Source organism: Vibrio sp. R10-SG3-ISO3 (assembly GCF_059834225.1).
Window position 1 is genome coordinate 114413 of the sequence record NZ_JCBDHE010000048.1, and the last position, 57671, is coordinate 172083.

The following is a 57671-nucleotide window of genomic DNA, read 5'->3' on the forward strand; positions in this document are numbered from 1 at the left end:
ACGCTCTGCATCATCAGCAAAAGCTGAGAATGCGTGAAAGAAACAAAAGAGAAAGATTAGTAAAGATTTCATGTGGTCACCTCCTCTACCACCTTACTTATTGCAAGGTGGCGTGGTGAGACTAGATGACCGTTTTACGACGAGGCACTTTAATTATCATGCGAAAGCCATACGTTAATGGGCTTTCTTTCCGGATTTCGATTTAAACCCTTGGTGTGGAAATACATTTCTAATGCGTTGCTGGACCTTTTTAGGAACTTGCTTAGAGAACACAAGTTTAGTCCCGGTACGTTGTTGATACACTTTCAACTCCCCATCAAAAGGCGTTCTTTCCGCAATCTCTAAGACATTGTGGCGAAAGCTTGGTGGGAAATGGCCTTTCTCGCTTTCTAATTTACCGTTTACGAACTTCGCTTTTAAAATCGGTCTATCGACGGCGACTAACCAAAAGATAACGACCGCCGCAATGACAATCACATACAACATACAAACCCCTTAATCTAACAGCTTACTTAAATCTTCTTTCAAGCTACTCACCGTCTTACTCGCTTTTTCGCTGCGTGATGCTTCGGTGAGTAAGTATTCGATAGCATCTGACAAGGTACACCCCAACTCATTCGCGCGATAAGACAGTTTCTCCCACACACGATAATCAAGATCGATGGACTTCTTCTTGGTGTGGATTTGTTCTGCATTGAAGTGACGCTTTCTTTTGGCTCGGATTGCTTGCTTTAACTTGATGTCCAACTCGGGCGACATGTGTTTGTCTATCCATTCAAGAACCTTTACTGGCTCGTGCTGGATTTGCTGAAGAGACTTAACAGCGGTCTCGGCTTCACTTCGATCAACATAGCGTGTAATCGACTCACCGGCCTTCCATTTGTTGATGAGATAAGTCCACTTCCATCCGCATTCCAAGTTTTCCAATTGTTGGTATTTCATGTCAGCCGTTCCCTAGTCGTTCTTCCCCTAACCGTTTGAGTGACAGCGTAACTCACAACGCGCTGAGTTGAAAGTGATTTGTGAGCAAATTAAGAGCAAGAGCAATGACACAATACGTTATTGCCCGTTATGCCCCCCGATATGTAACTTATACATGATCCCCCTATATAAGCCGGGCAGTTTTCTATATAATTCCACTCCATTTTTTAATAAAACAATTGGATTTCAATGAAGCAAGAAAGCTGGCGCACTGTGACCCCACACTATGATCATTTTGACGCGGTGTTGGCTCAATTCTCGACTCTACCGCAAGTGAGTTTTCTCGATATTCAAACGCGCCTTAAGCAGACATTGAACACGTTTTGCAAACTGGAACACTATCGTTGCCTAGTGCTTAATGCACCGGATAATGCACACTACCGAAGCCTGCTGAAGCAATCCCTTCACAAGGTTGATGAGTCCAAACATGTTCTATGCTCTGAGTCCATTGACGCATCCTCACTTTTAGGTCACTACAGTTGCAATGAATCTGGTGACGTTGTCACCAAAATAACGGGGCAACTCCAACAAGCGACTGACGACGGAATCGTCATTATCTCTGCCAACTTGCTACTTGCTCACCCTGTTCATTGGCCAGCAATCAAGTCAGCGATAATGGGAGAGTCCTACCCGCTGATCAATAGCAACCCCGCGCGCCCCGCGAATCAAGCCCCTACGGCAATAACCCAAGCAAAACTCATCGTATTGGGCGATCAACACCAACTCGCTGAGCTCGAATACCTAGAACCTGAGCTTTTTAGCCGCCTGGCGATGTACAGCGAGGTGGAGCTAGATGTTGCTCTCAACCAAGCGACCATTGAACGTTACTTGGGCTATCTCTCCTGGTTATCGACACAGTACCAACTTCCAAGCTTGGAGGTAGATGCGGTTAAGCGCGTCATGGTTGCCGGTGCAAGGCACACGGAAGACCAAAGCTTTATGCCACTTGATGTGAGTTGGTATCAATCGATTATTAAAGAGGCACTGCTATTTTCTAAGAGCGATGTCATCACTGCCAACGACATAGAAAGTGCGATTGATGCTAAGTACCAGCGTGAGTCATATCTTTGTGAGCGCGCCCTGTCGGACATCACCGAAGGACAAGTCGTGATTGAAACGCAAGGTGAGTGTGTTGGCCAAGTGAATGGACTCACTGTGATTGATGTCCCAGGACACCCGCTCTCATACGGTGAGCCGGCTCGTATCTCTTGCGTGATTCATTTTGGTGATGGCGACATCTCTGATGTAGAGCGAAAGGCCGAGCTAGGCGGCAATTTACACGCGAAAGGCATGATGATCATGCAAGCGTTCGTCAGCAGCGCACTCAATCTCGATGAACCACTGCCATATTCCGCGTCTGTCGTGTTTGAGCAGTCGTATAGCGAAGTGGATGGTGACAGTGCGACTCTCGCTGAGCTCTGCTCTTTTGTCAGTGCCCTTTCCGAGTACCCTATTAATCAGCAAATTGCCGTAACGGGTGCGGTCGATCAGTTTGGTCGTGTTCAGGCGGTCGGTGGATTAAACGAGAAAATCGAAGGTTTTTATCACGTCTGTAAGCACCAGGGATTCACCGGGCATCAAGGCGTCATTTTACCTAAGACGAACTTAAAACACTTAGCGCTTCACAAAGACGTCATAGAAAGTATCAAGAATAACGAGTTCCATATTTGGTCGGTGTCTACAGTTGATGAGGCCATCCCGTTGATCATGGGTAAGCCCTTCCGAGGAGAAGACGAATCGAGCGTTATCAGCAAAATCGCTGAGCGTATAGAGAGCTTTGAGCGCCATGACCAACCCCTAAGCTTAATGGACAAGATCAAGAGTTGGCTTAGCTAAAGCTTTCTTTTCGTCACATTTTTACTGATCGGAGTTGTTTAGCGTACACGTGTTCACTAACATGCTGCTATCAAAATTTGGAGTAATTGATAATGCAAAACAAACAAGATTCTTATAACCGCGAAGATTTACTGGCATCAAGTCAAGGTGAGCTGTTCGGACCAGGCTACCCTCAGCTTCCTGCACCGAACATGCTAATGATGGATCGCGTCACTAAGATGTCTGAAACAGAAGGTGATTTTGGTAAAGGTTTGATTCTGGCAGAGCTTGATATTACTCCTGACCTTTGGTTCTTTGATTGCCACTTCCCTGGTGACCCAGTGATGCCAGGCTGTCTTGGTCTTGATGCGATGTGGCAATTGGTTGGTTTCTTCCTCGGTTGGGTTGGCGGTAAAGGCAAAGGCCGTGCACTTGGCGTGGGTGAAGTGAAATTCACCGGTCAAATTCTCCCAACAGCGAAGAAAGTGACGTACGAAATTCACATGAAGCGCGTTGTTAACCGTAAGCTTGTTATGGGTCTAGCGGATGGTCGCGTACTTGTCGACGGTAAAGAGATTTACGTAGCGAAAGATCTTAAAGTTGGTCTTTTCCAAGATACGTCTGCTTTCTAACATTCTAAATCTTTTCTCTAGCGACTCACTCGAGTCGCTTTTTTGTGCTCAATCTGGCTAGTTATAGTGCACTAGATATCTACGATAAAGCCCCTTTCGGGGCTTAGTTCCTTGCAGTATGTGGGTTAAGAGTTATTTGTAGAGACCTGACTGCTTGTCGTCCCTGGCATCACGCCAACCACCGAGCCAATACGACCGAGCATCCATCTGCTGATACGGGCAGGCTTCCATTGAGCGGCCATTCAGCCCCGCTTTGTACCCTTGAGATTGAGCTCGCTCTAAGCGGTCACGCTTTTGTCTCTTCATAGTGTCGTCCTCATACATACGGTGTTTCTTAACGTACTACTATTAACTTTTCATGGAGCTTTTGTGACTCCACAGTTAAGAATCGTCGATCAACGGCACTTTCACAAGATATAAAAAAAGCACAGCGTCAAAATTGTGAGGCTGTGCTCTAGTTTAAAATTTAACCTACTTTCTACGGAACCCTAGGAATGAAAGTAGCATCAAAGCAAAGAAACCTAGTGAACCGCCCTGTCTGTCAACGGTGTCAGTAGTCGCGGCGGGACGTGACTCAATCGTTTGACTAGACGAGTTTGGTATAAGTTTAACTGCGACGACTTCACTACCGCTGTCGCAAGATGATTCAATTGAATACGTAGAGAATCCACCAGCACAATAATAAGCAGTGCCCGAAATGACACCTGCATCATTGATATCGGTCGCATCAATAATACGATACTCATTATTTGTATCTGGTGAACTAGCAGAATAGGTGAGGTCATCTAGATAATGACTCGTTTTAATAGGTGTACTATTGCTGCTATCCAGCGTAGTAATGAATGCTCTCTGAGCTCGCGGTTTACCGTTGTACTCGCGGTGCGTTTCAAAATCAACCGCGCCAACCACTAAATCATCATTGTTGATACCACCAGCTTTACCGTTGGCACCGTAGAAAAGCACGTCATCGTTAAACAAAGTTGCAGTGGGAGAAGTGACATCACTGACGTAAAACAGGCCATTTGAATATGAACCATTTACGACAATGTCACGCAGTTTATAGGTTCCTATCGCCTTACCATTTTCATTGACAGCGGATACAACGGAGTTGAGGTAGTTACTAATGCTCCTGTCGCCAGAGTCGAAACCGGATACGAAGGTACTTGACCAACTATTTGCTCCCGTTCTGGTAAATACAGCAGCTCTTAAGTATTCATCACTGTCGCTATTATACCCGACTGCGTACATCGTACCATCTACAGACGCAATATCTCTAGCTGCACCTTGAGGTTGAATACGATCGTTGGACGCGGCTCCAATCCACCCGATTTGCGTTGCTGTACCATCTTCCCAAATGGTTGCTTTGGATGTGTAGTCAGAAGAATTATTAGTGGCTGATATTGACACACTTCCCGCAACATATTTAATACCATCAGATTCAACATACTTCCATGCACGAGAAGTTTCTCCAGATTCTAACGTTGAATTACCAACGAAAGCGGTGTTTCTTCGAGTGGACGTTTGGTAGTTACCTACCGCTTCGCTACTTGATGAAATACTATTAACAACGACATTGCCAAAACTACTTTGAACAGGTTCTGTTACCGTCTCCACAAACGAAGCAGTACCATCAAAATTGTTACTCTCTTCGTTCAAGTAGCCATAAGTATACTGGTTGGTAGCCCAGTTCTCGCACAAAGTATCCGCATACCCAAGATAGTTATAGCAGTAATTTCTGAAATTCGACCAAACATCATCACCTGAGTCAATATAATCGAAACCAAAACGCGTCAAGAATGGGGCCTCATGACGGTATTCAAAGCCTTCATTATAGTTCTTGCCTTCAAATGCAATCTTATGATCTGTTGCATGAGTAGAACTACAATCTGTGTTCCAGCAATTTACTGAAGACGGCTGAATCGCGACACCATAATGTTTGTCGTATCCAGAGTTGTCATATCTCTCTACAACTTTATATAACGCCGCATTAGCACTAAATGCCGCCGATACCGTGGCGGCAATCATGGATATTTTGAAGATCTTACTACTCATCGTATTGTTTAACTTTCCTGTTGCATTGCCTCGAGCTCTTCCCAACGCTCGAAAGCAACGTCTAACTCTTGCTCTGTATGAGCGAGCTTATCTAAAATCGTTTGTGTTTGCTCAGTCGGTTTGGCGAAGAAATCTGGGTCATTCACCTGCCCTTGTAGCGCTTCAATTTGCGCCTCGAGCTCTTCCAACTTAGCGGGTAAGGCTTCTAATTCTCGCTGCAGTTTATAAGATAACTTCTTCGGTTTTGCCTTAGTGACTGCAGATTTGGGAGTTTCCTCAACTTGTTTAACTGCTTTTGCTGAATTTTCCACCACGCGGGCTTGATGCGCTTGTACTCTTTGTTGCTGAGCATCGTGGTAGCCACCAACAAACTCTTCAATCACACCATTACCTTCAAAGATCCAACTGGTCGTCACTGTGTTATCAACAAACTGACGATCGTGGCTCACCAAAAGCAACGTACCCTGATAGTTGGCAAGCAAATCTTCTAAAAGTTCCAGAGTTTCGATATCCAAATCGTTGGTGGGTTCATCCAGCACCAATAAATTGTTCGGTCTGAGGAAGATACGCGCCAGAAGTAGTCGGTTTTTTTCACCGCCAGAGAGCGCTTTTACCGGTGTACGCGCGCGTTTTGGCGCAAACAAGAAATCTTGCAGGTAGCTCAGTGCGTGCCTTGGCTTTCCGCCGACCATCACTTCTTGTTTACCGTCTGCAAGGTTGTCGATCACCGTCTTTTCCGGGTCTAGTATTTCTCGATACTGGTCAAAGTAAGCGACTTCCAGTTTAGTTCCGCAGTGGAGTCTACCGCTATCAGGCTGTAAAGAGCCAAGTAACAGCTTGAGAAGCGTACTCTTCCCACATCCATTCGGCCCAACCAATGCAATCCGATCGCCACGCATGATATTGAAAGAGAAATCGCGCACAATTGGGTTACCCTCAATGGAGTAATTGATGTTCTGCGCTTCGAAAACAATTTTTCCTGAACGCGCAGCGTCATCAATCTGGATATTCGCTTTACCCTGCACTTCTCGCCTGTCGAGACGCTCCTCGCGTAACTTTTTCAGCGCACGAACACGTCCTTCGTTACGCGTACGACGGGCTTTGATGCCCTGACGAATCCAAACCTCTTCTTGCGCCAGTTTCTTATCAAACTCTGCGTTTTGCACCTCCTCAACGCGCAACATCTCTTCTTTTTCTACGAGATAGTTGTCGTAATCTCCAGGAAACGAGGCAAGCTGACCGCGATCGAGATCGACGATGCGTGTCGCCATAGATTTGATAAAAGCGCGGTCGTGGGAGATAAAGATGATAGAACCACGAAAATCTTTCAGGAAGGTTTCTAACCACTCAATCGTGGTCACATCGAGATGGTTAGTCGGCTCATCAAGCAGCAATACATCGGGATCACGCACTAGAGCGCGTGCCAATGCGGCTTTACGCTGCCATCCACCTGACAAGTCGGTCAATTTAGTGTGGCCATCAAGTTTAAGCGCGGCTAGGACGTTTTTAATCCTGTCTTCGAAACGCCACGCACCAGTGTGTTCAAGTTGCTCCTGAATACGGGCTAATTTGTTGATGTTTTGCTCAGATGGATCAACCGCTAATAGATCGAGTTGATCTTGGTAGATCTTAATTTGCTCACCAATTTCAGCCAGTCCACCCGCGACATAATCAAACACGGTGCCTTCTTGATTTCGTGGCGGATCTTGCTCAAGACGTGATACCACCACATCTTGCGTGACGGTCAGTTTACCGTCGTCAAGCAGCACTTCGCCCGCGAGCACTTTCATGAGCGTCGATTTACCAGCGCCATTTCGCCCAACCAAACAGACACGCTCATTGTCTTGTAATGCGAAGTCTGCGTGGTCAAGTAAAGGGTGATCACCGTATGCGAGTAATCCGTTATTGATGGTAAGTAATGCCATTATTCTCTAACCATTGAATCAGTTGTTGTTTGTCAAAGGGCCAATTAAGCTCACTCTCGTTTGCGCGAAGCACAGGAATAGTGACACCGTAACGAGAGAAGAGCTTATCGTCGAACGCGATATCGACGTGCTCAACGAGACGGTCAATGCCGACGCTTTGACAGAGCGAAAACGCCATCTCACAGAGATGGCATCCTTCAGTGCTGTATAAAGTAATCATCGATGCTCTCTATCCTTGTTCATACACCGAGTTTACTGGCGATGCGTGATCAACCAGCAGTTATGAATCTGTTTATTGCGAGCGAAGTCCATCGGCAACGTTTGGTGTGAGATATTCTTTGCCTCCAAACCAAGCTCGGACAGCGCATCATTGTCCATCTTAAAGTGACGCTTGTTGTTGGAGAACACAATCATACCGTCATTGCGCAATAGGCGTTTCAGCTGGCTCATCAGTTGAATGTGATCTCTTTGCACATCGAACGACTGCTCCATGCGCTTTGAGTTCGAGAACGTCGGGGGATCAATGAAGATGAGATCAAACTGAGCCGTCGATTTCTCAAGCCATTGCAAACAATCGGCTTGCTCGAAACGGTGTTGACGCCCCACTTGACCATTCAACGCCATGTTCTCTTTCGCCCAATCTAAATAGGTTTTGGACATGTCGACGGTGGTGGTCGACTTTGCACCACCACACGCAGCGTGGACGGTCGCAGAACCTGTGTACGCAAACAGGTTCAGGAAGTCCTTACCCTTTGCCATCTCTCCCAGTCTGCGACGTGTGATTTTATGATCTAAAAACAGGCCGGTATCGAGATAATCATGTAGGTTCACGAACAGCTTCACGCCGTACTCGGAGACCTCCATTTTTCGCGACTCTTGCGACAACTTCTGATATTGAGCGCGCCCTTTCTGCTTCTCACGGACTTTGAGCACGACTTTATTCGCATCGGTCCCCGTCACTTCAATCGTCGCTCGAATAATGTCGGTTAGACGTCGCTTTGCCGTTTCCTCTGGAATGCTTTTAGGTGCGGCATACTCTTGAATCACCAGGTGATCACAGTACACGTCAATCGCCACGTTGTAATCGGGCAGATCTGCATCGTAGACGCGATAGCAGTCAAGCTCTTCTTTACGCGCCCACTTACCAATTTTCGCAAGATTCTTTTTGAGTCGATTTGAGAAGTCAGGTGCAATACTGCTTTGACGAGTCTCACTCGACTCTGCATCTTTACGTGACTCTGCTGAGCGAGCTGAAATCGAGTAGTTCTTTTGGTGACAGGGTAACGCACCATTATTTAACTTAAACTGTTTCTCTGCACGCATGCGTAAACAGCTAAGCAACTCGTCAGAGCTTGAGAATATTGACGCGTGACAGCCACCAAATTCCGCCTTCAACTGGGCGCCGAACGCCGTATAAAGCGCAATTAAGCCAGGATGCGTACCTAGACGTTCACCGTAAGGTGGGTTACAGATCACGACTCCAGAATCGAAATCCGCTGGGCGTGTCACTTTTGTTGCGTCACTCACCTCAAAGTGGATCAGTCCATCGACACCCGCGCGACGGGCATTATCTTTGGCAATCTGAATCACGCGGCTATCGTTATCAAATCCGTAAAACTTAGAGTCAACTTTCTTGACACCACGACGAGCTTGAACCGCCGCTTCAGATTTAATTTCCGCCCACACCTCAGGTTCGAAATCTTCTAAGGATTCAAAGCTCCACTTTGCGCGTTTGACGCCTGGCGCCATGTTGGCTGCCATCATCGCAGCTTCTATTAGCAAGGTGCCAGAGCCACACATAGGATCAAGTAAGTTACTGCCTGCTTGCCAACCACTGCGTCCGATAATGGCTGCAGCGAGTGTCTCACGCAATGGCGCTCGGCCAGATTCGCTACGGTAACCCCGTTGGTGTAAGCCGCCACCGACCATATCAATACCTAACAAGGCTTTATCTTTGTGTAAGCGGACATGGATACGAAGATCACTATGATCTTTACTGATCGACGGTCTGGGTAAGTTTTTCTTTTCAAAGCAATCGACAACCGCATCTTTGACCTTCATCGCTCCATACTGACTGTTACGAATCTCGCGGTTTGTGCCGTTAAAATCCACGACAAACTTCTTTGAGCTGTGGAAATGGTTGACCCAGTTGACCGCAGAGGCAGCAAGGTAAAGATCCATATCATCATTACAGGTGAACTCTGAAAGCACGCGAACAAAACGTGAGGCCAAACGGCTCCATAGACACACACGATACACTTGCTCATTCGTGGCTTTAAAGCGAACCCCTGCCTGAACAGGTTTCGCGTCCTCTATTCCCAAGTTCGTCAGCTCTTCAACTAACAGGTTCTCCATACCATTGGATGTAACCGCAAGATATTGATGCATAGTGATGTTTATTTCTTTAAAAAATGACCCGGCATTATAACCGACATTCGTTCATTGCGTTACTCCCTGCGCACTTTATCTCACTTAATTACTACGTTAATCGATGATTCATTCACCACTCATCCTGTTTATGGTGCTCCGAACGGCATACCCATGATTTGTCGTACCTAATCCAACTTCACTTTTTGTAAGCAACAACGCTACGTACCTTTCAAGCGAAGTGAATACTTATTTACACTCAAATTGGTATATACCAGTAGGTATTTTAAGTGTAATTTTATTTCAGAAACACCTCAATAGAGGAATTTTTCGTTGAATTTGATGATTGTAAGGGTTCAGAGCGCGTGGTTTAGCTGGTCACTTGTTGAGCAAAACTGGCAACTAACTCACACTTGTGAGACAGATAAACGTTCAAAATTAAGAAAAAAAATCGGCGCTTGGCCGATGGAAATGAAAAATGAATCAAAGGAATGAATACAACGAGGAAAGTCTTATCGTTAATTCGCTAACAGCTAGCCCACCAGCGCCATAGGCTGCGTTTGAAACTGTTGGTTGGCCACACGCATGCGATCATGCATCACCTTAATGGCTTGGCCAAACTGGAGTGATTTAGAAGGGTTGAGGTGAAATGCTTCGAGACTAACCTGGGCACACAGGCTGGCGCTATCCCCAACTTCCAAAACAATAAAATAACCTTGGCTAAGCTGATTCGACAGATAAACAAAATAGCCCTCTTCAAGGGGTTGTTCACCGTCAGAAATATTGTCGAAAAACCAGCTTTTCGGTTGAACCGGCTTATGGAAACGCTTAGCCGCCACACAGTAGAGTGCGAGCTCAGCTTGACGCGGTTCACTAAGACCAAGGAGAGAGATTTGCTCTTTGTACGTTTGAAATGCAGACGCATCATCAACGCTAAATTCGTTAACGCCAACGGCACAGTCTACGATAAGTTTGCGGGAAAGGTTGGTTTTGAAGACCATGTTGTCACCGAGATCGAGCATAAGGTGCCCTTCGGTGTCATCATAGTACCAAGTCCATTTGTCACTGGGTTTAAGCATCGTTCCGTCTCTTCGCCTGATGGGTTTAGGTAAAACGCTTAATTACCTTTCCAAGTCTTAAGGCTGATTTTATGCACTCATTGGCAAAAAAAAAGAGGAAATGAATTCTCATTTCCTCTTAGATTACTCTATTTATAGTGATATATTTATCAGGTGACGGCGTCACTCTATCCAGAAATACAGGGACAGATTATAGATTTTTGACAATGTCTTTCACTAAGCCAGGGCCGTGGTAGATAAAACCAGAATAAACTTGTACTAGCTTTGCCCCTGCCATCAGTTTTTCTTTGGCGGCGACATATGAGTCGATACCACCCACACCAATCACAGGGATCGCATCCCCCAACTCTTCATGTAAACGTCGCACAACTTCGGTGCTGCGAGATTGCACTGGACGACCACTTAGGCCCCCTGCTTCGTTGGCGTGTTTCATTCCTTCCACAATCGATCGGTCGAGAGTCGTATTAGTCGCAATGACACCATCGATATTGTTCTTAAGGAGCGACTGACAGATCTGGCTGATCTCATCATCGCTCAGATCTGGTGCGATCTTAAGTGCTAATGGCACGTAGTTACTGTGTTTTTCAGCAAGCTCTGCTTGTTTGGCTTTGAGTTCACTCAATAATTCATCGAGCGCTTCACCATATTGCAACGAACGTAGTCCCGGAGTGTTTGGTGAGGAGATGTTGACAGCGATATAACCCGCATATTGGTAAACCTTCTCCATACAGATTAGGTAGTCATCGGCACCTTTTTCGATCGGTGTGTCTTTGTTCTTACCGATATTGATACCAAGTACGCAGTCATACTTGGCTTTTTTAACATTCTCGACAAGATTATCGACGCCGAGGTTGTTGAAACCCATGCGGTTGATGATCCCTTGTGCTTCAACAAGACGAAACAAACGCGGCTTGTCGTTACCCGGTTGCGGACGTGGTGTGACCGTCCCTACTTCGACAAAACCAAAACCCATGGCATCAAAGGCTTCAATACATTCGCCATTTTTGTCCAGACCCGCTGCAAGGCCTACTGGGTTGCGGAAAGTCAGACCCATGCACTCGACTGGGCGATGCGGGAGTTGCTGTCTGTAGAAAAGATCCAATGGTGTGCCGGTAAAACGTTTGAAGTTTTCAATGGCGAGATCGTGTGCCTTCTCGGCATCAAGTTGGAAAAAGCCAGCTCTGGCAAGACGGTAAAGCATTGTGCCTCCGAAAGAAAAAAGCCCCGTATAAACGGGGCAGTATTATTCAACGTTTTACCGAATAATTCAACGATTAACGCAAACGGTTACTCATTGGCAGAGCAGTTTAGGTTGAGGAGCATCAATTCACGCAATGCGACTGAGAACTTGGCGAATTCATGGACTGCCCCCACTTTAAACTCGTTGAGAATATTTTCCCATCGATGCAGCGACACTTCGTTTTTCTCAATCCAGTCTTCGAGTGCTTTCATTACATCAAGATCTTTCGGATCGCAGTTGCAACTCAACACTTGCCCAGTTAACTGACGTTGTTGCCAATCAAGATCCTCTCTAAATGCTGCGCGAGCCAAGGCTTGCCAATGGTTGTCCACGGCTTGAGTATTGATTTGTTTCAAGAACCAGTGGAGAGACAAACGATCGCCCAAGTTGTAGTAGAGTTTTGCACTTTGCTCAACCGATTTGCCTTTTTCACGAGCCACTGTAGATATATCCAGTACTGAGTATAGACTCGACAAACGCGCAACATAACTCGCCAACGCTTCGGATACGCCCTGCTCAATCCAACGGTTTGCCATCTGGTTGTGCTCTTCCACTTCCGCCGGAACCAACATGGTATCAAGTTGCTGTTTGATGGTTTCTACGTCTGCTTTATAGAGATCAATCATGGCTTTGACACATTGGCGACCAGTACGATTACGGATCAACCAACGTGACAGACGACGCAGCGTACGTCTGACATAAAACATCATGTCATACTGAGCGTCGGTCGAGGCATGGTTATCAAGAGCACGAAGTTGCGTGAACACCTCACCCAAACCGAAGATCTCACGTGCGGCGACATACGCATTGGTAATATCGACGACATGTGCTCCCGTCTCCTCACGGAGTCGAGTCACAAAGTTGCACCCCATCTCATTCACCATTTGATTGGCGAGCATGGTGGCAATGATTTCGGCTTTCAGTGGATGGTTGTCCATCTGCTGATCATAGTTACGGCGTAACTCTGTTGGGAAGTATTGGATCAGTTGCTGCGCATGCACCTGATCATTGGCAATGTCGTCATGCACCAATTCTTCTTTCAGAACCATCTTGCCATACGCCACCAGCACAGAGAGCTCAGGGCGAGTCAGTGCTTTACCCTGCTTTTCTCGCTCTAATAAGGTTTCATCGTCAGGAATGTACTCTAACGCTCGATCCAGTTGACCCGCTTTTTCTAACGTATGGATGAAGCGAATTTGTTCCTTAACCAGTGATGTGCCTTGGTGTTCGGTGACAGAGATCGATTCAGATTGGCAATACGCATCTTCAAGGACAATCTCACCGACCTCATCTTCCATCAACTCTAGGATTTGATTGCGCTGTTTAACCGTTAAGTCACCATTCGCCACCAATCCGTTGAGGAAGATCTTAATGTTGACCTCATTGTCCGAGCAATCAACACCGCCGACGTTATCAACAAAGTCAGTATTGACGCGGCCACCTTTCAACGCGTACTCCACTCGACCGAGTTGAGTCATGCCCAAGTTGCCACCTTCACCGACCACTTTAGCGCGCAGATCGCGTCCATCAATACGCAATACATCGTTCGCACGGTCACCAACATCCGAATGCGTCTCCTTAGACGATTTCACGTAAGTACCGATACCGCCGTTCCACAACAAATCGACTTTCATTTGCAGGATCAGTTTGATCAGTTCATTCGGTGCTGCCGACGCTTTCTTCACCCCTAGCATTTTTTGGATCTCAGGGGAAAGAGGAATAGACTTCGACTTGCGTGAGAACACACCGCCGCCTTTGGAGATAAGTTCCGGATTGTAATCTTCCCAACTTGAACGCGGTAGATTAAACAAACGTTGGCGCTCTTCCCAACTGCTCGCAGAATCAGGATCAGGGTCAATGAAAATATGCAAATGGTTAAAGGCAGCCTGCAAGCGGATATGCTTCGATAGCAGCATGCCGTTACCAAAGACATCCCCCGCCATATCACCCACACCAATCGCGGTGAAATCCGTCGTTTGACAGTTGATGCCCATTTCACGGAAATGTCGTTTGACCGATTCCCAACCACCCTTGGCCGTGATGCCCATTGCTTTGTGGTCGTAACCGTTCGACCCCCCTGAAGCAAACGCATCCCCTAGCCAGAAGTTATATTCTGCGGAGACTGAGTTCGCCAAATCCGAGAACGTCGCGGTGCCTTTATCCGCTGCAACAACAAGATACGGGTCATCCTCATCATGACGCACGACATGACTTGGCGCGATGACTTCCCCTTCAATGATGTTGTCAGACACATCAAGTAGTGCACGAATAAAGCGTTTGTAACAGCGCTGACCTTCAGCAAAGATTTCGTCACGACCGCTCAGTGTGTGTTGACGTTTACAGACGAAGCCCCCTTTCGCGCCCACCGGCACAATCACGGTGTTTTTCACTTGCTGCGCTTTCACCAAACCTAAAATCTCGGTACGGAAATCTTCTTGACGATCCGACCAACGTAAGCCGCCACGCGCGACTTTTCCGCCACGCAAGTGAACACCTTCAATGTCCGGCGCATAAACGAAAATTTCAAAGGCCGGAACCGGCTGAGGAATATCTGGGATGTTACGCGGCTGAAGTTTTAACGAGAGCCAAGGTTTAGGCTGGTTTTGGTCATCCACTTGATAATAGTTGGTCCGAACCGTCGCGGTGATCATTTCCATGTAACGACGGATGATGCGGTCATCGTCCAAGCTTTCAACGTGATCAAGCTGCTCAGTCATTTTCTCGACTAAGTCCGCTTGTCCTTTTTTGCTACCTTTGAATTTAGGATCAAAGCGCTTAGCAAACAGCATGACTAGGCCTTTGGCAAGATCAGGGTAATGACTCAGTGTTTCTTCAATGTACTGTTGGCTAAATGGGAAGCCGACTTGACGCATGTATCGAGCATAAGCGCGTAGAATCGAGACTTCACGACCAGTTAGCGAAGCTCCAAGAACCAATCGGTTAAAGCCATCGCTCTCTAGGTCTCCCGCCCAGATTGACGCAAAGGCTTGTTGAAAACGATCGCGTGCGACGCGAAGATCAACGGTTTTCTCGCTCTTATGCAGCATCGAGAAATCCAGGATCCAATAAACTTGTCCATTAGCTTTGTGCACTTCGTACGGAGATTCACCGATGACGCGCAGCCCCAAGTTTTCCAACATCGGCATGACATCCGAAAGATGAATCGGCTCATCACGGTGGTAAAGTTTGAGTCTCACCGATTTCGAATCTTTGGCCAGTTCTTGCGGGCGATAGAACAACATGCCCAGTTTGTTGTCGTCACTGAGCGCTTCGAGGCGTTCAATGTCGGCGACGGCCGAGCCTGGCATCACATCTTCTTTGTAGGATCTTGGGAAAGCGCGGTTGTACTCTTTCGACAACGGCAACCCTTTACTCTCACCAAAGTTCGCAACGATCGCATCAGAGAGACGATCATCCCAAGTCGACGATGCTTCCATTAAATTTTGCTCTATTGTTTTCACATCAATGTCCATGTTGTTATTGTCAACACGAACGATGTAGTGGGTTCTTGCCAGTGGGCTTTCAGAGAAGTAAGTGGTGAACTCCACTTCTTGCTCACAACCAAAATACTGTTTCAAGATGCGTTGAGTTTGTCGGCGCAGCTCGGTGTTGTAACGATCTTTTGTCACGTAAACCATGCAGCTAAAGAAACGACCGAACGGGTCTTTGCGCACAAACAGACGCAGCAAGTCACGGTCTTGCATCTGCACCACGCCCATACCGACTTCTAGCAACTCTTCTTCTTTGGCTTGGAGCAGTTCATCACGCGGATAGTTTTCTAGGATATTGTGTAGCGCTTTGTATGAGTAGGAACCTTCGCGATACCCGCTGGCTTTGAGGATTCGCTCGACCTTTTCACGAATCAGTGGAATGCTCGCCACACTTTGGTTGTACACCGCAGAAGTGTAAAGCCCAGTGAAACGATGCTCACCAACCACTTTGCCATTCTCATCAAATTTTTTGATCCCGATGTAATCGGTATACGCAGGACGATGAATACGAGAAGCGACGTTTCCTTTGGTCACAATCAATAAAAAGGGTTTCTTCGCTTCGAGGCGCGCAGAATCAGGGAAGTCAGACAGTTTCACGCTGCGCACACGATCCGGATTGGCAAACAAGCCCAGACCTTGTTCTTTGGTTGGGCGCAGTTCTGTATCGCCGTCTGTAGAGACGAGGTCATACTCTTTGTAACCCATGAACGTGAAGTTGTGATCGCCAAGCCAACGCAAAAAGTTCAGTGTATCTTCATAGCGATCCCCTTCGACGGGAATATGATCTTTTTGTGCTTCCAGTTGGTTGGTCACTAATTCGAGTTTCTCAACCATTTGACGCCAATCTTTGACCACCATACCGGTATCGGTGAGAATTTTGATCAGCTCATCTTTGAGTGACGTCATCGCCGCTTTATCACTGAGTCTATCCACTTCGATATGAAACAGCGATTGCAACGCGCCCTCACCCTCATTAATCGATTTAATCACCCCTTTGGCACCGCGTTCGATTTGCGTTGGACCATGTAACATCAGATGTGACGCCATGTCTAAACGACTCAACGCCATTTTGATTGAGTCGACAAGAAATGGACTGTCGGGGACGACAATTTCAACGATTGTGTGCGTCGATTGCCAACCTTGACGGCTTACCGTCGGGTTAAAGACGCGAACCGATATCTCATCGGGTTTCTTTTCATTGATGTGATGCCACAAACTGACGACCGCACCATAGAGATCCGATTCATTTCGTTCAATCAGGTCGTCTTGAGCAATATTACTGAACAGGTGTTGAGCAAGTTGAGTGACTAAAGGTTGATGAGCAAGCTCGAGTTTGTCTTGAATCAGCTTGTAGACTTTTTCAAGCAGAACCGGCATTAGGGTTTCACGCGCGGTCATATTCACACTCCACTATTAGAATTTTTTTAAGTAGGGGGATGTCGTAAGCATCGTTCTTTAGTTGTAAGAATAGTGCTTTACACGGGTAATGCCGCTTTATTGTAAAAGCTTTATTGATAAATGGTTAATTCTTTTAGGAGTGGTAGGAGGTGAAATGTTTGAGAATGTGATTAAGGTTCTATTTAAACTTCTATGAAATCAATCTCTCACAGAACTTCTAACTTAATAAACTTGTTATTTTGGTCAGTTGTTAATCTGAATCGTCCTTTCAAGCCGATTTGACTGACAAACGGTCGAAAACGCATCGCTGGCAGTTGCAAACGAAGTCCATTGTCCGTCCTCACCAATATCTGGCTCGCCGCACCATTGTAGTGGTTGAGAAACGATTGATAAGAAATATTAAGCGAGAAATAGTAGTGGTTCATGAGTTTTCAACGCATAACTGTATAAATAAACAGTAGCACAATTACGTGCTACTGTTGGGTAGTGGATGACTTAGGCTTCTAGCGCCTTGCTGACTTTTTCGAACAAGTCTTTGGCAAGGTTATCCATCGATTTCAGCGCTTCTAACTCTTTGCGAATCAGCGCTTGTCTCTGCTCATCGTATTTACCCAGCTTAAGCAGAGGATCAATCAAACGCGACGCCACCTGAGGGTTCGAGCTGTTGAGTTCTCTTAAGATTTCGCCCGCAAACTCATAACCTTTACCAGATTTGTCATGGAAAGCGACAGGGTTCATGTTCAAGAAAGAACCAATCAAACTGCGCGTACGGTTAGGGTTTTTCAAGCTAAACGCACTGTGATTCATAGTCGACCTGATCACATCAAGTGCGTTGCCCGCTGGGTTGGTCCCTTGCAATATGAACCACTTGTCCATCACCAATCCATCATGTTGCCATTGCTCGCTGTAGTCACTCATTAAACGCTCGCGACACGGTAACTGCGCGCTATTTGCTGCGGTCATAGCCGCCATGGTGTCCGTCATGTTGTTGGCCTGATCATATTGCGCTTCAACGAGACGATTCCCCTGCTCTGTATACGCTAAATACGCTAGCGCCGTGTTTCTAAGTGCACGTTGGCCAATCGCTTGATGGTCAACTCGATAGTCACTTTGCACTAGAGCATGGTACAGCGCACTGAACTCATCCTCTAACTGCTGTGCAAGTTGAACTTTAATGCCTTTAAGTACCGCAGCAATGGCATCCACATCGACCTGCTTGTACCAACCTGACACTTCATTGTGACTTGGCAGCGCTAACATCTCTGCAATAAACGCAGGTTCAAGAACATCAGACAAGAGTACGCCGCGGAACGCATCAATCAGCGCATCCGGTAGCGCGACATCGACATTACCTTGCTGAATACGTTCAACATTACTGCGAATGTATTTTGCTAATAACATTTGGCCTGCATCCCAACGCGCAAAGTCATTGCGAGCATGAACCATAAGGAAGGTTAATTCATCGTCACTGTAATCGTACTCCAACTTCACTGGAGCGGAGAACTCTCTCAATAACGATGGGATCGGACGCTCAGCGACATCTTCGAATACAAAACTCTGCTCACTTTGAGTGACATCGAGAACATGATGAATCGGCTTTCCGTTACAGCGTAACTCAACAACTTCTCCCGTTGGGGCGTATAACTCGACATCAAAAGGAATGTGCAACGCTTGTTTGTCTTGCTGATCCTGCGTCGGCTCAGTCGATTGCTTGACATGCAAGGTAAACGTCTTGGCATCACTGTCGTAATCACTGGTCACACTGACCGTCGGCGTTCCTGACTGGCTGTACCAGAGACGGAATTGCTTGAGATCGACACCCGATGCATCTTCCATGGCGGAAACAAAATCTTCGCAAGTCGCCGCAGTGCCGTCGTGGCGTTCAAAGTAAAGCTTCATCCCTTTTTGGAAGCCCTCTTCACCCAATAACGTGTGCATCATTCGAATAACTTCGCTGCCTTTTTCGTACACGGTTAAGGTGTAGAAGTTATTCATCTCGATCACTTTGTCAGGACGAATTGGGTGAGACATCGGGCTGGCATCTTCGGCAAACTGCGGTCCACGAATAATGCGTACGTTGTTGATACGATTGACAGCGCGCGAACCAAGATCAGAAGAAAACTCTTGATCACGGAACACGGTCAACCCTTCTTTGAGACTGAGTTGGAACCAGTCACGACAGGTCACGCGGTTACCCGTCCAATTGTGGAAGTACTCATGGCCAATGACCGCTTCAATACCAAGATAATCGCTATCGGTCGCGGTGTTCTCATTGGCCAACACATACTTGGAATTAAAGATGTTGAGTCCTTTGTTCTCCATCGCGCCCATATTGAAAAAGTCGACAGCGACAATCATGTAAATATCAAGGTCATACTCAAGACCGAAACGCTCTTCGTCCCACTTCATTGAGTTGATTAGGGAGGTCATCGCGTGAGGCGCTCTGTCCAAGTTGCCTTTGTCGACAAAAATCTCTAAATCGACAGGGCGGCCAGAGCGAGTCACGAAGGTGTCGCGCAGAACATCAAAATCCCCAGCGACCAAAGCAAACAGATACGCCGGCTTAGGGTGTGGGTCTTGCCACTGAACCCAATGACGGCCATGATCTAAATCGCCAGCGGCCACTCGGTTCCCGTTACTCAATAAATAGGGGTATTGCGCCTTGTCTGCAATCACTTTAGTGGTGTACTTGGCCAACACATCAGGTCTGTCCAAGTAATAGGTGATTCGACGAAAACCTTCCGCTTCACATTGGGTGCAAAACGCACCGCCCGATTTATACAAGCCTTCAAGCGCGGTATTGGCTTCAGGATCAATGTGCGTCACTATGGTCAGTGTAAACTCGCGCGGCAACTGGTTGATGGTCAGCGTGCTCTCCGTCTGCTGATAATCGCTCCAAACCTCACCATTCACTTGCAGCGAAACCAAAGTTAAGTTCTCACCATCGAGCTGTAAGGTACTGCTCTCTTTGCATTGCTGAACTTTAGAGATAGCCGTAACCACCGTTTGGTTATCATGCAAATCAAAGGTGAGGTCTATAGTAGAAATCGTATGAGAAGGCGATTGATAATCTTTGCGATATTTGGCTTGTGGAGTCTGAGCCATGTCTGAATCCTTTTGACTGAATATGAGATGAGCCAACACGGGCATCAAGCACTCGTGGGCAAACGTAATTAGCTTACCTCTAGCCAATCAAAAAAACGAGGTATTGACGACAATAACCTCGCTTTTTATTCATGTAGAACACATTTTGTCTATATATCACCCATCGATTCGCCGATATCACTAGCGAACGCGATCGAGCACCGCATAAAGCGCCCCTTCTTCCATTTCAAGTGTCAAGGTATCACTGTCGAGTACGTAACGTGTTTCGTGCTCGCCATTTTCGTAGAGAAGTACAAGGTGTTCACCTTCTGTGTAATAGACGCCGCGATGCACCGCTTCATCTCCTTCATCGTTGCTGACACGGAACATAAACACAAAGTCGGGTTGCAGCACTAAATCCATCTTATCAACATCACTGGCTGAGACATCGTGCCCGCCTAAACTCTGACTCGACCAAATGCCAGCCAGTGAATTGGAGAGCGCCTTAGTAAATGTCACACCGTTGAGATTAAGCAAATGGTGATTACCCGAATAGCGGTACGCTTGTGGCTCAGAAGAGTTGAGTCCGAGTATTAGGGTATCATCGTTGGCTGTGTAGAGACCTTGCCAATGATCCACCGAGTAGTCTCGCTTCTGAATGTCGATTTGAAACTGATAGTTGGAGCTTAACGAAAGCTTGATGGCGAGAAAGTTTTCTGCTGATTCATCAGGACTCGGATTGACGAGATACCAGTCCCCCAACAAGAAAGGGTGATCAAATTGAGTAAGATCACTATTGTCGTGTACTTCGGGCGAGAGCCTTTCTGCACTGACCCACGCGCTACCCATTAAAAGAATTAGTCCGATCCATTTCATCACGCATCCCTCACTCTTTTCTTAAAGCTTAGGTAGGGTTTTACGAATACGCGAAAAATTAGATCCAAATCACATTAATTGTCTGCACAAAAAAAGCGAGCACATAGGCTCGCTTGGTGTTATTTGCGGATTACAAGACAGGTAACAGGAAAGATGCCGACTTACTGCAACTTCAACATGTCCACCATGATCGCCACCGACTCATCCAAATAAGCGTCAGGCGCTTCGTAGTCTTTGGGTAAGTCGTCAAGATCGGTGTACGGCTCCTCACCCAATGCTTTTTGACGTAAATTGATGCGAGCCAGGCGTTCTTTATCTGCCTGTTCACTCTCCGCTTTACGCACTTTTTCATTGAGAGACAAAGCGTTGTCATCTTTTTCAGCACGATACTTTTCAATATCTTGCGCGATAAAACCGAACTCTAAATCGTTGGCAATACGCGCTTTGTGCTTGTCGTCTAATGCAGAAATCAAGGCATCGTTACGTGCTAACACGGTGTAATTGGCGCGATCAATACTATCCCAAGGTAGAGCGTTATCTTCGACACTCTCCCCGGTTTCATCCGCGTCTACAGCGGTTGGGAAAGGAATGTCAGGTGCTACACCTTTGTTTTGCGTACTGCCACCATCGATTCGATAGAATTTTTGAATCGTGTACTGCACGTAGCCCAACTCTTTATCAAACAAATCGTAGATATGGTTGAGAGAGCGGTGCTGCTGCACAGTGCCTTTACCAAATGAGTTCTCACCGAGAATGATCGCTCGACCGTAATCTTGCATCGCAGCGGCAAAAATTTCTGACGCGGACGCACTATAACGGTTAATCAATACCGTCATCGGTCCGTCGTAGCTGATTTTGTCGTCTGTGTCTGCATTCACGTTCACACGGCCATAACTGTCGCGAACTTGCACCACCGGACCGCTAGTAATAAAGAGACCAGATAGCGCAGTGGCTTCGGTTAACGCACCGCCGCCGTTGTTGCGGAGATCGACAATGATGCCATCGACACCTTTCGCTTTCAGTTGGGAGATTTGCTCGTCGGTATCTTTAGATAGGCCGACATAAAAACTCGGCACTTCGAGCACACCAATCTTCTTACCATCACGCTCAATCACTTCTGATTTGACCGCACGATCTTCTAAACGAATTTTGTCGCGCACGATAGTAATGACTTGCGATTTCGCCTCTTTACCCTCAGGCAAGATTTGCAAATTCACCTTAGTGCCTTTCGGCCCTTTGATCAATTGAACCACATCATCAAGGCGCCAACCGATAACATCAACGATCGCTTCACCATCTTGGCCGACACCAATAATACGATCCCCTTCGGACAACTGCTTGCTGTTCGATGCCGGTCCACCAGCCACTAATGAACGAATGACAGTATAGTCATCAGTCATCTGCAACACTGCACCAATTCCTTCGAGCGATAAATTCATCTCAGTTTGAAATTGATCAGCACTGCGCGGAGAGAGGTAACTGGTGTGCGGGTCAACTTCACGCGCAAAGGCATTCATGTACAACTGGAAGGCATCTTCATTGTGCGTTTGGCTGAGACGCTTAAGCGCATTGTTGTAACGTTTCTCAAGCACCTCTTTGATCTCTTTCCACTCTTTACCTGTGAGTTTGAGATTCAATGCATCATACTTAACACGTTTACGCCACAACTCATCCAACTCAGCTTTATCTTTTGGCCAAGCGGCTTTGCTGCGGTCAAGCTCAATGCTTTCATCGACATCAAACGTCATTTCGTCATCAAGCAGCGCCAGAGCAGTTTGAAAACGTTCATAACGACGCTTCATCGACAAGTTATAGACATCAAACGCAATTTGGTTGTTGCCGGATTTGAGCTGATCGTCAATCCCTACCGCCCACTCTTTGAACGAGTCAATATCCGCTTGAGTAAAGATATTTTTGTTGTAGTCGAGCATTTCGATGTAGCGATCGAAAATGGCTTGAGAGAAGGTATCGTCGAGAGTGAAATGTTTGTAGTGAGAGCGTGTGAATCGAGAAGTCACGCGCTTACTGGCAGTTTCGTGTTGAGTCTCGGGAGCGAGTACGGGTAAGTCTTTTAGACTCAGTTTAGCTTCAAGAGCATGGGCTGAAGACGCTGCCAGCCAGAGGCCAGCAGCAATCAGCGAGAGTTTTGAACGGCATTTCATGCGTAGGAGATTCTCCTTTATGCGCGCAAGTGCTCCGCTTTCACAACCATTTGTAGGCCGTTAGACAGTTGGACGCGCACATCTTCCTTATTGATTTCAACGATAGTCGCAGCCATATTTCCTTTGCCCATGTTCACGTTCACTTGGTTGCCGACGGTCATTTCGTCTGCATTCAATGCGCGCGTTTCTACAGGCTGTTTGGCTTTCTGTTCTTTACTTTGTTGTGGGCGGCGGCTCTGCGGCTTTTTCGCTGCCGGTTTCGCTTTAGCCTTCCCTTCTTCGCGCGCTTTTTGAGCTTGTTCTTTACGACGAGCCTGAACTTTTGCTTTGCTCTCTGCTAGTGCAGTTTTCGCATGTTCAACGTGCTCTTCTTCCAGTTCACCCGCTGGGTTACCGTCTAAATCTACACGTACTGCACCTGGCTTAACACCATGTAGGTAACGCCATGATGAAGTGTACTGTCTTAACGCTGCACGAAGCTGGGTCTTACTCACTTTTGGGTCGTCATTGAGACGGTCCGCAAGATCTTGAAAAATACCGATTTTAAGCGGCTTTGCTTCACCTTCTAAAGTAAAGCACTTAGGGAAACATTCAGCAATATATGCAATCACTTCTTTGCTGTTTTTTAACTTTTCAGTGTTTTCCATGAGGATTCCTGGTTATTGCGGCTTGTCCGCGAGCATTAAGAGTTTTAATTGAGGTATTATAGTGACCTGCAAATGAAAAACCACAGCCAATAGGCAAATTATGCCGCGATAGCGTGCGAATTAAGCAGCTTTTCCACTTCAGTCATCAAAAATGTTAGCCCCTGCTCGTCAATTTCGCTGAAACGCCCTACACTCGGGCTATCAATATCAAGCACGCCTTGGATTTCACCATTGATTGAAAAAGGAATCACGATCTCTGAATTACTCTCGGCGTCACACGCAATGTGGCCCTCGAATTCGTGTACGTCATGGATACGTTGAACGCTGTTAGTGGCGACCGCGGTACCACACACTCCTTTACCAACGGGAATACGTACACACGCAGGCTTGCCTTGGAATGGACCCAATACCAACTCACCGTCTTTCATCAGATAAAAGCCCACCCAGTTAAGGTTCTCCAGCTCCATATTCAATAGCGCACTGACATTGGAGAGATTGGCAATAAGGTCTGTTTCTGATTCGATAAGTGCAACCGCTTGCTTGGTTAAACGTTGGTATTGTTCTATGTTCATTGTATATACATCCGATTGAAAACTAGAGACTTCCACACGGTTTGTGCGTACAATTTGCACAAACCAAATAGTAAGCATTCTCATTATAATGATTGATAATCCCAACACTATTAGCCGTTCTTGGTTGATAACTCAAGTAAAACTTCATAAGACCAAGTTAATCGCTGCGAATTTGGTGGCGATTGCTGCGACTTTAATCAGTGTCCCTATCCCACTCTTGATGCCATTGATGGTCGATGAAGTGCTATTAGACCAACCCGGAGCCGGGCTGCGTGCCATGCAATGGCTCTTGCCGAGTAACTTTCATACCCCTACCGGCTATATAGTGTTGACCTTACTACTGGTCATTGTGATGCGCACGGCAAGCCAGGCGCTGAACATAGTTCAGAGCCGTCAGTTCACTCTGGTCTCCAAAACCATTACTTTTGAAATGCGACGTAAGATGATCGACAAATTGGGTCGCATCAGCATGAAGGAGTACGAGACAAGAGGCAGTGGCGGCATCAATGCCCACTTGATTACCGATGTTGAAACCATTGACCAGTTTATTGGCTCTACGTTAAGCAAGTTCCTGATAAGCCTACTGACCGTACTCGGCACCGCTGTTGTTTTGCTCTGGTTAGATTGGCGCTTGGGCCTGTTCATCTTACTGGTTAATCCGGTGGTCATTTACTTCTCCCGCTTGCTGGGCGGCAAAGTGAAACATCTTAAAAAGCGCGAAAACCAATCGTTCGAGCGCTTTCAAAATCGGTTGATAGAGACACTCGATGGCATCTATCAATTGCGTGCCGCAAATAAAGAAAAAGCGTATCTCAAACAGTTAACCGAACACGCCGATCAAATCCGATCCGATGCTGACAAGTACGCCTGGCAATCGGAAGCGGCAGGGCGTGTCTCCTTCTTACTGTTCCTACTTGGCTTTGAGCTGTTTCGCGCTGTCGCTATGCTTATGGTGCTGTTTAGCGACCTGACGATTGGTCAAATCTTCGCAGTGTTTGGCTATCTGTGGTTTATGCTCAGCCCTGTGCAAGAGTTGTTGGGCATTCAGTTTTCGTGGTACAGCGCAAAAGCAGCACTGACTCGCATCAATACCCTATTGAGTGTTGGCGAAGAACAGCGCCCTGTGTCAACCGTCAACCCATTCACGCCAGACCGAGAAGTGGACGTCTCGATAGAAAAGGTCAACTTTGCTTATAACGAGGAAAACAAGGTGTTACGCGATTTATCGCTCACCATTCCGGCAGGCAATAAAGTCGCACTGGTTGGAGCAAGTGGCGGGGGGAAATCTACCTTAATTCAATTGTTAATCGGTGTTTATCAACCGGACTCTGGCATCATTCGTTTCAATGGTGAGCCATGCCAGGATATCAGTTTCGATATCATTAGAGATCAAATTGCTGTTGTATTACAACAACCTATACTATTTAACGATAGCCTGAGGCATAATCTGACCCTTGGCTCAGACTACCCGGATGAGCAGCTGTGGCAAGCCCTTGAGATTGCTCAAATGCACGATGTCATTCGTCAACTCAGTGAGGGTCTCGAGACGCAAGTGGGCCGCAACGGGATTCGTTTGTCCGGTGGACAGCGCCAACGGTTGGCCATTGCGCGCATGGTGCTGAGCAATCCAAAATTTGTTATTTTGGACGAAGCAACGTCCGCGTTGGATACCGCAACGGAAGCCGCCCTCCACCGTGCTTTGACGGAATTTTTGAAGGGACGCACAACTCTGATCGTTGCTCATCGCTTATCTGCCGTAAAACAGGCGGATCTGATTTACGTTTTAGAAGATGGACAAGTCACTCAGGCAGGGACACATGGCGAACTGGTCGAACAGCAAGGTTTATATCAAACGCTTTACGGCGCTGTACAAACTCACGCCTAAACCGCGCCTTTACAGTGACAACGTCACACAAAGAGGCGCTCAATGAAACGCGCCTCGCCGCTCCACTCTCACACTAGCGAGATTCGCCAAGTTCGTCTTTGTCATGGCTGCGAGCTCGCAGTGGACACCTGTGAGGTAGAACAAGGAAAGAGCGCATTTTGTCCGCGTTGTGGAACGCAACTCTATCGGGGTGGCACCCCTTCTCTCTCTGGCAACTTAGCCATCGCCATCACCTGTTTGATGCTGTTTATTCCCTCGCACTTTTTTGACTTCATCAGTATCCGGTTGTTTGGTGTCATGATCCCAGCGACACTCCCGGCCGGTATTATCGCGCTCATTGATGAAGGCTTTACATGGTTAGCACTGCTGGTGTTTTTTTGCAGTTCGATTGCGCCGTTTTTGGTGTGCTCGAGCGTTCTGCTTGCCCACATTGCCCTCGCCAAGCGCCACTTCTCTTTACTTAAGTGGTCATTGCAAACCATCGCGGCACTCAAGCATTGGGTGATGATTGATGTCTTTCTGGTTAGCGTTGCGATCTCTTGCTTCAAGTTGCAAGACTATTCAGACATCTTCGTCGGTGTCGGGCTTTATGGCCTAGTGCTATTGCAGTTAGCGACCGTGCTACTCTTAACTCGGATTAGTATCCGACGTTATTGGGAAGCCTACCTGCCTGAAGAGACATTAACTCTGGGCGAAAAATCGCTCCACTGCCACCATTGCCACTTGTCACAGCCAGAAGGTACGCACTGTCGCCGCTGCGAAAAACCTATCCATCATCGTAAACCGCGCTCAGTCCAAACAACCTGGGCTTACTTGGTGGCGGCAACGATAGCGATTTTTCCCGCCAACCTGATCCCGATCTCGATATTAATCACCAACGGACAACGTTTAGAAGACACCATCTTCTCGGGCGTTGCTTCATTGGTGAACAATGATATGGCGGGCATTGCGGCCATCATTTTCATCGCAAGTATTGTCGTTCCGGTCGCAAAGATTCTCGGCTTAGCGTACATCTTGCTCGCCATCCATTTTCAACGTTCGATCAATCATATTTATCGAATGAAAATCTACTTTATCGTCAAGTGGATTGGCCGCTGGTCAATGATGGATCTGTTTGTTATCTCCATCATGATGACCTTGGTTGACCGTGGCCAAATTTTGAATTTTACCCCAGGGTACGGCGCCGTCTTTTTTGGTATCGTGGTCATCTTAACCATGCTGGCCGCAGACAGTATCGACCCAAGACTCATTTGGGATAACCACCCTAAAACCTCCTACAAGGACACCCCTTCACATGAGTAATGCTTCGCCCAATCAGAATGCTTACACGCCAGATATTAAGCGCAATAAAGGCTTATCGCCGCTATGGATATTGCCAATTTTGACCATGGCACTGGCAGGTTGGCTGGTGTTTAAAGCCATACAGGATGCAGGCCAGCGCGTGCAGATCTATTTTTCTGATGCACAAGGTTTGGTCGCCGGGCGCACCACCATTCGCTACCAAGGGCTCGAAGTGGGCATGGTGCGCGACATCAACCTGTCGAGCAATCTGGACAACATTTACGTGGATGTCGACATCTATCCCGAAGCGATTCAGTTACTTGGTCAAGATACGCGTTTTTGGATGGTCAAACCGACCGCCAGCCTTTCCGGCATTTCCGGTTTGGATGCTCTGGTCTCAGGGAACTACATTGCGATTCAACCCGGTGATGAAGCGTCTGAACCTAAGAGTGTTTATACCGCGCTGGATCGCGCCCCGTCCGATCTTCTCGCACGTCAAGGGTTAAACATCACCTTGAAATCGCGCGATCTGGGTGGAATCTCTATCGGATCACAGATCGTCTATCGAAAAATCCCAATTGGCGAAGTCTACAGCTACAAATTGGATGACGACGCGAAGAACGTTCTCATCAAAGCGTCAATCCGCGAGCAATATCGCCACATCATTACCAATCAGAGCCGCTTTTGGAACGTCAGTGGCATTGGCGCCAATATTGGCTTTGAAGGGGTTGATGTGCGCCTGGAAAGCTTGAGCGCCCTGCTCAGCGGTTCTATTGCAGTTGACTCCCCCGATGGCGGAGAGCCCGTCGAAGACAACGAAGAGTTTCGTTTGTACCGTGACCTAAAGACCGCTGGACGCGGTATTGCCATCCAAATTGCGCTACCTGACGACAACCATATCAAGGCCTCAGGGGCGCCCATTATGTACCGTGGTATTGAGGTCGGGCAGATTACCGGATTGCAGCTCAGTGAAGGACGCGAAAAAATCATCGCTTCCGCCGCGATTCAACCAGCATTCAGCGATATGCTCACCACCGGCAGTCGTTTTGTTCTCGAAGAGGCGAAAGTCTCGCTATCGGGTGTGGAAAACTTGGCTAACTTAGTCCAAGGTAATTACCTCACCTTGATCCCCGGAGATGGTCAGCGCGCAAGGCAGTTTAACGCCGTGCGTCAATTTGAATTTAACAAGCAGCAAGCACGTTCAATTGCGCTGCAACTGACGTCCAACAACTCGTTTGGATTAGATGCCGGGGCGAACATCCTCTATAAAGGCATCACGGTTGGCTCCATCACGCAGGTATCACTCATTAATGATCAAGTCATTTTCGACCTGCTGATTGACGCGGAATATTCCGAATTAATCCGTTCTCAAAACCGATTTTTTGTCACCGGCAGTGCTAGCGCTGAGCTCACCGAATCTGGACTCAACATCTCTGTTCCGCCGGCTAAACAGCTGTTGACAGGCTCGGTGAGTTTTGTCAGTGAAGGCAGTGGTGAAGCCAAAGAGCGCTATCCGCTGTATGCGAGTCAGTCTTTGGCTGAGCTTGCCAAATACAATGTCTCTGGCTGGCAAACCCTTACACTGTTTGCCCCCGAATTGCCCTCAATAAGCAAAGGTAGCCCACTGCTTTATCGCAACTTGCAAGTCGGCAGCGTCTCGGATTTTCGCTTGGTTGACGGTGGTGTGATCATCGATGCGAATATCGAAAATCAATACAAACACCTGTTGAGTGAGCAAACCGTGTTCTGGAATCGCTCTGGCGTCGAGGTGGATGCCTCTTTAACGGGAGTCAACATTACCGCTGCGCCACTGAAAACCATCATCCAAGGTGGGATTGCTTTTGATTCCTTGCCGGGGGTCGACAACCGCCAAAAAGACAAGTGGTTGCTGTACAAAGATTTCAAAACCGCACGTAAATACGGCCAACGTGTCACCTTGCACTTTGACGGCAGCACAACGATCACAGCAGGCACACCTATCCACTACAACGGTGTCCAAGTCGGCGAAGTCACGCTTGTCACCCCCATATTTTCCAACGGAGAGTTCTCAAAGGGCGGCGTTGAAATTCAAGCTCGCATCTTGCCGGAATACGCCCAAACCATTGCGGTTTCAGGGTCGCACTTTTGGCAATCACAGGCAGAGATTGGCCTCTCGGGAGTAAAAAACATCCACAATCTGATCACGCCAAGTATCAATGTTGAGCCTGGCAATGGCCAGCCCCAACATCAGTTCGCGCTTAACACTGCGCCTCAAATTCATAAGGGTGTGCAATTTAGATTGCAAACCGAAAGCCGAGGCTCAGTCACCAGTGGCACCCCGATTTTGTATCGTGAGATCGAGGTGGGCCAAGTGCGAGCAGTATCGTTAGGTGAATTTGCCGATCGCGTCGATATCGACATTGATATTCTGCCGGAATACGCCTACCTAGTGCGCCGTAATAGCGTATTTTGGAACACCTCTGGTGTGGATGTCTCGATTGGACTAACCGGTGCCAATATCAAAGCAGGTACGGTTGAAAGCATAGTGCGAGGCGGGATCACCTTTGCTACACCACAACAAGCACAGCTCGAGCCGATAGCTCAAGATGGCCACACCTTCTACCTACACCCGAAAGCAGAGGAGAGCTGGCGCAGCTGGCGAACGGTGATACCAAAACCTTAGCCAAGACCTATCACCTATCATCAGTAAAAGCGCAGCCAAGTGGCTGCGTTTTTGCTACACTCTCGGCAAATTTTCTACTTAGAGATGCAGAGTGCACCAAAACGTTTATCTCCCTGACGACTTTCTCGCTGAAATGCAAACCATCCTTCCGTCTCATTTGACGATGGATGACTTCATCGCCGCTTGCCAACGACCACTTAGAAAAAGTGTCCGCGTCAACACTCTCAAGACCACAGTGGACGATTTTAAAGCGCTGGCTGAGCAGCAAGGATGGGTATTGACCCCAGTGCCTTGGTGTGAAGAAGGATTTTGGATTGATGCTGATGAAACCCGCGTGCCACTGGGGAATCGTGCTCAACACATGTCGGGGCTGTTTTACATCCAAGAAGCCAGTTCCATGATGCCTGTCTCTGCGCTCTTTTCTGGTGATGACACCTTTCAGGCGGTGCTCGATATGGCGGCGGCACCGGGGTCAAAAACGACACAAATCGCTGCGCTGATGGACAATGAAGGTGTATTGGTGGCGAACGAGTTTTCCGCTAGCCGCGTGAAAGTACTCCATGCGAATATTGAGCGCTGCGGTATTCGTAACGCCGCATTGACCAACTTCGATGGCCGCGTGTTTGGTGGTTGGCTGCCAGAGCAGTTCGATGCCGTTCTCATCGACGCACCCTGCTCTGGCGAAGGTACGGTTCGCAAAGATGCCGAAGCGATGAAAAACTGGAGTAAAGCGTCAGTGCTATCCATCGCCGAGACGCAAAAAGATCTGATCGAAAGTGCTTTTCACGCCCTAAAACCGGGCGGTGTCATGGTCTACTCGACCTGTACGCTCAGCGTGGAAGAGAACCAGCAAGTCTGCCAGCACTTAAAGTTAACCTTTGGCGAGTTGGTGGAATTTGAAAGCCTTGAATCCTTATTCCCGGGTGCTGACGAAGCGCTAACCGCCGAAGGCTTTTTGCACATATTCCCTCAAGTCTATGACTGTGAAGGATTCTTTGTGGCAAAAATACGTAAAACTGGCACTGCGACACCACCTGATGTAAAAAAACGCCTCGGTAAATTTCCGTTTCAGAAAGCATCGGCAAAAGAGCAGCAAGCGATCGCTAGCGCACTGCAAGACGCGCTGTCTGTTTCGCTGCCTCAACACACCACGATTTGGCTGCGTGACAACGATGTTTGGTTGTTCCCCGATGCGCTCGAGCCAATGCTCGGCGAACTGCGCTTTTCACGTATGGGAATAAAAATCGCCGAAGCGCATAAGAAAGGCTATCGCTGGCAACACCAAGTCGCCACCGCACTGGCAAAGGGGAATGAAGCGAACAGTGTCGAACTTTCTATTGATGACGCCAGAGAGTGGTACATGGGAAGAGATGTGAGACCGGGGCAAACAGGCAAAGGTGAAGTGCTGGTCAAATACGGTAACGATGTGATTGGACTCGGGAAATGGGTCGGAAATCGAATCAAAAATGGCCTACCTAGAGAGCTGGTAAGAGACAAAAATCTGTTTTAATCCCTAAACCAAGGTATGAAATTTCGTCATTGCCTGGCGCTATACTTATCTTGAACTACAATTGAAGTATTGATTGGTGATGAATATCAGACAGTTAGCGCAGGCTCTGTAGGAGCCCTTCCCCTAGGCCCAAAGCATGATCCGCTTCGGGCCTTTTTTTCTCAAGTCGATTAATCAGCGAGATAAATCCCATCTTGCTCGATACGAATACGACCTTGCTTGTAAAGACCGCCAATGGTTTTCTTGTACGTCCCTTTACTGGTTCGAAACGTTGAGAAAATGGCTTCTGGCGATGACTTATCATTAAGAGGGAGAAAGCCGCCCTTTTTCTCCAATAACTCAAGCACTTTCTCACTCAAGTCATCCATTTTGCCTACACCGACTTTTTGCAGCGAGAGATCGATTTTGCCATCTTCACGGATCGCTTTGATGTAGCCTTTAAGACGCTTACCAATAAAGAGTTTTCCAAACACGTCAGACTTAAAGATCATGCCCCAGTGTTGGCCTTCAACGATCGCTTTAAAGCCTAAGTCGCTGCGCTCTGCAATCAACAGCTCGACTTGCTGGTTTTTGCTATAAGGCGCAGGCGTTTTATCCAGCAGTTTGTTGAATTTGGTGGTTCCGACGATGCGCCCAGATGCTTTGTCAGTGTAGACGTACACCAACACAGTTTGACCTTCTTTAAAGCGGGCACGCTGCTCACTGAACGGGATCAACAGATCCTTTCCTTTAATTCCCCAATTGGCGAAAGCACCGGTGCTGTTGACCCCTTGGATTTCCATCAGCCCCCACTGGCCCACTTCGGCAATCGGAGTTTCAGTCGTCGCCACCAACTGGTTGTCGGAATCAAAGTAGAGAAACGCATCAATAAATTGGCCCACTTCCGCGTCTTTTGGCGCAAAGCGATTTGGCAGCAAAGAGGTGCCGTATTCTCCAGCATCCAAAAATAGTCCAAAGTCGGCTTTTTTTACAATTTCTAAGTGGTTTACCTTACCAACGTTAATCATTTCAACGGTCTCTTGCTAAATTTGCGGCGATTATACCCAATCTCTGATATGCTTTCGCCAGCTAATTTGAACTTTATGGAGATTTTCTTGGTCACGGTAGACAAACAAGATGGCATCACTCTCAAAATTTCTCACGCAATGGCTTCGACCAAGAAGTCGGATCTCGACCTCTACTTTTTCATTCCCGGTGAGCTTGGCTTAAACGCTGACATCGTCAAAGAGAGTGAATTCTATTACGAGTCTCTGGCGCAAAAACGCGCTTATTTCAGTGATAAAACTCTGCTTCCGCTCGTGCACAGTCGACTTGCCAAACGAGGACGACTCTCTTCAACTCAGTACCGCGTCAGTTTAAGTTTGTTCGCTTACCAATATGTGATTGCGTTAGATAAAGCGGTCAGCGAATTGAACAAACACAACTCCGAATCCGTCACCACCGATGAAGTAGACGAAGTCATCGAACTCTCTCTCGATATTTTGAAAAAGCTGCGTCGGAGTATTCCGTATGAAGAGGGGCTGAAACGCTACTACGCCAACATCGATAACTACCTCTCTTGGTACACCGGGCAAAGGCTGATGTCATTGGTTGCCCACATGCCACGTGACAGTGAATACAAGACGCTCAAAGAGCGCTTGCTCACTATCGTTGAGAAAGAAGCTGCGCACCGAAAACTCAACAACTACAACTCAGAAAGCGTTAGAGGCGATGTGACCCGCTTGAGTAACAAAATGCGCTTATTAAGACGTTTGATAGAACATCCCATCGTCCTGCAAGAAAAAACGCAATCATTGGGCAACAATCTAAAGCGAATTGTGAAAGGCAGTGCAACGGGGTTTGTGATGGTGTTTGTCACCATTACCGCGATTCTGGCTCGTGATTATTGGGGTGAGATCACCGCATCGTTCATCATTTTGATGTCATTTGTCTACGCGCTACGCGAGATATTTAAAGACGATCTTCGAGACGTCATGTGGCGCTGGATTCGACGTGGCCGACCTAAGTGGCGTAAAACCTACCTGGATCCGACAACCAAAAAGACCGTCGGGCAAAAACTCGAATGGCTTGATTATCTTGGGCTCGACAAACTTCCCGACCGCATCAAGTCGATTCGCAAAAAGCGCGTCGTCCAACGGGAAGAACAAATTTTACACTATCGTTCAGAGACGGAGATGACTACATCGAAGTTTATGAGCGGTTATGAAGAAACGCGCGAAACCTTGTTACTCAGCATGCGACCGTTTACCCGTTTGATGGATAAGGGCTCAAACAAAATTTATACTCTGAACAACAGTCAGGTGAGCCGCGAATCCGTTGAAAAGCGTCACCTGCTCAACTTGATTGTCAAAGAAGACAATCACGACGGAAACCCAAACTATTACCGTTGGAAAATCGTGCTCAACCGCAGCAAAATCGTTGCGATTGAGCAAATTGAGGTGGATGACTTCACTCACCCCTTCGCTTTAGTGACAGAGTAAGTAAGAATTCCGCCATCGGCTCATCGCCATGTAGGCTTGGGCAGAGGGCGGTAATTTTCACCGCTTGGTTGACACGCTCACCGGTCGCGAACGTCTCATCAAGCATCTTGTCAATCAGCTCCCCATCGTCACAGACAAAGTGGACATCCGCCTCAGGTCGCTTTAAGAATTGCCCTTCCACCGCTTTAAAAGCCAGAGACACCTGCTTGCCTCGCGCCTGAGCTTTACTCATCGCCATGAAACCGCCTGCGACGTCAGCACCAACCGCCAAGACACCAAAATACATACTGCCGAGATGATTTTTAGTCCGTCTTTTTAGTGGAATTTTTACCTCTACGCGCTGCTCATCCAGTTGGAGAATTTTAGGTCGACAGAGCCAAATTAGGGGGACTTTGAGAAAGCCAAAATAATTGAGGTAAAAGTTCGCTTTAGTAAGAGGGCTTAACATAGACTGGTCCGACTAGTGGATTTAGAACCAGTTGAATATGGAAGGCGTGCAATGTCAACATTTTGTTAACATTGCACTTTCAGATAGTGAGATAACTCAGATTACTTAGTCAGTTACACCGTCACAACAAGTTCGATGTGTTCACGTTCGACCAAATACTCTTGGATTTTTGCGTAGTTCAAGAGGCCACTGCTGGTTAGGATTACCGGCTTATTGACGCTCTCTGCCGCTTTGGTCGTCATGTCAATCAGTTGTAGCACCGCTTCACTTTGTGGTTCAAACAAATAGTGCAGTGTCTCGTCTAGACGATCGATACCCAGCGTATATTGGGTTAGGTTTTCCAAATTAATCATGACGCCATCAAAATAGTGCAATAGACGCTCGGCCATCAGCGCAGAAGACGGTACATCAACAGTATAAAGCACCTTGAGCCCGTCAAGGCCGCGCGGCAGTCCTTGCTCGGCAAGCAAATCGATGATCTTCGCGGCATCAGATAAAGCACGAACAAACGGCACCACAATCTCAACCTGATGACCTTGCACTCTTAATGCTTTGATCACATCGCACTCTAGGACAAAACTGGCGCTAAACTCTGGCTGGGCATAACGAGACACGCCACGCATACCGAGTGCTGGATTCACCACCTCAGGCTCCACATCACCACCCAATAGCGAACGCATTGCATGGCTGTCCGCATTACTTAGCGATACACGCACAACTTTGTGCTCAGGGGAGATGGCGTCAGAGATGATTGAGACCAAGGTAGAAACAAAGTGCGTCTTGAGATCTTGTTCACCCAACATCGCATCGATAGAGCTACGTTGTAGTGGATCGAGCGGCGATGTGGCTGACTCAAAGCTAGGATGGTAAAAAATGTGCTCTAGGATGAGCTCAGATAAGGAAACAAAGAGGTGTTGTCCACCTTGTTGACCGTCGACCTTTGGTAGGGCGTCGCCACTACTCAATGCAGAATGCAAATTGCTTGAACCGGATAAACTCATTACTGCTCCGTACTTAGATTATTATTGTGATATTTGAAACATACCGACTCGCGCCAGTGAAGACAAGGGCAAAACAGAATTTAAAACTAACATTTTTGAATAGTTTTTCAGATCTACGCTTCGCACTTGAAGAGTTTCAGGATAAGTAGTTTATTACTTGATTCGTTTCCGTTATCTTTAGCGCTTCGCAATAAAAAGAACAGGCTCTGGTATGCCATTAAAAACCGATGAATTAAGAACGCAGCCTTTAGGCCCTATGCCAACTCCGGCAGAACTTGGAAGCGCCCACCCGATTACTGATGATGTCGCCGAGCGTATTGCTGTTTCGCGCCGTCAAATTGAACAAATTCTCACTGGTGAAGACTCTCGCCTACTCGTAATTGTTGGCCCGTGCTCGGTACACGACACAGAGGCGGCGATCGACTACGCACAGCGTCTGTCTACGATTCAAGCGCAATATAAAGACGAGCTTTTTATCGTCATGCGCACTTATTTCGAGAAACCGCGCACCGTCGTAGGCTGGAAAGGCTTAATTACAGACCCTAACCTAGACGGTTCGTACGCGCTGGAAACTGGTCTTAACAAAGCACGTAAACTCCTGCTTGATATTAATAAACTTGGCTTGGCAACCGCCACTGAGTTCTTAGATATGATCACCGGCCAGTACATCGCTGACTTAATCACTTGGGGTGCGATTGGCGCGCGCACGACAGAGTCACAAATTCACCGTGAAATGGCGTCTGCCCTCTCTTGCCCTGTCGGTTTCAAAAACGGCACCAACGGCAATGTTAAAATCGCCATCGATGCGATTCGTGCCTCTATGGCCTCGCACTACTTCTACTCGCCAGACAAAAATGGACGCATGACGGTCTATCGCACGAGCGGTAACCCATACGGCCATATCATTCTTCGCGGTGGTGACACAGGGCCGAACTTTGATGCGGCATCGGTCGCGCAAGCTTGTGAGCAACTCGCTCAATTTGATTTACCGCAGCGTCTTGTGGTCGACTTCAGCCATGCCAACTGTGAAAAGCAGCATCGCAAACAGCTGGATGTGGCAAAGGACATCTGTGAGCAGATCCGTTCAGGAAAGCATCAGATTGCCGGTATTATGGCCGAAAGTTTTATTGTCGAAGGCAACCAATCCATGTGTGACCTCAACAATCTCACTTATGGTCAATCCATCACCGACCCATGTTTAGGCTGGGATGACACTGTGCAGATGCTAGACATGCTCGCCGACGCTGTGAAAGCGCGACCTTAATCAACGACTATTTCGGAGTACATTATGCCCTCTTTTGACATTATCTCAGAAATCGACGCGGTTGAATTGCGCAACGCCGTCGACAACGCATCACGTGAACTATCGACTCGCTTCGACTTTCGTGGCGTTGAGGCGACGTTTGAACTGCAAAAAGACGAATCCGTGAAACTGAATGCCGAAGGTGAATTCCAGCTCAAGCAAATGCGTGACATTTTACGCTCTAACCTCACTAAGCGCGGTGTAGACGTCAATGCAATGGAAGCGAAGCCCGAAGAGGCCTCCGGTCGCAACTGGCACCAAGTCATCATTTTTAAGCAAGGCATTGAAACGCCAGTTGCGAAGAAAATTGTCAAGCACATCAAGGACTCTAAGATCAAAGTCCAAGCCTCTATTCAAGGTGAAAAAGTGCGCGTCACTGGTAAAAAACGTGATGATTTACAAGCGACGATGGCACTCATCCGCGAAGCAGAACTCGGCCAACCTTTCCAGTTTGAAAACTTTCGTGACTAGAGATTAACGAAGCCATGCTCACATAGCAGTGAGTAATTCGCACAAACCCGCTGAACAGCGGGTTTGTTTTTTTCTAAACAGACAAAACGCAAGGGTTAGCGCTTTGCTGCGATCGTGGCTTGTTTAATCGTTAAATCATTACCCTGTAACAACTTGGTGTCACTTGCCCCGGCCTCAACCAAGACAACCACTTTCAGCCCTTCCTGTTTGGCAGACATCAAGTACTGAGCAAGGTCGGCGCTACTTTCAAAAGGCGTGCGCTCAGCATCGCGGCGAACCAAATCGACAAACGCGAAAGGACAGTTCTCACTATGAAGCACGAGTTCCGCTTCTTGCATGATTTTCAGCGCTTTTAGCGACAATAACTCGACATCTTCACCACATTCAATCCAGACAGTCGAAGCGGGTTTGGTGATGCCTTCACTGAGTAAGGCTTGATAGTGCGTTTCAAGCTCATCAAGGCTGGTCATCTCTTGCACATTTGAGTTGGCAAAAAACGCTTCCCAAAATGTTCGTCTTTCATCAACGCTAGCGAGATGTTGCTTAATATCACTACGCTTTGAGGCTGCAAAGTCAGCTTGCAGTGATAAGTTGTGAGGTAAAATCGACTCGAGCTTTTCGCGGATATTTCTCACTAGCACAGGGGAAGCACCACCGCTAGAGATGGCGATTTGAATTCGACCACGATTCACTATCGAGGGAGTAATGAAATCACAATAAGGTTGGTCATCCACGACATTGACGAGCAGGCGTTTCTTTTTCGCATCGAAATGGACCTGATGATTTAACTCAGGATTGTCTGTGGTTGCCCATACTTGGAGGTAATGTTGATCTAACAGCTCACTCGAATAGAAGCTTTGTATCCAGCGACAACGTTCCTGCTCCACCAAGCGTGCTAAATAGGGCTCAATCTTGGGTGACACAATGGTCACATCGGCGCCAGCTCTCACTAAGCTGTCCACTTTTCGACTGGCGACCTCGCCCCCTCCCACCACAAGAACTGGCTGGTGATTGAGGTTTATAAACAGCGGAAAATACTGCATTTCAATCCTTGGTAAACCATTTGTACTAGCTCATGATACTACCAAAAATGGGGCATCGTGTTCACCCTACCTTGACAATTAAAATAATATTACTCTGAATTTAACCTTGTTCGCAGTCATTCATACCAATTCAGCATCCTGGCAACAATTGATAGTCTGATCATTTAGAATTATTAGCTATCACATTCTGACGCACCAATCTGATCCCTAGTTGCACTATTTACATTCAGATAACATTTCGCCATTCTAATCATTGTTGAGGTTTGTGATTTCATTCAAAAATTCTTTTAAATTATGAAGTTGAGAATTTCGAGATCCTTACCTACGCTTATAAACGATTGATTTGGTTACCAGTGGTGCAATCAGCTCAGTCAATAAATACTAAGACACAACATATTTCACTCGTTTTTTCAGGTTCTGCCTGACTTAACATGGATCATACAGGAAGGATACAAATGGCACATAAACTAACAGTTCTTGCTTCTGTCGTAGCTGCATCTACTGCTCTGATGTCTACAAGCGCATCTGCAGCTGATAGCACGTTGGATAAAGTGACTAAACAAGATTTTATTACTTGTGGTGTAAGTACTGGTCTACCGGGCTTCTCAAACCCAAACTCTAAGGGTGAATGGGAAGGCATCGACGTGGAATACTGTCAAGCACTTGCTGCAGCCGTACTGGGTGACAAAACAAAAGTTAAATACGTTCCGCTCACTGCAAAAGAGCGTTTCACTGCACTTCAATCCGGTGAAATCGATGTACTGTCACGTAACACAACGTGGACATTGCACCGTGATACGGCGCTTGGTCTTAACTTCGTTGGCGTAAACTACTACGACGGCCAAGGCTTTATGGTTAAAAAAGACCTAGGTCTTACGAGTGCTAAAGAGCTGGACGGCGCATCAGTATGTGTTCAGTCAGGAACAACTACCGAACTTAACCTAGCGGACTACTTCCGCAACAATGGCATGTCATACAAGCCAGTGGTATTTGATACCGCAGCGCAAACCTCAAAAGGTTTCGATGCAGGCCGTTGCGACGTGCTAACAACTGACCAATCTGGTCTGTACGCACTTCGCTTAAATCTACAAGATCCGAGCTCAGCGCAGGTTCTACCAGAAATCATTTCTAAAGAGCCCCTAGGCCCAGTGGTTCGTCAGGGTGATGATCAGTGGTTTAACGTTGCAAAATGGACTCTTTCTGCCATGGTCAACGCAGAAGAATACGGTATTACATCTAAGAATGCAGATGAAATGCTGAAGTCTGAAGATCCAAACATCAAACGTATTCTTGGTGTTGACGGTCCTAAAGGTAAAGGCCTAGGTATCCGTGATGATTGGGGTTACCAAGTCATCAAGCAAGTGGGTAACTACGGCGAGAGCTTTGAGCGTACCGTAGGTACAGGATCTCCACTACAGATCTCTCGTGGTGTGAACGCTCTGTGGAATGCAGGCGGCTTTATGTACGCTCCACCAATCCGTTAATCGCAGTACATAACAACAAGCAAAGAAAGGGCGGTCTCCCCGCCCTTTTATTAAAAATGGATTTGAGGTTATAGCTGTATGAAACCTACTGATACTGTTGCTGGTAAGTCAGGTAGTGCGCCTGCTTCCAATGCAAACCTTCTCTACAATCCCACTTTTCGATCGGTCGTCTTCCAAATCATTGCGATAGTCGCCTTGGTCTTTTTCTTTTACACAATAGTCAATAATGCCTTAACGAACCTCGGAGCTAGGGGCATTGCCACTGGTTTTGATTTCCTCGGACAAGAAGCGGGCTTTGGGATTGGCCTCACCCTTGTTGAATATGATGAAACCTTCTCTTATGGAAGAACCTTTTTAGTTGGCTTACTGAACACCGCATTGGTCTCTTTCTTGGGGATCATTCTTGCGACTGTGATTGGTTTTGCCATGGGTATCGCACGTCTCTCCAGCAACTGGTTGGTCAGTCGACTTGCGGCAGTCTATATCGAAATTTTCCGTAACGTCCCCCTGTTACTGCAAATTTTCTTTTGGTATTTCGCCGTTCTGCAAGCACTGCCTTCAGCGCGCCAGAGCCTAAGCTTAGGGGAAGCTATTTTCCTTAACGTTCGCGGTCTGTATTTTCCAGCCCCTGTTTTCGGTGAAGGGTCATCTGTCGTGGTCGCTGCCTTTGTGTTCGGCGTAGTCGCGACGCTATTTGTTGCCATTTGGGCCAAAAATAAACAAAAGCTCACCGGACAGCAAACCCCAGTTGGGCGAATCGCGTTAGGGTTAATCGTTGCGTTACCCGTTGTGACCTACTTTGTGATGGGCTCGCCTATTCACGCAGAATACCCTGAACTGAAGGGCTTTAACTTCCGTGGTGGCATCAGCATCATCCCTGAACTTGCAGCACTTCTGCTTGCGTTGAGTATTTATACCGCGTCCTTTATTGCAGAAATCGTACGTTCCGGTATAAACGCGGTGAACCACGGTCAGACGGAAGCGGCCATGTCGCTAGGTTTACCTCGCTCACGTACGTTGAAGCTCGTCGTCATTCCACAGGCGCTGCGTATCATTATTCCTCCGCTCACAAGTCAATACTTGAACCTGACTAAAAACTCATCGCTCGCAATGGCGATTGGTTATCCTGATTTGGTTTCAGTATTTGCAGGTACAACGCTTAACCAGACCGGTCAGGCAATTGAGATTATCGCGATGACCATGGGCGTATACCTGACTCTCAGCTTGCTCACGTCAGCACTGATGAACTTGTACAACAAAAAAGTCGCTTTGGTGGAGAGATAGAATGAAAGTACATCAATTTCAACCTAGCCTACCGCCACCGGCAAATACTGTGGGTGTGATGGGATGGCTGCGTAAGAACTTATTTAACGGCCCGGTCAACTCCGTGGTTACCGTCATACTTGCCTATGTCGCCTTCAGCTTGATCTGGAACATCGTCGATTGGGCACTGATTAACGCTGATTGGGTTGGCACAACTCGTGACGCTTGTAGTCGAGACGGTGCATGTTGGGTATTTATCAGCGTACGCTGGGAACAGTTTATGTATGGTTTCTACCCGCAAGAAGAGCTTTGGCGCCCTCGCCTGTTCTACTTCACGCTAGCAGTGTTTACTGTGTTGCTCGCATACGAGAAGACACCTAAACGTACTTGGATATGGCTGTTCTTTGTCAACGTCTACCCGTTTTTAATTGCAGGCCTTCTGTACGGTGGATTCTTCGGCCTAGAAGTCGTTGAGACACACAAATGGGGCGGACTTCTGGTCACATTGATCATCGCTCTGGTCGGTATCGTCGTCTCACTTCCAATTGGTGTTGCTCTTGCACTCGGAAGACGCTCAGATATGCCGATTATTCGCAGCATCTGTACCGTTTACATCGAAGTATGGCGTGGTGTGCCACTGATCACTGTTCTATTCATGGCGTCGGTAATGCTGCCATTGTTCCTGTCGGAAGGTTCGGAGACAGACAAATTGCTACGCGCTTTGATTGGTGTGGTGATGTTCAGTTCTGCCTACATGGCTGAGGTTATCCGTGGTGGTTTACAAGCCATTCCAAAAGGCCAGTATGAAGCAGCGGATGCGCTTGGCTTAAGCTACTGGAAAAAGACAGGACTGATCATATTGCCTCAGGCACTTAAGATCACCATTCCTTCTATCGTGAACACCTTTATTGGCCTCTTCAAAGACACCAGTCTTGTATTGATTATCGGTATGTTTGACGTACTCGGTATTGGCCAAGCCGCAAACACTGACCCCGAGTGGTTAGGTTTTGCTACGGAAAGTTATGTTTTTGTCGCGTTAGTGTTCTGGGTATTTTGTTTCGGCATGTCGAGATATTCGATTTGGCTAGAGAACAAACTCCATACCGGTCACAAACGATAATTTATAAGCTCAAGGACGTATTATGACGCAACAACAAGATTACATGATCCAACTTAAGGATATGAACAAGTGGTATGGTGAGTTTCATGTACTGAAAAACATCAACCTCAATGTCAAAAAAGGCGAGAAAATCGTTATTTGTGGCCCATCAGGTTCTGGTAAGTCCACGATGATTCGCTGTATTAACCGCTTAGAAGAGCACCAGAAAGGCCAAATCATCGTTTCTGGTAACGAGCTGACAGAAGACCTCAAGAACATTGAGGCAGTTAGACGCGAAGTCGGCATGTGTTTTCAACACTTCAACCTCTTCCCTCACCTCACTGTGCTAGAAAACTGTACGCTAGCACCGATTTGGGTCAAGAAGATGCCAAAAGAAGAAGCGGAAGCCGTCGCGATGAAGTACCTTGAACGCGTGAAGATCCCTGATCAAGCGGATAAATACCCAGGTCAGCTCTCTGGTGGTCAGCAGCAGCGCGTTGCGATTGCTCGCTCGTTGTGTATGAGCCCGCAAGTGATGCTGTTTGACGAACCGACGTCGGCACTCGACCCAGAAATGGTGCGAGAAGTGTTGGATGTGATGGTTGAACTGGCCGGTGAAGGGATGACCATGCTTTGTGTCACCCACGAAATGGGGTTTGCGAAAGAGGTCGCCGATCGCGTTATCTTCATGGACGCGGGCGAAATCATCGAAGAAAACAACCCAGTTGATTTCTTTGAAAATCCGCAATCGGATCGAACTCAAAACTTCCTAGCACAAATTCTCCATCATTGATTGATGGGTAAGCAAAGGGCGACTTCGGTCGCCCTTTTTGATTGTTATATTGTGTTACATCTTTCAAAATACTTAAGTTTCTATTTCTATTATTATTTTACTAACGACTAGACTCCTTGGGGCTTGATCTTTTTACTGATAAGCCTCATATATGTCGGTATAAACATAAAACTTCACGAGGAAGATTATGAACAGTCCTATGTTTACCCGCACTTCTACACAAGAAAGTGCTCTACAAACCAATAAGGTGTTGCGTAATACCTACGCACTCCTTTCTATGACCCTGCTTTGGTCAGCGGTCGTGGCTGGTGTGTCTATGGCGATGAATCTACCTCGCCCTGGCCTTATCATCATGCTGGTCGGCTTCTACGGTCTGCTATTCCTAACGGAGAAAAACCGCAATAACAGCATGGGCTTGGTATTTACATTCCTATTCACTGGCTTCCTAGGGTACACACTCGGTCCGATTCTCAACGCGTATGTTGGCGCAGGCATGGGTGATGTTATCGTTACCGCATTAGGTGGTACTGCATTGGCGTTTCTTGGCGCTTCTGCTTACGCACTAACCACTAAACGTGACCTTTCTTTCCTAGGTGGCGTGCTTATGGCGGGCTTTGTTGTCTTGCTTATCGGCATGGTGGCGAACATCTTCCTGCAAATGCCGATGTTGTACCTCGCAATGAGCGGTATGTTTGTCCTCTTCTCTACCGGTGTGATTTTGCTAACGACGCAGCAAATCGTTCGTGGTGGTGAGACAAACTACATCTCAGCAACAGTGAGCTTGTACGTTTCTATCTACAACCTCTTCATCAGCCTTTTGAGCATTCTAGGTGTGATGAACGACGATTAATCGTCTCGCAATAGCAACATCGTTTAGAGCCCCGACATTATGTTGGGGCTTTTTGTTATGACCGCCCCGCGAAGTGTTAGGATTGTGTCATGTGCAAAGCTACGCTAACCTATAGCCGTTTTGAATCCAGCAAGGTAATAAGATGTTCGAATACAAGGGCAAAACGATTGAGACTGACGCACAAGGTTACCTCAAAGATCATAAGGATTGGGAGGAAGCGATGATCCCCACCTTGGCTGAAATGGAAGGAATAGAACTGACCGATGCCCACCTTGAAGTGATCTTATTTGTGCGTCACTTCTATGAAGAGTTTAATACGTCGCCTGCGGTCAGAATGCTCGTCAAAGCGATGGAAAAAGCACATGGTCCAGAGAAAGGAAACAGTAAATACCTGTTTAAGCTGTTTAAACAAGGCCCAGCCAAACAAGCGACAAAATTAGCCGGATTACCCAAGCCAGCGAAATGCCTATAGCCACCTGCTTAGTACGTAGTCATGGATGGCATCAGAGAATTTCAAACCCTTTAAAGTCTCGATAGGTTAACGGTTCCGAAATCATTGACTCCACATGTGACGTTTTGGGACCGTGCGTTAGCCAAGAGGCCATCTGTTCAATGGCCTCTAGCTCACCACACACGACCACTTCAACATCACCGTTGTTCAAATTCTTCGCATAGCCGGCCAGCCCTAGAGTCATTCCTTGATAAGAGGTGTGATAGCGAAAACCTACCCCTTGAACTGTCCCCGATACGATAAACCGCTTGCATTGCTGCGCCATAATATCATCCTCTTAATGCCTATTATCATCAGTATGGACCAACGTCATCCGTTTGGGGTTGAGCTCGCTCCCAACAGCAAACATCCAATAGACGGGGTTTTATTTGATTTTCCCGGTGACATCCTCGAAAATACCCGACCTTTGTTTCCAAACTAATGAGCACAGTAATGACAGCAGCGATTTACCTTGTGAAAGGCCGTGATAAATCACTAAAACGTAAGCACCCTTGGATTTTCTCGCGCGGTATTGAGAGAGTCGAAGGCAAACCCCAGCTCGGTGAAACGGTGGATGTCTATGCCCAAAATGGCCAATGGTTGGCGAAAGCCGCCTATTCTCCAAATTCTCAAATTCGTGCTCGAGTATGGTCTTTTGAACAACAGCCCATTAACCATGCCTTTTTTGTCAAGCGTATTCAAGATGCACAATTGCTCCGCCAAGATATCATCGAACGTGACGGGTTAACGGGTTACCGCCTAATCGCGGCTGAATCTGATGGTTTACCGGGCATTACTATCGATAAATACCAGAACTATTTGGTCTGTCAGCTATTGAGTGCCGGTGCTGAATATCAGAAATCGGTGCTTATCTCTGCGCTCACTGAAGTCTTTCCTGATTGCCATATCTACGAGCGATCAGATGTTGCGGTGCGTAAAAAAGAAGGATTAGAGGAAACAACCGGAGTTCTTCACGGTGAATTACCCCCACCATCGGTTGTCATTGAAGAAAACGGCGTCAAAATCAGCGTAGACATTGTTAACGGCCACAAAACCGGTTTCTACCTCGACCAACGTGATAGCCGACAGCAAGCGATGAAATACGTCAAAGACAAAGAAGTACTTAACTGTTTCTCCTACACTGGTGGCTTTGGTCTTTATGCACTCAAAGGTGGCGCAAAACGCGTTATCAATGCAGATGTTTCTCAACTGGCATTAGACACGGCGAAGTACAACGCAGAGCTGAACGAATTTGATATTTCAAAGAAGCGCGCGGTATTTCTTAATGCAGATGTGTTCAAGCTATTGCGTGAATACCGAGATCAAGGCACTCAATTTGATGTCGTCATCATGGACCCGCCAAAGTTTGTCTCAAGCAAGAACAATTTAACCTCCGGCGCGAACGGCTACAAAGACATCAACATGCTCGCGATGCAAATTTTAAAGCCTGGCGGCACGCTACTCACCTACTCCTGTTCAGGCCTTATGAGTGGTGAATTATTCCAGAAAGTCATTGCTGACGCCGCTATCGATTCCGGTCGCCAAGTGAAGTTTGTTGAACGCTTTGAGCAAGCGGCCGACCACCCTACTGATAGCGCTTATCCAGAAGGTTTCTACCTGAAAGGGTTTGCGTGTAAGGTGCTATAACACTAAAAACAAACCGCTTCGGGATGACCAAAGCGGTTTCTCACTGAAATTGGTGAATTTCAGATAGCACAAAACAGCCGGAGTCATTTTTGACTCCGGCTGTTTTTATCTTAGAGCTTTAAATCTTCAAGGCTGTCCATCAAGCGATTAGTGATATCAGAAGCGGAAGCACCATCGAAATCAATAGTTAAGAAATTCCCTGCTTTCTCAATCGTCATAGTAGAGGATTGCTCATCTCCCGTAACAGACACTTTCACTGTCGAAGTCGAGGTTTCGCCAACTTGTGCAGTACCAAATTCACTTAGTTCACTTAGTAACTCGTCAATATCCGTTGACGATACATCGGCAAATAGGTCAGCCAAATCGAGCTTATCACCTTCGGCGCGATTGAAGTCTGTCACTCTGTCATGAGCAGTCTCCATTTCAACCCATTTAAAGATATCTGCACCTTCACCACCGGTGAGGATATCGTCACCTAATCCGCCAATGAGTGTGTCGTCTCCACCTTGTCCATACAAAATGTCACTACCCATCCCTCCGTCAAGCGTGTCACTTTGTCCAAGTACACTATTGCTATCATCAAGTGTTTCTTCAAATAGCTTATATGTATCATGGTTTAAAACGATAAATTGTTGCAACTCTTCATCGCTTGGTTCAGAACCATTTTCCAGCGTCAAGAACTGTTTCAGTCCATCTAACCCTAGACTTTTTTCAGTTGGACTGTCCACTTGCTCCCAAGGTAAGTAATGTGTGTTTATTGCATCACCAAATAGGATGTCATCACCCCGACCACCAAGAATATAGTCACTATCCATCTCTCTATAAGTTGTGTGCGAGATTTCCCCTTCTAGCGCAGCTACGAGTTGATTTCCAGAGGTGACCACTTCTACTTGACCTAGTGGTACTTGAGTGCTTCCAACAATAGAAATGGTCGCATCCAACTTAACGCCATCCAGATCACCGTTCCCTCTACTACCGTTATCCAGATATAAAGCTAGTCTGTACGTACCGGCGTCTGTTATCTCAATCGAATTATCAAGGGTACTACGAACGGGGCCAACGCTTGTTTCCCACTTATCTCCAGTTAACTTTTCAATACTCCAATGGAAGGTATCATTGTTTCCAAAGTGTTCAATGATCGAAAAATCAAGCGCCACAGATGCAGACTGATTGATATCTATACTAAATTCATTTCCGTTGACAGTCTTAGCATCATCTCTTCCACTAACAACGATGTCTATAGTTTGATCCACTATAGAAGAAACATGACTGATATCAGTGTATTCCGAGTCCACGATGTTAGTGTTGTCAAACATACGAAGAACATGTGTTTCATTACTATCAGTCGCAATACCTATCGCCTTTACTTTACTGATAGCTGTAAGTTCGTTGTAAGCAGCGAGTGCTTTACTTAGATCTGCGTTGTCAGTTGAACCACCCGAACTGCTAGAATCGCCAGTATAGGTAGTCGGCTTACCGTCTGTCACAAACAAGGTCAGATTGTCTGCATCAGAACTCGAATCACTCAAACTATCAAACCAGTTTTTCGCTGAATCAAATGCCGCTTCGTAGTTAGTCGCACCATCAGCAGACAAAAGATTTATTGCCGCCTCTAACGCACTCCAATTGTTATCTTGAATGTCAGAAATACTAACAGCGGCATTTGCTGAAGAAGAAAAGCCGATAAGGGCAATGTTAATCGTGCCTGAATGCGTATCCAACCCTTCAATAAAACTCATCAACGCCGCTTTCAGAACACCTAGTCGAGTGCTGCCATCAAAGCCTTCCTTCATGCTGCCTGAAACATCAGCCAAGATCGCAATGTTGTAATTCTTCGCTGGCGTAATAGTTATATCTATCCCACCAACATCACCAATAATTACATCATCAGCACTATCGCCGAGTAACTGTTGTTCTGGCGAGGTGTCGACAATGAATTTATCCATGGCAAAAGTAGCAAACTCAGAATCGGATCCAGTAGCTTGGCTGCTATTGTAATCTTGAGCTACGGCATTCGCTGTCACCGTAAAGTCCAAGCTACCCGTATAGTTAGGAGTAACTTTTAATTGAGCATTATCGATGGTTGTACTGAAGTTATTGTCCTTGTTAAGGTCGACCGTAATGTTGAAAGTCTGTAAACCATTGTTTTCTCCCACTGGGTCAACTTTAACGCCTCCAATATACAATTCCACACCGACTGGTATACCCGTGAGTTCGACTCGGTTATCAACTAGGTGCTCAGAACCGTCTTTGTCCTGCAATTCTACGTCCAACGTCAATTGGATCATGCTGCTTTTTACAACATTTAACGCACCAGTTTCATTGTCTAACTCTACGATTGCATCAGCAAATATAAGCCGTTCAATTTGATATAAATTATCTGTGTTATTTGGTCCGTATTCAGGAGTATCCCTATTAAAAGTGTCTCTAATTTCCCAATCACGTCGTGTGGTGGTATTACCCACAAACGTTATCTCGTAGTCACTGAAGTTACCAACATAGACGGCTGTGTCAGTCGCATTATCTAAGGATCCAGTCCCCCCTGTCAGATTATCTGCACCTTGTTTACCGACAAAGATATCAGAACCGTTTCCTCCTAGATTCGTAATGGCATCTCCAGTTAGATGGTCACCTTGCCCTGCATCTAAACCAATTATCAAATCATTACCTTCACCGCCAATCGTTTGACCATTGACCGTATTTAAAATACCGGAAATACCTAGCTCTTCTAGTTCTGACTGGGATAGCTGAGTATTCGACTGTGCGTTAACAAGCTTACTATGCAGTTCAGAGCTCAGTGAGGCATTACTAACAATAGTATTTAAGCTTACTGTTACAATAGGAGCATCTGCCACTGGAGTAATATCAACCGTTAGCGTATGACTACTCGTTTGACCATCTATCGTCACTTCAAACCCAACGCGAGCGTAATCACCATGTGTGTTGCCAACTAGAGTGTCATCAAAGCCATTAAAGCCAGACTCGTGCTCAAGCGCTTTGAAACCGATGATGCCGGATTCAATAAGCGCACTGGTTACTTGGCTACTGTTGATTGGTTGCCAGTCAGGGTCATAACTAGTACCTACATTCTTAAAGAAGACATTATCCGGTGAAGACGTAATTTTTAGTCCATCGCCCGATTGGATACCAAAGTCATTTAATGACAATAGCAATACTGTGTCCTCTGCTCCCTCTACTTGATTGTCCAAGGTACCATCAGGGTTGAAATCAATGACTTTGATTGTCGTTTCTGCAACGGCTGAAATCTGACCTTTATCATCCGTTACTGTCACTTCAATAACACGATCTGTGTTGTCTGGGTCATCACTGGTATTGCTGAATTTAATGACTTTAAGTGCCGCTTCAAACTCATCTGCTGATAAGGTACCACCGATTTTTTCCGTAATGACAAGTAAGCCAGTAGTAGGGTCATTAGTAACAGAGAACATGCTTCTATCTACTAACGAATCATCTAACTGGTCTCCAGTTTGACCCTTGGTGAGTTTGATTGACATTGAAGAGATAAGATTATGGTCATCAAAAATGTCAGCATCGACATCGGCAATAGTGACCGCATCTTTTCCTTCAATGTAGGTGGTCGAGTAATCAATACCATCATCAATCGGACGGATCGCAATAACCAAATCGTTGTAGTCTGTATCACCACTGTTGACCGGCAAATCTTCAATCTTAATTTCTGACTTATCGTCAGAAATCTGGAACTGTAATTTATGGGAGTCAACATGGCTAAAGTAGGCCGTTTGGCTACTTTCATTACCATTGATAAACAGTTTTCCTTGCTCATCAACCGTCAAGAGATCATTTGGCTTAACGGCATTAGCTCCGTTAGACAAAAGGAAAAACTCCACATTATCTAGAGAGTTAAGTACCGCCAGCGCTTGTTTATCTACAACACTGTGGGTATTGCTAATAAGAACGTTGAGCTCAGCCGTGCCTGTGTTGCTGTCCCAGATATAGTAGCCGAACACGTTACTATGACCCGCACTTTCCGAAACCATATCGATCTGATATTGAGTACCGTTTAGATCAACTTCTGGTCGATCGTCATTTAAAATATCCCCAGATGCAGCTACACCGCCAACCTCAATGTGATAGGTTTCTTTAGGCTCAACCACACCATCTAGTAGAGTTGGAATGACGATATCGAAAGATTTTACATTCGGCGGCACAAACAATTCGCCAGTATAGTCATTGTATGTGACACCGTTGGTAAAGGTGGCATTACTTAAATCAACATCTTGATTGTCTGCGTCACCTACTTGGTTAGGTTTGATACCAAACTCAACCGCAAGCAATTGAGAAAGCACAGAGCTACCAGATAAATTCACGGTAAAGCTTAATGATTCACCTTCACTGACTCGTACAACGTTAACATCGATAGAGTCAACACTGACTACTGGCACGTCTGGATTGACGATAATCGTAATGTTCGCCGTATCTGTGCCACCATTACCATCTGAAATAGTGTACTCAAATGTCTCTTCACCACTGAAATTATTATCAAAGTCAAAGACAACATACTCACCATCGATAGAGGCTTTATTATCTCCCAATCCAGTAATTGTAATTTCGTCACCATCTAGGTCGAAATCATTAGATAAAATCTCTGAAATTGGAATACGGATTTCCCCTTCGCTTTGATTCACCGCATAAGCGCCTGTGCCTGTTGCTTCAAAGCCAACTAGGAAGTAATCTGATGAGTCGGTATTTTTCGCTTCGCCCTCGACAAAATCAGTCGCTTCAAACACCACTGTATCGAACGCAACATCAAGGTCATAACTAAATGAACCTGTATGTCCTGAATCAAGGCTAAACACACCACTTTGCACTGGCTTACCATCTAGGTAGGCAGTCCACATACCTTGCTCTCCTGCTGCACCTTCACCTGAAACAAGATGAGATACCGCGAAGGAGAAGCTTGTCGCTGGTTTAGGCAAACTGATAGCAATCTTCTCAGACTCACCAGTTGCACGGTTGTACTGTAACTGAGCCGCCGGACCACCGTTAATGTTGCCTTCTACCCCTAACTCGTAGCCATCGGTTACGGTCAGTTCTTTAATTGTGTTTGTATTTTGGCTGAAATCACCAGACTTGCCGACATAACCAGAAACGGTAACCCCTTCAAAATCCCAAGTGTTGCGTTCTTCTGCGAATATCCCTAACTGAACTGTGTATGTTTGCGGATCATCATTCGCATCAGGGGCATTGTTAATCGTAACGGTTGACTCTTCACTGTAGTTTTTATCGGAATCTATCGCTCGATAATCAAACGAATCATCAGAACGGGTATCGATGTAACGAAGCTCCCAGTTCCCTTTGCCCTCGGTAGACAAATCAACAGATTGGATCATAGCGCCATCTGGCAGCGCGAACGAATCTGAAGGTATAGTGACTTCATGGAACAAATCTTTATTGCCACTGGTGTCTTTTTGGTACTCGAATGGGGAATTGTGGACGTTGTTATCAGCATCCACCCAAGTCACCATAATTGTTACTTTCGATTCATTGCCGTTATTTAGGTTCTTATCGAAATAGCCACCAAGGCCATCTAAGCCAAGAGTGATGCTGTCGGCTGGGCGGCTATCGAAGTTAACCGTAATTGTCTCGCCTTGCTGAATGCCATTACCTTGACCAACACCGATACCGTAGCCAACATGATTTGCGTTTTCGTTGTATTGAACAAGGTCGTTGTCACCTTGTCCCTCTTTACTTGCTGTAACGGTTACCACATCGCCATCGGCAAGCGTGAGCTTACGAACAGATGGATCATCTGTTGCTTCACCCCAGTTGTGGAAGTTGTTTTTCGAAGGCGAATGACTATCGACATCTTGTTCGTCTTTAACGCCAAGTAGGAACCCTTCACTATTTTCGCTGCGGATGTACTCAATCAAGTTAGGATCTTCAAACACCTTACCTTCTTTGACTAAGTTGCCGTTTTCATCAAAGACAGCAAGGTCATCCTTGGTAATGACATTATCACCGTATTTCAATACACCGTGATCCGGTAGTTCAGTAATGACAACACCAACGTTTGTATTCGAATTGTTGTCATTGTCGTCTTCATTGTCGGAGATATGATCTGAGCCATCACCTTCAATGCTGCCATCGCCGTCATTGAAAATAACTTTAGCCGTCCCAGACTCACCCACGTTGATAGAGAAGTCTTCCGACTCTGGTGGGTTGTCTTTACTATCATCAATTGCAACATCTCTGTTCGCCGATGAAGTATCTAGCTGTTCGAAAACATCTTTATCATCATGTTTTACCGATACGACACTAACGTTGAACTGTTGGCCTTGTTCGTACTCGTTATCTTGTACTGTTTCAATGTTAAAGTTGGCAGTTTTGGAACCAGCAGCGATTTCAACTTCAATGACTTCAACAATATCCTGGTTATCAGCATTGGTGTAAGTGTATTCAAGAGTAATAACACTCTTCTCAGGTACCGCTTCACTCAGAGAGATGGTGAATGGTGTCTTAGTATCACCTTCCATGACCGTACTTGGGCCTGCTAAGGTAACCGTAACTGTCTCTTTATCTGTAGTATTCGTCTCATCCACAATTTTGCCTTCTGCAGAATCTTGGCTTGGGATTTCAACGAATTCACTATCAGAAGATACTTTTAGGGTAACGGTCTCTTGGCCCTCAAGAAGGCTGTCGTCAATCACTTTGACGAACACTTCGATGCTATCTTTGCCTTGTGCGATAACAAGAGCAGCAAGCTCCTCGGCTGTTAGAGCTTTATAATCATTTCCTTCTTTTACATAAATCGTATCTTCGTAATCAATACCTTTTGTCGCCGTATCGCCTGTGGCACCAAGGGTAAGAGCAAGACCAATATTCTCAGAAATAAGCTCATCTAGATTAACTTCGAATGATAAGTAGGACTCATCACCTTCAGTCACTGGTTGGCCTGCCGTCACTGTCAGCTCAGCAACAGGTAAAACATCTACATTTACAGTGATGGTGTCTGTACCACCATTGCCATCTGAGACGGTAATCACAAATGAGTCTTTACCATCAAACTCTGGGTCTGGTGTGTAAGTCCAATTGCCATCAGCATCAATGTCCACTTTACCATTGCTTGGTTTGTCAGCGGTGTAGGTAAGGTCATCCCCTTCAGTATCAGTCGCTTTCACTTTGCCCGATACGGAAGCATCTTCTTTGGTAGAAGTGTTGATCGTTTCATCGTCACCCAATGGCTGATTTTTGTCGTCAACGAACTCAGGCGCATCATTGATTGGTTTGACATTAACAGTAACGATGGCGGTATCTGTGCCACCATTGCCATCTGAGATAGTGTACTCAAATGTGGTTACACCATTGAAGTTGTCTGCCGGGTTAAAGACCACTTCACCACCAATAATCTCGACCGAACCATGGCTTGGGTCTGTCATCGAAACCGATGTAATTGTTATATCATCACCATCGATATCAAAATCGTTATCAAGAAGTTGAGAATGTGTAATCTCAAGAGTTGTATCTTCGTCTGTTGTTAGGTCGACAAGAATTTCTTGTAGCTTGATATTATCAAGGTAAGTGCCACTGTTATCACCAGCCCCCCCCACTTCAACGAAACTTATCGTGTTATCTCCTACCGCACCAGTCACCTCAAAGGTATGCGTCTCCATCGAATTACCGTCAGGCGTGATAGTTGCGATAACAACGCCATTCCAGACTACTTGCAATTGCGCAGTGTGGTTGTTCCCTTTAGACGCAATATCAAGTGAGATTTGGTAAGGTTTACCTTCTTCAACACCTTCGACAGTCTGAGACAATGTAACATTGTCACCTCTACCGCCTTCACCTTCCATATCGATGAAGTGGTCAAGATCTGTCTCTACTCGATTATAACCATCATCAACCAAGTCTAAGTTACCTGAGTTGGCATCAAATACCCAACCGTCTAGGTTGCTCGCTCTATCGCCCCAGCCAGGTGCGCTGTTACTGCTGGTGAAATATTCGAAACTACCATTGACAATCAGGTTGTCACCAAGTTTGTGACCATCGTCAGTAGCGACTGGCGGATCGTTGACTGGAGTAACATTAATAAATACCGTGGCTGTTGATGTTTCACCACTAGGATCAGCGATAACATACTCGTAACTGGCGACACCATTGAAGTCTTTAGCTGGCGTGAAAATTATCTCGCCATTAACCATTGTAACTTCACCGTTAACTCCGTTTTGGACAGAAATAATAGTCAAATCATCGCCATCAGGGTCAGTATCGTTAGCCAGAAGTTCTTCAGGTGTAAAGCGAATTTCTTCCTCTTCTTGAGTTTGGTAACCAGAGGCGTTTTCTACCGAGATATTGTCAATGTATGCACCGAAGGTATCGTCATTACCGTTGCCAGTGAAAGTCAGAGTGGTAGAAGAATCTGACACAGTTTCATCAAAGGCGATGGTGTACCAACCATTACTTGGGTCTTGTGTAACAGTGAGACCCTCTAATTGAGCGCCATTTCCAGAGGTAACAAAAATGTTTCCGTTTGGAGCAGAGTGAACAACGACAGTGGTATCACCAAACGTCACGGTAAGGCCGCTGTCGCCTTCATGGTTTGGTCGCGGTTTATAATCAAATGTGACCGTATGTGTAGAGCCTTCTTTAGTATCTAAATCTCTTGAAATACTAACTAGCTCATGACCATCAAGCTCCGCATGTGCATTGCCATCCGACGCGGAAGAACCGCCAACGTTGCCTGTTTGGATCTCTAACTCTGCTTTCTCACCATCTGAGTTAGTAATTGTCCATCCGTTGTAATCGGCAAACGTATTCCATTTACCGTTTGCTAAACCACTTTCTTCAAACGACTCTTGGAATATGAGACCTTTGCCATAGTCATTAACAGCGGTGGGTGCGTCGTTGCGGCCATTAATCGTAACTTCAGCGGTTTGCTCAACCTCACCCCCTAAACCATCGACCACTTTGTAAGTCAATGTGATGACTTCCTTTTCCCCTTTAGCAAGGTAGGTAAAGTATGACGGATCAATGTTCAGCGTGTGGCCGTCTGCATCCAGTGATAAACCATCAACTAGACCAGTGATGTCTTTAATGGATAACGTTGCATCCGCATCCACATCATCTGCACCTTTTAAGAGATTCAGTGTCGTTGTCGCTGCATCTTCATGCGTTGATTTGCTCAGTGCACCTGCCACTGTTGGCGCATCGTTGCTTCCTTGAACTTCTACGGTAATAGTATGACTTGCGCTGCCATCAAGCGACTTGACTGTCAGCTTCTCTTCGTATGTGTCACCTTGATCCAGTTTGTTCGCTTTGGTGTCATTGAGGGTATATGTCCACGCGCCCGTTGACGCATCGAAGGTAAAGTCACCGTATCTGCCCGAAAGCTTCGCACCATCAACAGCTGCGAACGTGTCTTGGCCTCTGTCGGCATCTGCGACTTCAAGTTGTCCTTCTGCAAAGTTGTTGCCGATCGTACTGCCTTGTCCGTCAATACCAGCTTCAATCACATCTTCGCTCTGAGCGTCTTTAACTGAAATCGTCGCTTTATCATTGCGGCCATTGATCGTAACTTCAGCCGTTTGCTCAACCTCACCACCTAAACCATCGACCACTTTGTAAGTCAAAGTTATAACTTCCTTCTCCCCTTTTGCAAGGTAGGTAAAGTATGATGGATCAATGTTCAGTGTGTGGCCGTCTGCATCCAGTGATAAACCATCAACTAGACCAGTGATGTCTTTGATGGATAACGTTGCATCCGCATCCACATCATCTGCACCTTTTAAGAGATTCAGTGTCGTTGTCGCTGCATCTTCATGCGTTGATTTGCTCAGTGCACCTGCCACTGTTGGCGCATCGTTGCTTCCTTGAACTTCTACGGTAATAGTATGACTTGCGCTGCCATCAAGCGACTTGACTGTCAGCTTCTCTTCGTATGTGTCACCTTGATCCAGCTTGTTCGCTTTGGTGTCATTAAGGGTGTATGTCCACGCACCCGTTGACGCATCGAAGGTAAAGTCGCCGTATCTGCCCGAAAGCTTCGCACCATCAACAGCTGCAAACGTGTCTTGGCCTCTGTCGGCATCTGCGACTTCAAGTTGTCCTTCTGCAAAGTTGTTGCCGATCGTACTGCCTTGTCCGTCAATACCAGCTTCAATCACATCTTCGCTCTGAGCGTCTTTAACTGAAATCGTCGCTTTATCATTGCGGCCATTGATCGTAACTTCAGCCGTTTGCTCAACCTCACCACCTGAATCATCGACCACTTTGTAAGTCAATGTGATGACTTCCTTTTCCCCTTTAGCAAGGTAGGTAAAGAATGACGGATCAATGTTCAGCGTGTGGCCGTCTGCATCCAGTGATAAACCATCAACCAGACCAGTGATGTCTTTAATGGATAACGTTGCATCCGCATCCACATCATCTGCACCTTTTAAGAGATTCAGTGTCGTTGTCGCTGCATCTTCATGCGTTGATTTGCTCAGTGCACCTGCCACTGTTGGCGCATCGTTGCTTCCTTGAACTTCTACGGTAATAGTATGACTTGCGCTGCCATCAAGCGACTTGACTGTCAGCTTCTCTTCGTATGTGTCACCTTGATCCAGTTTGTTCGCTTTGGTGTCATTGAGGGTATATGTCCACGCGCCCGTTGACGCATCGAAGGTAAAGTCACCGTATCTGCCCGAAAGCTTCGCACCATCAACAGCTGCGAACGTGTCTTGGCCTCTGTCGGCATCTGCGACTTCAAGTTGTCCTTCTGCAAAGTTGTTGCCGATCGTACTGCCTTGTCCGTCAATACCAGCTTCAATCACATCTTCGCTCTGAGCGTCTTTAACTGAAATCGTCGCTTTATCATTGCGGCCATTGATCGTAACTTCAGCCGTTTGCTCAACCTCACCACCTAAACCATCGACCACTTTGTAAGTCAAAGTTATAACTTCCTTCTCCCCTTTTGCAAGGTAGGTAAAGTATGATGGATCAATGTTCAGTGTGTGGCCGTCTGCATCCAGTGATAAACCATCAACTAGACCAGTGATGTCTTTGATGGATAACGTTGCATCCGCATCCACATCATCTGCACCTTTCAATAGATTCAGTGTCGTTGTCGCTGCATCTTCATGCGTTGATTTGCTCAGTGCACCTGCCACTGTTGGCGCATCGTTGCTTCCTTGAACTTCTACGGTAATAGTATGACTTGCGCTGCCATCAAGCGACTTGACTGTCAGCTTCTCTTCGTGTGTGTCACCTTGATCCAGCTTGTTCGCTTTGGTGTCATTGAGGGTATATGTCCACGCGCCCGTTGACGCATCGAAGGTAAAGTCACCGTATCTGCCCGAAAGCTTCGCACCATCAACAGCTGCGAACGTGTCTTGGCCTCTGTCGGCATCTGCGACTTCAAGTTGTCCTTTTGCAAAGTTATTACCGATCGTGCTCCCTTGTCCGTCAATACCAGCTTCAATCACATCGTCGCTCTGAGCATCTTTAACTGAAATCGTCGCGCCATCGTTACTGCCCAAGATATTGACTGTGATGGTTTCTGACGCGGTGCCGTCCGCAGAAACGACTGTAAGTGAATCGGTCTCTTTGTCACCCGCATTCAGCGGATCCGATTTTGTTGGGTCGAGTGTGTATGTCCACGCACCAGTGTTGATGTTG

General features: G+C 46.6%; 39 protein-coding genes (2 of these 39 running past the window's edge). 16 read left to right on the top strand and 23 right to left on the bottom strand.

The annotated features are described in order from the left end of the window. From AC6R1A_RS15375 to matP, 3 genes are all read right to left on the bottom strand, one after another. Positions 1–72, bottom strand: partial view of a hypothetical protein gene (locus AC6R1A_RS15375; RefSeq protein WP_500631058.1) — the 5' portion only. It extends 243 nt beyond the left edge of the window; the window shows 72 of its 315 coding nt (coding positions 1–72); its start codon is at positions 70–72; its stop codon lies beyond the left edge, outside the window. Between the two features lie 102 nt (positions 73–174). Then, entirely contained in the window at positions 175–486 is a 312-nt protein-coding gene (locus tag AC6R1A_RS15380; RefSeq protein ID WP_487901990.1) for a DUF3634 family protein, read from the bottom strand. Between the two features lie 9 nt (positions 487–495). Beyond that, positions 496–942 (bottom strand): macrodomain Ter protein MatP, encoded by a 447-nt coding sequence (gene matP, locus AC6R1A_RS15385; protein WP_500631057.1) that lies wholly within the window; start codon positions 940–942, stop codon positions 496–498. A 228-nt stretch (positions 943–1170) separates the two neighbouring features. On the opposite strand from matP, the gene AC6R1A_RS15390 reads away from it, so the two are divergent. Both AC6R1A_RS15390 and fabA read left to right on the top strand, forming a co-directional pair. Next, on the top strand, positions 1171–2817 hold the full coding sequence (locus AC6R1A_RS15390) for a S16 family serine protease (protein ID WP_500633387.1): 1647 nt from the start codon (positions 1171–1173) through the stop codon (positions 2815–2817). Positions 2818–2909: 92 nt separating this feature from the next. Further along, a complete protein-coding gene (fabA, locus tag AC6R1A_RS15395) occupies positions 2910–3428 on the top strand; it encodes a bifunctional 3-hydroxydecanoyl-ACP dehydratase/trans-2-decenoyl-ACP isomerase (RefSeq protein ID WP_500633388.1) in 519 nt (172 codons plus the stop codon). Positions 3429–3560: 132 nt separating this feature from the next. On the opposite strand, the gene rmf is transcribed toward fabA, so the two are convergent. From rmf to AC6R1A_RS15465, 14 genes are all read right to left on the bottom strand, one after another. Then, positions 3561–3734, bottom strand: a complete 174-nt coding sequence (gene rmf, locus AC6R1A_RS15400; RefSeq protein WP_334555374.1) for a ribosome modulation factor — start codon at positions 3732–3734, stop codon at positions 3561–3563. A 165-nt stretch (positions 3735–3899) separates the two neighbouring features. Continuing rightward, on the bottom strand, positions 3900–5480 hold the full coding sequence (locus AC6R1A_RS15405) for a DUF3466 family protein (protein WP_500633389.1): 1581 nt from the start codon (positions 5478–5480) through the stop codon (positions 3900–3902). An 8-nt stretch (positions 5481–5488) separates the two neighbouring features. Next, positions 5489–7405: an ABC transporter ATP-binding protein gene (locus AC6R1A_RS15410; protein ID WP_500633390.1), complete on the bottom strand. Its 1917-nt coding sequence runs from the start codon at positions 7403–7405 to the stop codon at positions 5489–5491. Then, positions 7383–7625: a glutaredoxin family protein gene (locus AC6R1A_RS15415; protein WP_487901995.1), complete on the bottom strand. Its 243-nt coding sequence runs from the start codon at positions 7623–7625 to the stop codon at positions 7383–7385. Before AC6R1A_RS15415 ends, AC6R1A_RS15410 begins: the two co-directional genes overlap by 23 nt. Before the next feature lie 32 nt (positions 7626–7657). Further along, positions 7658–9793, bottom strand: coding sequence for a bifunctional 23S rRNA (guanine(2069)-N(7))-methyltransferase RlmK/23S rRNA (guanine(2445)-N(2))-methyltransferase RlmL (gene rlmKL / locus AC6R1A_RS15420; protein WP_500633391.1), 2136 nt, complete (start codon positions 9791–9793; stop codon positions 7658–7660). A 512-nt stretch (positions 9794–10305) separates the two neighbouring features. Next, entirely contained in the window at positions 10306–10851 is a 546-nt protein-coding gene (locus AC6R1A_RS15425; RefSeq protein ID WP_500633392.1) for a cell division protein ZapC, read from the bottom strand. A gap of 190 nt (positions 10852–11041) precedes the next feature. Continuing rightward, positions 11042–12052: a quinone-dependent dihydroorotate dehydrogenase gene (gene pyrD, locus AC6R1A_RS15430; protein ID WP_500631052.1), complete on the bottom strand. Its 1011-nt coding sequence runs from the start codon at positions 12050–12052 to the stop codon at positions 11042–11044. An 86-nt stretch (positions 12053–12138) separates the two neighbouring features. After that, a complete protein-coding gene (locus AC6R1A_RS15435) occupies positions 12139–16980 on the bottom strand; it encodes an NAD-glutamate dehydrogenase (protein ID WP_500646196.1) in 4842 nt (1613 codons plus the stop codon). Between the two features lie 206 nt (positions 16981–17186). After that, positions 17187–17405 (bottom strand): DUF2835 domain-containing protein, encoded by a 219-nt coding sequence (locus AC6R1A_RS15440; protein WP_500633287.1) that lies wholly within the window; start codon positions 17403–17405, stop codon positions 17187–17189. A gap of 70 nt (positions 17406–17475) precedes the next feature. Continuing rightward, positions 17476–20085, bottom strand: coding sequence for an aminopeptidase N (pepN, locus tag AC6R1A_RS15445; protein WP_500633286.1), 2610 nt, complete (start codon positions 20083–20085; stop codon positions 17476–17478). A 180-nt stretch (positions 20086–20265) separates the two neighbouring features. After that, positions 20266–20940, bottom strand: a complete 675-nt coding sequence (locus tag AC6R1A_RS15450; RefSeq protein WP_487902002.1) for a hypothetical protein — start codon at positions 20938–20940, stop codon at positions 20266–20268. A 161-nt stretch (positions 20941–21101) separates the two neighbouring features. Beyond that, complete coding sequence (gene prc / locus AC6R1A_RS15455; RefSeq protein WP_500631049.1) at positions 21102–23102, bottom strand: carboxy terminal-processing peptidase; 2001 nt, start codon at positions 23100–23102, stop codon at positions 21102–21104. Positions 23103–23119: 17 nt separating this feature from the next. Next, entirely contained in the window at positions 23120–23749 is a 630-nt protein-coding gene (gene proQ, locus AC6R1A_RS15460) for an RNA chaperone ProQ (protein ID WP_334555385.1), read from the bottom strand. A gap of 98 nt (positions 23750–23847) precedes the next feature. Further along, a complete protein-coding gene (locus tag AC6R1A_RS15465) occupies positions 23848–24321 on the bottom strand; it encodes a free L-methionine (R)-S-oxide reductase MsrC (protein WP_334555386.1) in 474 nt (157 codons plus the stop codon). 88 nt (positions 24322–24409) lie between these two features. Here AC6R1A_RS15465 and AC6R1A_RS15470 point away from each other — a divergent pair, with 88 nt between their 5' ends. The 4 genes from AC6R1A_RS15470 to rsmF all read left to right on the top strand — a co-directional run bounded on the left by AC6R1A_RS15470 (position 24410) and on the right by rsmF (position 31659). Further along, positions 24410–26206, top strand: a complete 1797-nt coding sequence (locus AC6R1A_RS15470; RefSeq protein ID WP_500633285.1) for an ABC transporter ATP-binding protein — start codon at positions 24410–24412, stop codon at positions 26204–26206. A gap of 42 nt (positions 26207–26248) precedes the next feature. Further along, complete coding sequence (locus AC6R1A_RS15475; protein WP_500631047.1) at positions 26249–27508, top strand: PqiA/YebS family transporter subunit; 1260 nt, start codon at positions 26249–26251, stop codon at positions 27506–27508. Then, on the top strand, positions 27501–30149 hold the full coding sequence (locus tag AC6R1A_RS15480; protein WP_500633284.1) for an MlaD family protein: 2649 nt from the start codon (positions 27501–27503) through the stop codon (positions 30147–30149). Before AC6R1A_RS15475 ends, AC6R1A_RS15480 begins: the two co-directional genes overlap by 8 nt. Before the next feature lie 91 nt (positions 30150–30240). Continuing rightward, positions 30241–31659, top strand: coding sequence for a 16S rRNA (cytosine(1407)-C(5))-methyltransferase RsmF (gene rsmF / locus AC6R1A_RS15485; RefSeq protein WP_500633283.1), 1419 nt, complete (start codon positions 30241–30243; stop codon positions 31657–31659). A 170-nt stretch (positions 31660–31829) separates the two neighbouring features. Here rsmF and AC6R1A_RS15490 read toward each other — a convergent pair whose 3' ends face one another. After that, on the bottom strand, positions 31830–32666 hold the full coding sequence (locus tag AC6R1A_RS15490) for a CvfB family protein (protein ID WP_334555391.1): 837 nt from the start codon (positions 32664–32666) through the stop codon (positions 31830–31832). An 87-nt stretch (positions 32667–32753) separates the two neighbouring features. Between AC6R1A_RS15490 and AC6R1A_RS15495 the strand changes: the two genes are divergently transcribed. Continuing rightward, on the top strand, positions 32754–34139 hold the full coding sequence (locus AC6R1A_RS15495; protein ID WP_500633282.1) for a hypothetical protein: 1386 nt from the start codon (positions 32754–32756) through the stop codon (positions 34137–34139). Here the strand turns inward: AC6R1A_RS15495 and AC6R1A_RS15500 are convergent. Both AC6R1A_RS15500 and AC6R1A_RS15505 read right to left on the bottom strand, forming a co-directional pair. Next, on the bottom strand, positions 34108–34587 hold the full coding sequence (locus AC6R1A_RS15500) for a PaaI family thioesterase (RefSeq protein WP_487902009.1): 480 nt from the start codon (positions 34585–34587) through the stop codon (positions 34108–34110). The genes AC6R1A_RS15495 and AC6R1A_RS15500 overlap by 32 nt on opposite strands. A gap of 113 nt (positions 34588–34700) precedes the next feature. Beyond that, complete coding sequence (locus AC6R1A_RS15505) at positions 34701–35588, bottom strand: putative PEP-binding protein (protein ID WP_500633281.1); 888 nt, start codon at positions 35586–35588, stop codon at positions 34701–34703. A gap of 211 nt (positions 35589–35799) precedes the next feature. Between AC6R1A_RS15505 and AC6R1A_RS15510 the strand changes: the two genes are divergently transcribed. Beyond that, on the top strand, positions 35800–36852 hold the full coding sequence (locus tag AC6R1A_RS15510; RefSeq protein ID WP_500633280.1) for a 3-deoxy-7-phosphoheptulonate synthase: 1053 nt from the start codon (positions 35800–35802) through the stop codon (positions 36850–36852). 24 nt (positions 36853–36876) lie between these two features. Continuing rightward, the gene (locus tag AC6R1A_RS15515; protein WP_500633279.1) at positions 36877–37362 is read left to right on the top strand and encodes a YajQ family cyclic di-GMP-binding protein; all 486 of its coding nucleotides are present in this window, start codon (positions 36877–36879) and stop codon (positions 37360–37362) included. A 95-nt stretch (positions 37363–37457) separates the two neighbouring features. Here the strand turns inward: AC6R1A_RS15515 and AC6R1A_RS15520 are convergent, their stop codons facing one another. After that, entirely contained in the window at positions 37458–38405 is a 948-nt protein-coding gene (locus AC6R1A_RS15520) for a precorrin-2 dehydrogenase/sirohydrochlorin ferrochelatase family protein (protein WP_500633278.1), read from the bottom strand. Positions 38406–38860: 455 nt separating this feature from the next. Here AC6R1A_RS15520 and AC6R1A_RS15525 point away from each other — a divergent pair, with 455 nt between their 5' ends. From AC6R1A_RS15525 to AC6R1A_RS15550, 6 genes are all read left to right on the top strand, one after another. Then, positions 38861–39889, top strand: coding sequence for an amino acid ABC transporter substrate-binding protein (locus tag AC6R1A_RS15525; RefSeq protein ID WP_500630149.1), 1029 nt, complete (start codon positions 38861–38863; stop codon positions 39887–39889). A 78-nt stretch (positions 39890–39967) separates the two neighbouring features. After that, complete coding sequence (locus tag AC6R1A_RS15530; protein WP_500630148.1) at positions 39968–41173, top strand: amino acid ABC transporter permease; 1206 nt, start codon at positions 39968–39970, stop codon at positions 41171–41173. A gap of 1 nt (position 41174) precedes the next feature. Continuing rightward, positions 41175–42272, top strand: a complete 1098-nt coding sequence (locus AC6R1A_RS15535) for an amino acid ABC transporter permease (protein ID WP_500630147.1) — start codon at positions 41175–41177, stop codon at positions 42270–42272. Positions 42273–42294: 22 nt separating this feature from the next. After that, on the top strand, positions 42295–43044 hold the full coding sequence (locus AC6R1A_RS15540) for an amino acid ABC transporter ATP-binding protein (RefSeq protein WP_500626443.1): 750 nt from the start codon (positions 42295–42297) through the stop codon (positions 43042–43044). A 187-nt stretch (positions 43045–43231) separates the two neighbouring features. Then, the gene (locus AC6R1A_RS15545; protein WP_334555402.1) at positions 43232–43894 is read left to right on the top strand and encodes a Bax inhibitor-1/YccA family protein; all 663 of its coding nucleotides are present in this window, start codon (positions 43232–43234) and stop codon (positions 43892–43894) included. A gap of 142 nt (positions 43895–44036) precedes the next feature. Then, positions 44037–44366: a TusE/DsrC/DsvC family sulfur relay protein gene (locus tag AC6R1A_RS15550; RefSeq protein WP_500626442.1), complete on the top strand. Its 330-nt coding sequence runs from the start codon at positions 44037–44039 to the stop codon at positions 44364–44366. A gap of 31 nt (positions 44367–44397) precedes the next feature. Here AC6R1A_RS15550 and yccX read toward each other — a convergent pair whose 3' ends face one another. After that, a complete protein-coding gene (yccX, locus tag AC6R1A_RS15555; RefSeq protein ID WP_500633277.1) occupies positions 44398–44670 on the bottom strand; it encodes an acylphosphatase in 273 nt (90 codons plus the stop codon). Between the two features lie 167 nt (positions 44671–44837). On the opposite strand from yccX, the gene AC6R1A_RS15560 reads away from it, so the two are divergent. After that, positions 44838–46031 carry a class I SAM-dependent methyltransferase gene (locus AC6R1A_RS15560; protein ID WP_500633276.1) on the top strand — a complete coding sequence of 398 codons (1194 nt, stop codon included), beginning with the start codon at positions 44838–44840 and terminating at the stop codon, positions 46029–46031. 110 nt (positions 46032–46141) lie between these two features. On the opposite strand, the gene AC6R1A_RS15565 is transcribed toward AC6R1A_RS15560, so the two are convergent. Further along, positions 46142–57671, bottom strand: the 3' portion of a protein-coding gene (locus tag AC6R1A_RS15565) for a VCBS domain-containing protein (RefSeq protein WP_500646197.1). 6923 nt of this gene lie beyond the right edge of the window; only the last 11530 of its 18453 coding nucleotides appear in the window; its start codon lies off the right edge, out of view; it ends in the stop codon at positions 46142–46144.

Coding starts and splice junctions, on each gene's coding strand:
- AC6R1A_RS15540 (WP_500626443.1), top strand. CDS start 42,295: ATGACGCAACAACAAGATTACATGATCCAACTTAAGGATATGAACAAG.
- AC6R1A_RS15510 (WP_500633280.1), top strand. CDS start 35,800: ATGCCATTAAAAACCGATGAATTAAGAACGCAGCCTTTAGGCCCTATG.
- pyrD (WP_500631052.1), bottom strand. CDS start 12,052: ATGCTTTACCGTCTTGCCAGAGCTGGCTTTTTCCAACTTGATGCCGAG.
- AC6R1A_RS15500 (WP_487902009.1), bottom strand. CDS start 34,587: ATGTTAAGCCCTCTTACTAAAGCGAACTTTTACCTCAATTATTTTGGC.
- AC6R1A_RS15440 (WP_500633287.1), bottom strand. CDS start 17,405: ATGAACCACTACTATTTCTCGCTTAATATTTCTTATCAATCGTTTCTC.
- rlmKL (WP_500633391.1), bottom strand. CDS start 9,793: ATGCATCAATATCTTGCGGTTACATCCAATGGTATGGAGAACCTGTTA.
- AC6R1A_RS15545 (WP_334555402.1), top strand. CDS start 43,232: ATGAACAGTCCTATGTTTACCCGCACTTCTACACAAGAAAGTGCTCTA.
- AC6R1A_RS15425 (WP_500633392.1), bottom strand. CDS start 10,851: ATGCTTAAACCCAGTGACAAATGGACTTGGTACTATGATGACACCGAA.
- AC6R1A_RS15490 (WP_334555391.1), bottom strand. CDS start 32,666: ATGATTAACGTTGGTAAGGTAAACCACTTAGAAATTGTAAAAAAAGCC.
- AC6R1A_RS15410 (WP_500633390.1), bottom strand. CDS start 7,405: ATGGCATTACTTACCATCAATAACGGATTACTCGCATACGGTGATCAC.
- AC6R1A_RS15435 (WP_500646196.1), bottom strand. CDS start 16,980: ATGACCGCGCGTGAAACCCTAATGCCGGTTCTGCTTGAAAAAGTCTAC.
- proQ (WP_334555385.1), bottom strand. CDS start 23,749: ATGGAAAACACTGAAAAGTTAAAAAACAGCAAAGAAGTGATTGCATAT.
- fabA (WP_500633388.1), top strand. CDS start 2,910: ATGCAAAACAAACAAGATTCTTATAACCGCGAAGATTTACTGGCATCA.
- pepN (WP_500633286.1), bottom strand. CDS start 20,085: ATGGCTCAGACTCCACAAGCCAAATATCGCAAAGATTATCAATCGCCT.
- AC6R1A_RS15505 (WP_500633281.1), bottom strand. CDS start 35,588: ATGAGTTTATCCGGTTCAAGCAATTTGCATTCTGCATTGAGTAGTGGC.
- AC6R1A_RS15535 (WP_500630147.1), top strand. CDS start 41,175: ATGAAAGTACATCAATTTCAACCTAGCCTACCGCCACCGGCAAATACT.
- AC6R1A_RS15390 (WP_500633387.1), top strand. CDS start 1,171: ATGAAGCAAGAAAGCTGGCGCACTGTGACCCCACACTATGATCATTTT.
- AC6R1A_RS15520 (WP_500633278.1), bottom strand. CDS start 38,405: ATGCAGTATTTTCCGCTGTTTATAAACCTCAATCACCAGCCAGTTCTT.
- matP (WP_500631057.1), bottom strand. CDS start 942: ATGAAATACCAACAATTGGAAAACTTGGAATGCGGATGGAAGTGGACT.
- AC6R1A_RS15480 (WP_500633284.1), top strand. CDS start 27,501: ATGAGTAATGCTTCGCCCAATCAGAATGCTTACACGCCAGATATTAAG.
- AC6R1A_RS15380 (WP_487901990.1), bottom strand. CDS start 486: ATGTTGTATGTGATTGTCATTGCGGCGGTCGTTATCTTTTGGTTAGTC.
- AC6R1A_RS15470 (WP_500633285.1), top strand. CDS start 24,410: ATGATTGATAATCCCAACACTATTAGCCGTTCTTGGTTGATAACTCAA.
- AC6R1A_RS15475 (WP_500631047.1), top strand. CDS start 26,249: ATGAAACGCGCCTCGCCGCTCCACTCTCACACTAGCGAGATTCGCCAA.
- AC6R1A_RS15405 (WP_500633389.1), bottom strand. CDS start 5,480: ATGAGTAGTAAGATCTTCAAAATATCCATGATTGCCGCCACGGTATCG.
- rmf (WP_334555374.1), bottom strand. CDS start 3,734: ATGAAGAGACAAAAGCGTGACCGCTTAGAGCGAGCTCAATCTCAAGGG.
- AC6R1A_RS15465 (WP_334555386.1), bottom strand. CDS start 24,321: ATGAACATAGAACAATACCAACGTTTAACCAAGCAAGCGGTTGCACTT.
- yccX (WP_500633277.1), bottom strand. CDS start 44,670: ATGGCGCAGCAATGCAAGCGGTTTATCGTATCGGGGACAGTTCAAGGG.
- AC6R1A_RS15415 (WP_487901995.1), bottom strand. CDS start 7,625: ATGATTACTTTATACAGCACTGAAGGATGCCATCTCTGTGAGATGGCG.
- AC6R1A_RS15530 (WP_500630148.1), top strand. CDS start 39,968: ATGAAACCTACTGATACTGTTGCTGGTAAGTCAGGTAGTGCGCCTGCT.
- prc (WP_500631049.1), bottom strand. CDS start 23,102: ATGAAATGCCGTTCAAAACTCTCGCTGATTGCTGCTGGCCTCTGGCTG.
- AC6R1A_RS15560 (WP_500633276.1), top strand. CDS start 44,838: ATGACAGCAGCGATTTACCTTGTGAAAGGCCGTGATAAATCACTAAAA.
- AC6R1A_RS15450 (WP_487902002.1), bottom strand. CDS start 20,940: ATGAAATGGATCGGACTAATTCTTTTAATGGGTAGCGCGTGGGTCAGT.
- AC6R1A_RS15550 (WP_500626442.1), top strand. CDS start 44,037: ATGTTCGAATACAAGGGCAAAACGATTGAGACTGACGCACAAGGTTAC.
- AC6R1A_RS15525 (WP_500630149.1), top strand. CDS start 38,861: ATGGCACATAAACTAACAGTTCTTGCTTCTGTCGTAGCTGCATCTACT.
- AC6R1A_RS15515 (WP_500633279.1), top strand. CDS start 36,877: ATGCCCTCTTTTGACATTATCTCAGAAATCGACGCGGTTGAATTGCGC.